The sequence below is a fragment of the Flavobacterium sp. genome (genome assembly GCF_050696275.1).
Lineage (GTDB): Bacteria > Bacteroidota > Bacteroidia > Flavobacteriales > Flavobacteriaceae > Flavobacterium.
Map to the genome: position 1 here is coordinate 1 of NZ_JBOGUT010000005.1, position 56,036 is coordinate 56,036.

The window sequence follows — 56,036 nt, forward strand, 5'->3', positions numbered from 1 at the left end:
GCAATCTTTTAAGTGCTGAATTGGAATTGGCTTCCATAAAAAAAGACAGATTGTCATCGAATGTTGAATTATACCGCGCACTTGGGGGTGGATGGGAATAATTGATTGGAGATTGAGGTTTGTTGTTGAAATCCCGGGGTGATGGCCGGGATTTTTTCGTTTTATATTCCGAATAGTAATCAAGTTCTTTATTTTTATGTAAGTATTTTCTGTTTAATTTTTAACATTTTTTACGTGAAAACCATGCTTTGTTGCAAACATATATGGTGACCTTTATGCCGTTTTAAGTAAAAACAAGTTTGTATTTAACTGATTTTTATTGGGTTAAACAAGGTCTGATGCACTTAAATAAATAATAAAAACGTAAACGGCGAAACCTGAAAAGCCACAATAGAGTAGGGAAAAATCTAAACAAAAAACAACATGAAAAACTTAAAAATTTTGGCCTCAGCAGTTCTTGTTACGATGGCTGTTAATGGCTTAAATGCGCAGGTTATTACCGGGTCTTCTCTTTTTTCGCCATCTGCAGGAGGCGCAAGAATACTCTCAGCTCAAGGGAATACAGCTGCCAATCCCGCCATAGGTTTCCAAAGTGCTGTTTCAACCCCAGCTACAGCTCAGAATGATGGTGGAGGTGGAAACGGAATATTCCGCCCTTTAGCTAATACGATGGCATTTTCTACAGCCAGTTTGGAAAGAATGCGCATCAATTCAGGTGGATTTGTTGGAATAGGGACAGCTAATCCGCTTCAGAATTTTCACTTAAATGGTAATGGATATGTAGAGAATGGTTCCTTGACAATAGGCCTATCGACAGCATCCAATACTTTTTCAAAATTCCAGGTGCATAATGGTGCTATAATGGTTTCCGGTGCCAATGGAGCTGGTGGAGCTATGGTTGTTTTCAGCGACAATGTAGCGCCAACTGCTTATCCTAATGGACGCTGGGGTATAGAATATGTGCCCAATACAGGTTTGAATTTCTGGAAACCATGGAATCCAAGTACTGGCGGAGGCGGAAATTTCTTCATGCTTCTGAAAGATGACGGAAAGATAGGTATGGGAATCGACCCGGCAAGCTGTACGAATGCTTTTGCGGGAGGTTACAGGTTGTATGTTAAAGATGGTATCTTGACTGAAAAGATAAAAGTAGCTAATTATTGCGCCTCCAATTGGGCAGATTATGTTTTTGATGCCAATTATGAGCTGCGTCCGCTTTCCGAAGTAGAAGCTTTTGTAAAAGAGAACAAACATTTGCCTAATGTTCCTTCTGCCATCGAAATTGAAAAAGAAGGTCTGGATCTTGCCGATATGCAGGCAAAGCAGATGGAAAAAATCGAGGAACTTACCCTGTATATGATTGAAATGAAAAAAGAAATAGAAATATTAAAAAAGGAAAACCAGGCATTAAAATCTTCTATTGTTTCACTTTCTAAATAATAGGGATCATGAAAAAAAATACCTTACATTTAATTATTTCGCTGCTGTGTTGCTTCGCTTTATGGAGCGCACCTGTCACTCCGGAGTCAGCAATTCTGGCGGCGAAGAACTTCGATGCTTCTATGAACGGAAGTACGGAGCGGCCTGATATTCAATTGGTTTATACCGCAATAACGCCGAGAGGGATAAATGCTTTTTACATATTCAATATCGACGATCGGAGATTTGTTATCGTAGCTGCCGAAGACCGTCAGGAACCAATATTGGCCTATGATTTTAATGCTTCTTTTGATGTTCGTAATATATCGCCGGAAATACTTTATTTTTTCGAAAATTATGGAGAAGAAATACAGTTTATTATCGATAATAATATAGAACCCGAATCTACGACAACAGAGCAATGGCAAATGCTTCTTTCTGATTCAGGTGTCCCGCTAACCATTACGCACCGTTCTACGACTGTAGGCCCTTTGCTTTCTACCTGCTGGGGACAAGGATGGCCTGACAATTCGCTGTGCCCAACCAGTGGAAGCTGTCAAGCTGTTTCAGGATGTGTGGCTACAGCCATGTCTCAAATCATGAATTATTGGCAATATCCTCTTACAGGAGACGGCTCCAATTCTTATTTTATTTCACCTTATGGGACTTTAGCGGCTAATTTCGGGGCGACTACTTATACCTGGACCGGAAGTGCAGCAGACCGTGGAAGAATTATGTCAGATACTGGTATTTCGGTTAATATGCAGTACAGTTGCTCGAGCAGTGGTGCCTGGGTTTTGTTGAATGACCAATCGGGATTTCATCCGCGGGCGGCCCAAAATTCGTATACCAGCCATTTCAGGTACGATACCGGAATACAGGGAGTGCGCCGAACTAATTATTCGTACAACAACTGGAAAGATCTTTTACGTAATGAACTTAACAACAGCCGACCGATACAATATGCTGGCTGGGGTAATAGTGGCGGTCACACTTGGGTTTGTGACGGATACCACCAAAATTTCTGGGGTACGAAATTCCATATGAATTGGGGGTGGAATTGCAGCAATAACGGAATGTACCGTTTAGGAGGAATTGGAGGAAATCAAAGTGATTTTCCAAGCAACGAGCAGGCTCTTATCAATATAAAACCGGCGCCATGTCCTTCTAATGTGAGTATCACAGGAACTTATTCCAATACAATTACGCAATCGGGAACATGGATTGTCAGCAACAGTACTACCATTATTCCATCCGGATCGACGGTAAGATTGGATGCTGACCCGGCTAATGGTTTTGTGTTACTTACTAACGGTTTTGAAACACAGTCTAACTCATTGTTTATTGCTCAGGCTTTGGATGGATGTGGAGCAGCAATTCCAAGCAGACCAATTATAGAAATTTATGATACGGCAGATGAGAATGTATCAAAGGAAATGAGGATTTCAGATATCAAAGTGTATCCAAATCCAACCAATGGAATGCTGAACGTCGAATATCCAATCTCAGTTAAAGAATTGAAATTGTATGACATCGTAGGGAAGCTGCTTCTTACCAAAACAGTTAGTAAAGAAAGACATGCTTTATTGGATTTGACAGCTATTCCTTCGGGGATTTATTTCCTTAGTTTTGACGGACAATCCACTAAAAAGATTGTAAAGGAATAATGTCACACAGCTGATTTTAAAATCATTTAAATCTAAAATAATAAAAGGCAATTGCAAAAGGTGAAAAACCCGTTTTGCAGTTGCTTTTTTGTTGGAGTTTCACTTCATTTAACCGAAAGAATGCTCGGCCTCATTTATTTTTAATTACTTTGCCAGCGATTGGAAATCAGAACAAAATACAGCAAGTTTCGGATTTTAAACAGTGCTGAAATAGTTGACCTTTGATTTATAAAAGCAATGTCATGAACGAACAGGAAAATATCAATTATAATCGTATTGCGGAAGCAATAGACTATATCATACAAAATTTTAAAGAGCAGCCTAATTTAGATGCTGTTGCAGAAAAAGTGCATCTAAGCCCTTTTCATTTCCAAAAAATATTTACAGAATGGGCTGGTACAAGTCCTAAAAAGTTTCTGCAATTTGTCAGCATTGAGCATGCCAAGAAAATACTGAAAGAAACGCAGTCCAGTTTGTTTGATACAGCTTATGAAACAGGGCTTTCAGGTACAAGTCGTTTGCATGATTTGTTTGTCAGGATAGAAGGTATGACGCCTGCCGAATATAAAAACGGCGGAAAAAATCTCGTGATCAATTACAGTTTTGCTGAAAGTCTTTTTGGACATATTGCTGTAGCTTCTACTTTGAAAGGTCTTTGCCACATGGCATTTTATACTGATGAAAAGCAAGCTTTGGAAACGTTAAAAGCAAAATTTCCGAATGCAATATTTGTCAGAAAGCTCGATTTGATTCAGCAAAATGCGCTCTTTATTTTTCAAAATGACTGGAGTAGGCTGAATGAAATAAAACTACATTTAAAAGGAACTGATTTTCAATTGAAAGTTTGGGAAACTCTACTGAAAATTCCGATGGGACAATTGGCTAGCTATGGTGATATAGCCCGGCTAATTAAGAAACCCAATGCTTCAAGAGCAGTAGGAACAGCAATTGGGAGTAATCCGGTTGCTTTTTTAATCCCTTGTCATCGTGTGATACAGTCCACAGGAGCAATTGGCGGCTATATGTGGGGAACTACCAGAAAAACAGCTATTATAGGCTGGGAGGGTGTTACTTCAAATCCGGAATTTTAAATCCAGTTCAGATGTCAGATATCCAATCAAAAATTGCTGCAGCTAATTGGGCCGGCATAACAGAAGAAATGCATGCTAAAGGATTTGCAATTATTCCGGGTTTATTAAATGAAGAGCAATGTGAAGAATTGAAAGAAAACTATTCGAACCCGATTGCTTATAGGAAGACCGTGATAATGGAACGTTATCGGTTTGGTTTAGGGGAATACAAGTATTTCAATTACCCGCTGCCGGAGCTTATTCAAACCATAAGAGAAAATGTTTATCCTCATCTTGCAGTTATTGCGAACAGCTGGATGAAAGTGTTGCATATTGATACGTTCTTTCCATTACAGCATGCCGAACTTTTACAGCAGTGCCATGATAAGCATCAAATCAAACCCACCGTTCTGATATTGAAATATGGTGAAAGCGGATTCAATACATTGCATCAGGATTTGTATGGAGAGGTATATTTTCCCATTCAGACTGTTTTGTTTTTAAATGAACAGGATAAAGATTTTACCGGAGGTGAATTTGTATTGACTCAGCAAACACCCAGAGCACAATCAAAAGCGATTGTTTTGAAACCTAAAAAGGGAGATATGCTGATTTTTACCACTAATTTTCGTCCGGTAAAAGGGGTAAAAGGGTATTATCGAGCGACCATGAAACATGGAGTAAGTGAAATACAAAGTGGAGAAAGGCATACGCTTGGAATCATTTTTCATGATGCTTTAAGTTAGAATATGCAGTTCCATATAAACAGCAAAGACAGTCAGGTGCGAAAAGATATCCGACAAAAGATGATAGGTTTCGGAGGCAATCGGAAGCTTAAAATTTACGGGATATTGCATTGTTCTTCAGGAAAAAGGATGAAGAGAGAAAACAGGGTCTTCTTTGTTTCGGAAGAAGAGGCGAAGAAAGAAGGCTTCCGGCCTTGCGGGCATTGTATGAAAGCGGCCTACCAACGGTGGAAAGAACAGCCATGATTGAAGTTAAAAAACGTTGCGGATTAACTCATAGTTGTCTGATTCCGGCGAATTAATGGCTTCCAGAATAATGTTTTTTTGATCTATTGTGATTCGTAATTCATTGCTTTCGAGTGTTTCATTGTCAGCCGGATGGATGACTTTATAAACCGTTTTCCCTTTTTTATAAACTTCTTTTCTTCCAGAGTTTATTTTTGCTTTGGCGTTCCATTTGCCAAAAGCTTTGATTTCTGTTTTATTCTGTTTAAAATCGAATTGGATTTCCAATCTGTCCATTAGAAATGTACTGGTGGTTTCATTTTTTGTGTCAGGAATAATTATACTGGCGGGAAAGTCAATACTTGCAGGGGTTTCGAATTTCACGGCAAGTCTTTGTAAAAGCATTTGGTCTATTTTCGAGACTACATTTTGACTGAAAAAGCCTGTAATGCTGAAAAAATTGTCTATCTCCCGATTTGTCAATTCTTCCTTTTTCTTCAGTAAATAGGTTTCAAAAATAAGGTCTGAAATTTTCTTGTTTGATCCTCTAACCAGTAACTCTCTAAGTTCTCCTACTCCTTTTTCTTTAGTTACAATATAGGGAAGCTTTAATTTTTGGGCTTTATTGATATCATCAATAAACTGGTCGAATTTGCTTTTGCTTTCCAGTTTTGGTTCTGTCATTTGGTTGAGAGTATTGGCAATTAGCTGGTCATTGCTCAATCGGAGAATTTCTATGGCAAAATCGAAATAATCTTTTGGGGTGTATTTGAATTTGTCATAATCAAAACTGCGAACATAAGCAGATTTCTCATCGAATAGTTCAGCAATTATTGGCTGGCTTTCCATAAAGCGTTTACTTTTCTTGCTGAAATTGAGATGCATTGTAATGCCTAGCTTGTATAAATTGATGATTTTTGGGTTCATCGAAGCAACATTAAAGCTATAAAAACTATTGTCGTGCTTATAGCTCTCGCTGAATTGAAAATTCGATATATATATTCCTGCCGTTGTAGAGTCAATCCATATTTTACTATTCTTCATTTCTTCTGGAAATAACTCATTTAAATCGGATAAGCAATAATCAGTCAATCGGGACTGGGAAAATAAAAGAGAGCTACTGAAGAGTAAAAGGCAACTGAAAGCCAATTTTAAATTTTTTACTTTATGCAATTGAAGGAAAATCATAGCGCTGTTTTTTTACAAAGTTAATCGGATATTTCAGGTGACGATCTTTGTTGTTTTGTTTTCTTCAGAACTTCCCTGGCTGCGGCTTTATATGCTGCCGACTGAACGGCAAAATCTTTATCGATAATATTGTAGAGTTCTTCTTTGATCCAATTGTGCTTTTTGGAAAGAAAATGAAGGGTCTTCATGGCGTACACTTTACAAGCTACACGTTCGTCTCTGATGAGCCAGTCCAGGCATATTTCGATGATTTTTTCTTCCTGGTCTTCGGTGAGTGTTATTTTTTTTGAGGTTCCGAGAAAAAAAGCTACCCGTGACATGTCTCGTATAGCAGAATCATTTTTAATGGAAGAAAAACCGCCACAGATGCTGTCTGCGAATTCTGAAAGCAATTCGGTTTGCTTTTCGGCAATCATTTCCAAAATCCAAACTCCTTTATAGTGATTTTTATAATTTGTGTCGAGGGCGATGGTGCAAAGCTCGTTCAGGTACTCAGGATGCTGCAAAACAAAATCCCGCAATCCGTTCCTGCAGTTTGTGCTGGCGTTGCTATTGTCAATTCTTTTGAAAAAAAGGTTTTCCATGGTTTCAAAAATAAATAAAATCTGGCAACGTAAGATTAATAACTGAACACTAATTTATTATCTTTGCGAATTATTCTATAAGATACATATGGAAATCAAACTACACGACAAATATTTTGTTCCTTTTATTTCGGCACAGGAATTGGATTTCGCCATTCAGAATATGGCAAAGCAAATTGAAGATGATTTTGCTGATGAAATTCCTGTTTTTATAGGAGTCCTTAACGGTGCTTTTATGGTAGTTTCTGATTTTATGAAACACTATAACGCTCCTTGCGAAGTGAGTTTTATAAAAATGGCTTCGTATGAAGGGACATCTTCAACAAGCGAAGTGAAGCAACTAATCGGGATCAATCAGGACCTGACCGGAAGAACCGTTGTCATTATCGAAGATATTGTAGATACTGGAAATACCATTGAAGAATTGAAAGAACTTTTCAAAAAGCAAGGAGTAAAACATTTTAAGATTGCTACGCTTTTCTTCAAGCCTGAAGCTTATAAAAAAGATATTAAATTAGATTATGTAGGAATTAGAATTCCAAATAAATTCATTGTAGGATTCGGTTTAGACTATGATGGTTTAGGAAGAAACCTGCCGGAAGTATACCAACTTAAAGATTAACACAAACACAACTCAAATTATAATTCACAGTAATGATTAACATTGTCTTATTTGGAAAGCCAGGAGCTGGAAAAGGAACTCAAGCAGAATTTTTAAAAGAAAAATACAATCTGACACATCTTTCGACAGGAGATATTTTCAGATTCAATATGAAAAACAATACAGCTTTAGGAACTGAAGCCAAAAGCTATATCGACAGAGGAGACTTAGTGCCGGATGAACTGACAACCAATATGCTTATTGCTGAAGTTGAAAAACACCAGGATACCAGCGGATTTTTATTTGACGGATACCCAAGAACACTTTCACAATCAAAAGCGCTGGATGATTTTCTGGCAACTAAAAATCAGGAAATTACAGCTACAATTGCGCTTGAGGCTGATGATGAAATTTTAGTACAACGTCTTTTGGAAAGAGGAAAAACTTCTGGAAGAATTGATGATCAGGATGAAGATAAAATCAGAAACCGTTATCAGGAATACAATGATAAAACAGCTCCTTTGATGGATTATTACAAGGAGCAAAATAAATTCCATGCTGTAAACGGTATTGGAACCATTACTGAAATTACAGAACGATTAAGTAATGTAATCGAAAATTTGTAATTTAGTACAAACTATACAATAACAAAAACAAAATACGTTGGAAATACTCATAATTTTCTTCTTAATACTTCTTAATGGTGTTTTCTCTATGTCGGAAATCGCGTTGATTTCTGCTCGGAAAAACCGATTAGAATCGGCAGCTAAAAAAGGAAATACCAGTGCCAAAACAGCACTTGACTTAGCCAATTCACCGAATAAATTTCTTTCAACAGTACAAATAGGAATCACACTGATCGGAATTCTTACCGGGATTTACTCCGGAGATAAAGTGACAGATGATGTTAAACTGTTTTTAGATGGCTTTACCTTATTTCAACCCTATTCGGCAAGCCTGTCTGTCGGGATAGTTGTGGTGATTTTGACATTTTTCTCCTTAGTTTTAGGAGAATTGTTGCCCAAGCGTATCGGTTTGAATTATCCTGAAGCGATTGCAAAAGGAGTAGCTGTACCCATGAAAGTAGTTTCAATTGTAACGGCACCTTTTATTTGGTTACTGACTACTTCGACTGATTTTATTTTAGATATCCTTAAAATAAAACCCACAGCTGACGGTAAAGTTACTGAGGAAGAAATCAAAGCCATTATCAAAGAAGGAACAGAAGGTGGGGAAGTACAGGAGATAGAACAGGATATTGTGGAGCGAGTATTCCATATTGGAGACAGAAAAGTAAATTCGCTGATGACACACAGGAAATCATTAGTTTATCTTTCGATAGAAGACGATGATCTGAAATCTCTAAAAGCCAAAGTTTTAGATGAATTGCACTCTGTTTATCCGGTTTGTGAAGACAATCTTGATGAAGTTGTAGGGATCGTTTTGCTAAAAGATTTATTTGCCAATTTTGAAAAAGGGAAATTCGATTTACGATCCATAACGAAAGAACCTGTCTATTTTATTGAGCATACTTCTGCATACAAAGCCTTGGAAATATTCAAGAAATCAAAAGTACACTACGCTTTGGTTACTGATGAGCACGGGATGATTCAGGGGATTATAACGCTAAACGACATCCTTGAGGCTCTTGTTGGTGATGCTTCCGATTTTTATGAAGAAGAATTTCAGCTAATAGCCCGTGAAGACGGAACTTGGTTGGTTGACGGTCATTATTCGTTACATGATTTCCTGACGTATTTCGATATGGATGATTTGATTAATGATTATGATGTGACAACAGTTAGCGGATTGATAATGACGGAGCTATCTTATATTCCAAAAGTAGGCGAGAAACTTATTTGGAATAAAATGGAGCTGGAAGTAATTGACATGGACGGAATCAAAATTGATAAGGTTTTAGTACGTTCGCTGAGCAAAGATTTGAATTAAGAAAGAGTAAAATACATAAGGATTTAAAAAAAAGACTTCTGCATACTAATTAAGAAAGAGAAGGAATAAAATGACAGAAGATTTGAAATTAAAAGGAGGACAGCCAGTGGCTGTCAGGTATTTTTCAGCTTTTGTATACTAATTAAGAAAGAGAAGGAATAAAATGACAGAAGATTTGAAATTAAAAGGAGGACAGCCAGTGGCTGTCAGGTATTTTTCAGCTTTTGTATACTAATTAAGAAAGAGAAGGAGTAAAATGACAGAAGGGAATTTTGTAGACTACGTAAAAATATATGTTTCTTCCGGTAAAGGAGGAAAAGGTTCTACGCACTTGCACAGAGAAAAATTTATTGAAAAAGGAGGCCCTGACGGAGGAGATGGTGGCCGAGGCGGACACGTATATTTAGTTGGAAACAAAGGATTATGGACGCTATTTCACTTGAAATTTGCGCGACACGTCAAAGCCGGACATGGTGGTGACGGAGGAAGCTCCCGTAGTACAGGACATGATGGAGAAGATAAATTTATTGAAGTGCCTCTGGGAACAGTAGTTCGTGATAAAGACACCAACGAAATTCTATTTGAAATTACAGAAGAAGGAGAAAAAAAGATTCTTGTTGAAGGAGGAAAAGGAGGTCTTGGAAACTGGCATTTCAGAAGTTCAACAAACCAAACACCACGCTATTCTCAACCGGGAATGCCTGCTCAGGAAGCAGATGTAGTGTTAGAATTAAAAGTCTTGGCAGACGTAGGTTTAGTAGGATTTCCAAATGCCGGAAAATCAACTTTGTTGTCTGTATTGACTTCTGCAAAACCTAAAATTGCTGATTATCCGTTTACGACATTAAAGCCCAATTTAGGAATTGTAGCTTACAGGGATTTCCAATCGTTTGTAATTGCTGATATTCCGGGGATTATTGAAGGAGCAGCTGAAGGAAAAGGATTAGGACATTATTTCTTAAGACATATTGAACGAAATTCAACATTACTGTTTTTAGTTCCGGCTGATGCTGATGATATCAAAAAAGAATTCGATATTCTGCTAGACGAATTACGTCGCTACAATCCTGAAATGCTTGATAAAGACAGATTGATTGTTGTTTCAAAATGTGATATGCTGGATGATGAACTCAAAGTAGAAATGAAGAAACAATTGGATAAAGATTTTAAAGGAATACCTTATTTGTTTATATCGTCTGTTGCGCAACAGGGACTAACGGAACTGAAAGATAAATTATGGCAGATGTTGAATACAGAAGCATAAATATAATTACCTGAATAAAAAAAGGCATTTACAATTGTAAGTGCCTTTTTTTATTCAGTTCAGATTTGGAATCCTTAAAACCTGACCAGGATAGATTTCATCCGGATCTTTCAACATGGGCTTATTTGCTTCGAAGATGACATTGTATTTTTGTGCATCGCCATAATATTTTGCGGCAATTTTTGATAGCCAATCACCTTCGACCACTGTGTGATACTGAGCTTCAGGTGCAGGAACTATGACCGTCATTTGATTGTCAACAGTGTCAACGCCTTCAACATTTCCTAAAGCCAATACGATTTTTTCCGAATCAGCCTGATTTTCAACTTCGCCGCTTACCACAACATCATCGCCTCTTAAAGAGACTTTTAAAGTCCTGAATGGTAGTCCTAGTGCCTGGACATGAGCCAATAAAGCGCTTGCTTTCAATTGTGCTTTTTCTTCTGCAGGTGCTTCCTCTTCTTTTTTTCCGAAGAGTTTTGTCCCAACTCCTTTAATAAATGAAAATAGTCCCATAGTATTGATAATTAATTGGTTAAAGAAATAAATTTAAAAAAAATTGCCAAGTAATCCTATTAAATTTAAGTTATGTTTTTTAGAGATTAACTTAAAAAGTTAAAATTTCCTTAACAAAAGGGTTTTACAGACCTTTATCTTTCAGCTAATTGCCAAAAAAAAGTATATTCGCGTCACTAAAAATAATATCAATTATGAAAAAATTACTTTTATCCTTAATCGTAGCAATTATGCTTGTTCCGACAAGTGTTAAAGCAGATGAAGGAATGTGGTTTTTAATGTTCATCGAGCGTTTAAATCACAGAGATATGCAAAAAATGGGATTGCAGTTAACTGCTGAAGAAATTTACAGTATCAATCACCATAGTTTAAAAGATGCCATCGTTCAGTTTAATGGAGGATGTACCGCAGAAATGATTTCAAAAGACGGTTTAGTATTAACAAATCACCACTGTGGTTATGATGCTATTGCTGAATTATCTTCTGCTGAGAAAAACTATTTAAAAGACGGTTATTGGGCGGGCAGTAAAAAAGAAGAAATGAAGCCATCCAGCTTATTTGTTCGTTTCTTCGTTCGTATGGATGACGTTTCAAAACGTATTTTGTCAAAAGTAAACGATCAGATGACTGAACTTGAAAGAGAAAAAGCCATCAATCAGGAAATTGCCGCTATCGAAAAAGAAAATAACGAAGGAGGGAAATATACTGTTTCTGTTCGTCCGTTTTTTCAAGGGAATGAATATTATTATTTTGTTTACCAAGATTATAAAGACGTTCGCTTGGTAGGAACACCTCCGGAAAGTTTAGGGAAATTTGGTGGAGATACTGATAACTGGGAATGGCCACGTCACACTGCCGACTTCTCTATGTTCCGAGTATATGCTGATGCTAACGGAAATCCGGCAGAATATTCTACAAACAATGTTCCGTTGCAGCCAAAACACTATCTGCCAGTAAATATTGGTGGAGTTAAAGAAAACGATTACGCCATGATTTTAGGTTATCCGGGACGTACCAACCGTTGGATGCCGGCAGGCGGAATTGAGCAAAATGTAAAATTTGCATATCCTGCCTGGGTTGAAGCTTCAAAAACAGGAATGGATAACATGAAGAAATACATGGATCAGAGTGAATCTCTGAACTTGGTATATGCGTCTAAATATGCTGGTGTTGCCAACTATTGGAAGAATCGTCAAGGGATGATTGATGCACTTACTAAATTTGGTACTGCAAAAACAAAAGCAGGTCAAGAGGATAAATTCAATACTTGGGCAAATAAACCTGAAAATAAAGCCAAATACGGAAACGTCGTTGGAACAATCAATAATTTCTACAAGCTTACAAACGAAAAAGCACGTCATGATAATTATTTGAATATATTATTCAGAACATCAGCAATGGCTCCGGTAGGAAGAACTATTGGTAAAGCATTGGAAGCTTATGCAAAAGCAGATGTTGCAAAAAGGACTCAAATGACTCCGGCAATTACAGAAATGGCTGATGAATTCTTCAAAGAAGTACATATTCCTGCTGAAAAAGATATTTTGTCTGCTGAATTACGTTTGTATGCTACAAAATCTGTAGGTTATGCGGTTGCTCCAATGGTTCAAAAAATTGGTGCTGCCAATGGTAATGATTTTACTAAATATGTAAATGATACTTTTGATGCCAGTATTCTTACTTCTAAAGAAAAAATCAAGGCGTTCTTAGAAAATCCAAATGCAGATGTATTGGCTAATGATCCTTTGTATGTACTTTCTAATGATATGTTGAAACACTTAACTTCAAAATCGGATGAAATTGCAAAAGCACAAAACGATTTTGGAGCTGCTTTCCGTAAATTGGTAGAAGGTTTAAGAGAGTCTAAAATTGGGGAAATTAAATACCCTGACGCTAATTCAACGTTACGTTTAACTTATGGTAAAGTTCGTTCATTGCCAGCGGACAAACGTAATGATGCAAAAATCAATAATTATACAACATTACAAGGTCAAGTAAAGAAATACAAAAAAGGAGATCAGGAATTTGATTTGCCGGAACGTGTTCTTGAAATGAACAAAAACAAAGAATTTGGTCGTTTTGCCGATAAAGATGGTTCATTACACGTAAATTTCTTGACAGACAATGATATTACAGGTGGAAATTCCGGTTCTCCGGTATTAAACGGAAAAGGAGAGTTAATTGGTCTTGCTTTCGACGGAAACATTGAAGCGATGGCTGGTGACGTAATCTTTGACAAGAACCTGCAAAGAACCATTAATGTAGATATCCGTTATGTGTTATGGGTAATTGAGAATTTCTCAAATGCAAAACATATTGTTGATGAAATGACATTGATAAAATAAAACGCATTCCAAATGAATAAAAACCGTCCCGATATTGTTGGGACGGTTTTTTTATTGCTTGTATTTTCTTACTTTTGCGAGGAAATTTACTTCCGAAATAATGAGAAGAATATTCTTTATGTGTTGTTTGGTTCTGGTGCTTTCCTGTGAAAAAAAGCAATCGCCTGATGTCTCGTTTTATTATTGGAAAACGGTTTTCCAACTTTCAGAACCTGAAAAAGAAACGCTTTCCAAAAATGAAGTAAAAAAACTTTATGTCCGGTATTTTGATGTGGCTTTGGTAAATAATGAACCCTTTCCTATAGCGCCGGTTCGTTTCGGTATTCGTCCAAAAAACTATCAGATTATTCCTGTCGTATTTATCAAAAATGAAGTATTTCTCTCCAAAACAATTCATTTGGAAAATCTGGTTACACATGTTTTAAAACTGATAACCCAAATTGATAAAACCAATGCAATTCAAAATACTGAAATTCAGATTGACTGTGACTGGTCTTTAAAAAGCCGGGATAACTTTATGGAGTTTCTGCGTATTTTAAAAAGCAAATACCATAAAACAATTTCGGCAACGATACGTTTGCATCAGGTAAAGTATTTTAAAGAAACTAAAATTCCGCCTGTTGATTATGGCGTTTTGATGTTTTACAATATGGGTAAGCTGGGTGATAAAGAGTCAAATTCGATATATGACGCAGCAATTGCAAAGCGATACTTACCGTCATTAAAAAATTATCCACTGAAATTGAATGTGGCATTGCCTGTTTTTTCATGGATTGTACACACTAGAAATACTAAAATTGTGAACCTGATTTCGAAAGTTGAGGCTGAAAAATTCAAAGAAAATCCTAATTTTGAGTTTATTAAGGAAGATCTTGTTCAGGTCAAAAAAAATACATTGAGCGAAGGATTCTTTTTTCAAGAAGGAGATGAATTAAAAATGGAAACGGTCACGCCGGAGGATCTGAAGGAAATGGTTGGTTTGCTGCATACGTATCTTCCTCAAAAGCCTGATGAGATAATTTACTATGATTTAGATAATAATAATATCAAAAGATTTCAAAATGAGTGTTTTTTCAAAGCCAATAATGCAAATTTCTAGTGCTGTTTTAGTAGCCGTCGTTTCAATTCTTTCTTTGTGTGCCGATGGTGACTGGGATTGGGTAGGAGGATATTCCAGTTTTGCTCCGGAATCGTATGTGCAGGATAAAAGCTATAACAAGTTATTTTATACCACCAATATGTTTTATGGAGATTCAGGATATGATGATGAATATTCCAATCGATTCTCTAATTCGGTTGTCGCACAATGGAAAGATTATCTGGGTGGTAAAATCAGCGATAAAAACCTGGAATATCTGATTTTAAATGATTCGGCTAAAACAGAAATCATAGAGGTTGCCAAAGCGATATCCAAAAAGAGCAGCAACGCTTGGGCAAAAAAATACGATTTGAAAAATGATAAGATCAGAAACTTCTTTGTGTTTTTTAATCTGGCTAAATCTATTGAAGTATTTGCTAACACCAGATTAAGCTGGAATTATGATGAAGGTGGTTATAACAAGCAAGATGTTTTGAAGATAGCCCAAGCAAAAAAAATAGAGTCAGTCTACATAACGGTGAAAGATCCGTTTCTCAAAAGCAGGTACTGGTTTCAGGCTATGAAAGCACATTTTTACAGTGAAAATAAAAACAATGCTGTCACATTCTTTAATAAAACACAGGCGGAAGTAAGTAGGAATGAGCTCTATTACCGCGGGCTGTCTTATGTTGCCGGGGTTTTGTATAAAAATAAAGACTACAGCAGATCCAACTTTTTGTATAGCATTGTTTTTGATAATTGTCCGGGACTAAGAACAGTAGCAACTTATTGCTTCCATCCGCAACAGGATTCAGACTTTAAAGAGTCCTTGAACTTGGCTAAAACAAACCAGCAAAAGGCTGCTTTATGGGCTTTGTATGGTTATTATGCCGATGAAGTTTCGGCGATTGAAAATATTTATGCTTTGGATGCTAAAAACCCGCATTTGGACTATTTGCTTACCCGAGCCATAAATATTGCCGAATCTAAAATGAATTCATCAGACTGGAATTATGAATACGGGAAAAAAGTGACTGTCGATAAGACACATTTGAATGACAAGCTGTATCAGATAATTACGAAAGTAACTGTTGATAAGAAGGTTCCTAATTTGTATATGTGGCAAATTGCCGCGGGATATTTTGAAGTAATAAAAAACAATAATAATGCAGCATCCGATTATTTTAGTCAAGCTGAGAAAAATATTCCTGATACTGAATTGGCTAAAAATCAGCTCAGATTATTCCAAGTGTTTAATGAAGTGGCTTCGGTAAAAAAGATTGACGCTGCTGCAGAAAATAAATTGCTTCCTCATTTGGAATGGCTTTTTTCTCTAGAAAAAACAAACGGGTATAGTTCGTCTTTACGATATAATTTTTTAACAAATTGGACGAAAAGCTATCTTTCAGTGCTTTATAAAAACAGGAAAAACGACGTTCTTGCCGAGTTGTTTTCCAGAGAAAAAGATTTTTATTTAAATCCGGAGAGGGTTAAGAATATGGAAGCTTTTTTTAATAAAAGTCAGAAATCAAATTGGGAAAAACTGGCGCAATCGCTGTATAATGTCACTCTGGATGATGTTTACGAATTTAAAGCAATTCAGCTTACATATAACAATCAAATTGAGAAGGCAATAGAACAATTAGAAAAAACAAAAGAAGCTAAAGAGGTTATTTTATCTGGAAATCCTTTCAATGGGAATGTAAAAGACTGCAACGATTGCGACCATTCAGCCTATCAAAAAACCAAATTTACCAAATTGTCTTTCCTTAAAAAAATGCTGGAAATGCAAAATGGTTTGGCTTCGGGGGCAGATAATTACAATAACAATCTTTTGCTGGGTAATGCTTTTTATAATTTGTCATATTATGGTAACGCCAGAGTATTTTACGGTAACAGGATTGTCAATCAATATGGTAATTACATCGATGATCATTATCAGAACATGCTGATGGGGAATCAATTGTCAGGGATATATTATCAAAAAGCTTTTGAAGAAGCAAAAAATGATGAGCAGAAAGCCAAATCCATTTATATGCTCTCAAAAATTGAAAGAAACGAGTTTTATAAAACACCGCAATTTAAACCTTACGAAATAGATTTTGTTGTCTGGAACGGATTTAAAAAACTCAAAAAAGACTATTCCAAAACAAAATACTATCAGGAAGTAATTAATGAATGCGGTTATTTTAGAAAATATTCGGAGAATTAAATAAAGAAAGACTGGTTTTTTGCCCGTCTTTCTTTATTACTCTTTAGTCGTTACCCTGATGCCTTTTGTATGATTTGTGTATTCCGGGGCATACATGCTCTGTATTGTTGTTATTCCATTTGAAAAATTACCCATATTGTTTACTCTTACATCATACTCTATGACGTAGGTGCCTTTATTTATGTTGTCAAAAAACAGATGAGTGGCTGTATCTTTCGTACTCATATAATAACCCAATCCGTCTTTGTATTTGTGTTCTGATAATATGTCAATTGGTTCAAAACAAGAGGCTCTCATGTCTTTTAAGTGAACAAATTCCATGTCTTCTTTGCAGGTAATGACTAGTCTAACAGTTGCCAAATCGCCAATGTTCAGTGGGTTTTTTGAAGTGATTTTTTGCAATACTTCTACTTTATCTTTATTTTTTCGGATATATAATTCTTTTGAAACCGACAATGCACCATTCTGACTGGTTTTTATTTTGTCTAAGGCTTCAAAATATTGCCAATAAATTCCGCCAAAACCAGGAACTTTTGATTTGTTTTCAATAGTAATTGAAGCCATTTCTTTTTTAATTTCGTCCGCTTTCCAAGTGAGTTTTAAATAACCTGTTTCGGCTTCTTTTTGGTTTTCAGACATTTTTTTGGTCATCAGCTCCTCATCACCAATTTTTATTACAGTGTTGTCCTTTACACTCAGCCAATCTGTTCCTTGAAGCAATAATGCATAAACAGCTTCGGTTGTAGATTTTGTTGTTGGCCAATTTTTGGTCTGTCTGTTTTTTAATAACCAGATTTTCATGGCATCGACAGATTTAGTATCATTAGTAACTTCGGCGAAAGCCTCAATAAGTAATGCCTGAGTTTCGATAGGCGCCTGATACCAATACCAGCCTGTTTTATTGTCAATCCAATACATTCCCCAATCTTCATTGTTTGAAGCCGTTTCTTTGAGTCCTTCAATGATGTCTTTTGCGACGGTAATTTCTCCAAAACGGTTGAGGGTTAAAGAAGCCATGCCTTTTTCATATAAAGTATATGAAGTCCAGTTTGTTTTGATGTTTTGAAGATAAACAGCAATTACTTTTTTTAAATCTTCGGGTAGTGGATTTTCTTTAAGATAAAAACTTCTGGTATATAAATAATGCAGATCGGAATAAGGATTCAGCCAGATTAATTTATTTTTATCGTTTGTGTCTTTAGTTCTTATTTTATGAGCTTCTAAAAATTTCGTATCAATAAAAGGAATCCCTTTTTTTGCTATTTCATCGATTCTGTCTCCAAAAATATCATTCTTAATCAGCTTTTCCAGATGACCAAAACCGGCTAAAATATGACGTGTAATGTATTCGTTTTCTTCTCCGCCATCAAACCACGCAAATCCACCCGATGCTTTTTGTTTTTGTGTTAGCTTACCGAAAATAGCTTCCTGTGAACTTTTCATTTTGTCCAAATCAAAAAGGAAGGCCAGGTTCTTTTTCTTTTCTTCTTCGTTCTGCATGTCAAGTAACCAAGGAGTTTCGGCAAGAAGTATTGATTTTAATTCTTCGTTTTGCTCTAATTTAGAAGTCAGGTTCCCGTTTTTCTTCCATGTTTCGAAAACAGTTGCGATTTTAGGATTACTGTTGATAATTTCGGAAGCTAAAGAATTGGCATAAAACCTTGCAAAAGTCTGTTCTGCGCATTCGTGTTCGAATTCTATCAAATAAGGAAGTGATTGAATCGCCACCCAGGTTGGGTTTGAAGTATATTCAAATGTAAGCTGATGGTTTCGTAATGTCGATGATTTGTTGTTTTTTAAATTTTCGAAAGTATATTCTTTTTTAGCATTTTCCCGAACCCAAATAGGGATGCTTTCTGTTACCAGAATGTTGTTTGTCAAAACAGGCAGGATATTTTCCTCTCCGTCAGAATAATTACCAGCTTTTGCCAAGACTTTATACTGAACACCTTGTAGCCCATCCGGAATGGCAATTTTCCAGGTTACGACTGTATTTTCTCTGGGAGCAATCGTAAAATTTCTGATGTTGTTCGAGTTCATCATTTTTGCATCTACAGCTTCCATAGTAGTAGCATCAAAAAGCTGTAAAACGGACATTCCTGTTTTAGTTTCCGATGTTAGATTTGCTATTTTTGCCGAAACGAAAAGCGTATCCTTTTCACGAAGGAATCTTGGAAAATTGGGGATGACCATCAAATCCTTTTGAGTGATGACAGAACTTTCATAATACCCCGAGACAGCTTTTTTATTGTGTGCCAATAGCCTTAGTTTCCATTGGGTTAAAGCTTCTGGAGAACTGAATGAAAAACTGATCTTCCCGTTTTTATCGGTTTTTAGCTGTGGAAAGAAGAAAGCCGTTTCGTTAAGGTTTTTTCGGGCCTGAACCTGTGTAAGCTCCTGAAGCACTTTTTTAGTTGTGATAATAAGCGCTCCGTTTGCTCCTTTACTGCCATAAAGGGCTGAAGCTTGTGTTTCTTTTAAAATGGTTGTTGCAACAATATCCGAAGCATTAATTTTTGACAATGCATCAGCATTACTAATCACACCGTCAATTATAACTAAAGCTTCGTTATTGCCTTTTACAGAGCTCATACCGCGTATAATCACCTTTGCTGATGAGCCGGGTGTGCCGTCAGATGGTATTACATTAATGCCGGAAATTTTTCCTGCAAGAGATTGTAAGGCGTTTGTATTCTGGAGATAAACTTCTTGATTACTACTTACGGAACTTGATGCATAGCCTAATGATTGTGATTTTCTTTGTATTCCAAAAGCACTGGTTACAACTACTTCGGATAATTGCACTTCATCATCTTTTAATGACACATTATGGATTTTGGAATTGACTTTTATGTTTTTATTTTTCATTCCCATAAAAGAAAAAACTAATTCTTGTCCTTGTGCGACATCTATTAGATAAGAACCGTCAAAATCGGTTTGTGTCCCTCTTTCAGTTCCTTTAATTATAACATTAACACCCGGAAGAGGCAAGCCTTGCTTGTCGGTTACTATTCCCGAGATTAATTTTGAATTGGGCAGCATTTTGCTTTTACCGCTTTTCAATAGCAATTCGTATTGCTTCTTACTGTAATAGTCATTTGGGTTAGAAAAGTTAAACCCAAACCAAAGTAAGTTGTTTTTCTTTTCATATACAGCAGCATGGTTGTTATCGTCATTCAAATATTTTAGAGAATTGTTAGAAGTATCAAATCCCAAAGCCGATTTTCTGCTTGCGTAATTATTAAAATATTTTTTGAAATCTAAAAACTGCCAGTTTTTTGTTGTGAACTGATCCAGTGAACTGTCGTACATGGAAGCTAAAACTTCAGCGTCGTTTTTAGCGGTTCCTTTGATTTTAAAAACCCAGTTTTCTTTGCTGTTAGGTTCTATTTTACTGCGTAAATTTTCTACTTCAAACTGAAGTTTTGGCACTTCGTCAAATAATGTGATAGGGAATCCTTTGTCGATGTGCTGGTTTTCAAAAATGGTTTGAAATTGTATGGCAATACCACTTTTAAAATTGTTTTTAATTGGGATCCTGATTCTGGCTTTCTTATCCTGAAGTTGAATATCGGTTGAATAGTATTCAATATTGTTGTAAAAAACACTTGAGTTTAGATGTAAATCGCCAAAATTAGAATTGATTTCAATTAAGGCAAAACCGTCTTTTTTAGAGTTCTCGTTTATTTGTTTAATTGAAAATAATTCTTCAGAGGGTTTTTGCTTGTCACTGCTTTGCAATAATTTAAATTGCGAAGTGTTTTCCACAGGGCTTCCAAAAAGATCCTTAGCTGAAAAAACCACTTTGTAATTTCCTGTTTTCCACAAAGAAAGAAACTCTAATAGCATTTTTTTATCGGTTTCCGTATTCACAAATTTCGTTAATACGAGCGTTTCTTTATAACTATTGGTCTCAGTGTTTTTTTCGTAAGGAAATAATTGCTCAAATTCGATGCTGGGAATTGTTTTAATTTCAGGGTCTCCAAAACTTCTGGTTTTCCATTTATTACTAATTGGTCCTACGAAGTAAAATTGAAGTTGGCCTTTCACAGGAACAAATTCATGGTTTAGATTTTCACTGCTCAGGGTTAAGGTCTCTTTTTTACCGGTTTCGATTATTGGAGATAATTCGGTTTTTAAATTCAAAGAATGATAACCAGCATTAACTGAAGTTTCATTGCTTCGTGTTTCTCCATTAATATCTGTTACAGATGTTGAAATAGTGTAGCTGAAAACAGGAAGTGATTCTTGTGTAAAATTGTCATAAGGTTCTGCAATAAAGGTTACCGTAAAATTGCCTGAAGCGTCTGTTTTGGTTTCTCCTTCCGCTATGGTTTCTTCTTCTTCTGGATAATAACTTCTGTTATTTCGGTATGATTTCCGATCAATTTTGTAGGTTACTTTTGAGTTGGATATGGAACTTCCTGAAAAAGATTTGGCATTTCCTGTTACAGAAATCTTCTGATTAACAACGTAAGTTTCTTTAATAGGGTTGAATGTTATTTCGAATTTCGGACGTTTGTATTCTTCGACTTTAAAGGTAATTTCCGAATTACGGTTTTCGTTGTTATCCCAGAAAGGATGTTCGTCATTTTTTATATCATACAAAGCGTCTTTTTTCATGCCGTCAGGTTCATCCGCGATAATTTTAAAATCTCCGGTAATCCCTGTTTTGGGTAAAATAAACTCGCCTGAAAAAGAACCAAATTCATTAGTAATAACTTCAATCTCTTTTATGTCGTTGTCATCTGCATCCTGAAGCGTTACTTTTACAAGTAGATTAGGTGCCACATTTGTCTGGTCTTTTTTTTGCAGCAAAGCAATGCCTTTGTAATATACTGTTTGTCCAGGCCTGTAAATAGCTCTGTCAAGATAGAACTCTATTTTTGACTTTGTTTTTTCATCATTGTCTTTATCACTGAAACTACTTATGTAGTCTTTTTTTATATATAATGAATCGTTGTCCTTAGTGGCAAAAAGATCGTTTTTATAATAGTGGGCATTTTTTGGTAGTTTTGCTTCGGCTTTACCGTTTTCATCAGTAAATACTACAAAATCATCCGATTGTATTTTGACTTCTTTTATAGGAATTCCTGTTTTTCTGTCAAGCGCCTGATAGTAAATATTATTGTTTTTGATATGGCTCAGCAACGATAAACTAGTTACTGTAAGGGTTTCATAATCAAAAGCTTTTGTTCTTATGGAATCGTTTTTTTGTTCACTTTCCATATATACTAAATAATGTCCTGTTTCCAGCTGAGGAAGAAGAACTTCTGTGGTATAAGGAAAATAGTCTTTTTTGTTTTCGAGTGAATAAGATGCTTTTTTTACCGGAATTTTATTCTTTATGATTAAAGCTACAATACTGTCGTTTTGTATTGAATTAAATTTTTCATTGTTGAATCTGTTTTGACCTATTCTGTAAAAAGAAAAAGTAATGTTGTCTGTATTTTTATAATTGATGAAGGCTCGTGAATTTTCCTTGGTGTAAATTTGTTTTAGCAATTTTAATCCAAGATTCTTCGATGTAATCCGATTCTTTGCGAGAATAGCTTTTTTGTAAGTGACAGAACGACTCAGATTTAATATGCTGTCATAAAGTTGAACGGCAATAATATTATTGTTTGGAAATTCTTTTTTGGAGGCTGTATTTTGGTATATTTCTGCTTTTTCAAAGAGTACTTTTTGAAGGATTTCATTGTACAAATGACTTTTTTGAAATGTAGAAAGGATGTGTAAATAATAACCATTGTCATGAAATAAATTCTGTTTGCAGAATACTAATCTTTCAAACTGATGCGTTTGCTTTGTTTTTTTGTTTTTTTCCAGTTTTTGATATAAAGTAAGTATGCGATTTAGGCTGCTGTCTTTTATGAAATCAAACGAAACTGTCGAGAAATTAGCGGATGTATCAAAGAACAAATCTTTATTGTTTTCGTACTCTTTTGTGTTTAAGTCTTTATTTTTAATTTTATCGGTATAATAAGACACGACTTCGGAACCAAGAAAATCAAAAACTGTCATGTCCTTAAAATCTTCGTATTTCAGAAAATCAAATATTGATTCATAAGGAAGCAAAGGCGTTTTTTGTATTATTTCTTCATTAGCAATACTTTTTTCATAAGCATTTTTAATTTCAGTTTCTAAAGTACTTACTGACCAAGTCAAGAAATCATCACTATAGATGCTATCCGTTGCTGTTCGGTTTCTTATTTGATATCTGTTTTGATACAGATGCTTTTCAAGGCATTTTGCGTATACATAATATAAAATCGATTGGGAAGGAATGCTTAATTCCGAAGTTTCTTTTTTTAAATTAGCAATGATTTTGGATTGAGCATTTTCATCCAGTTTCTGTAAATATTTTGAAGTATAAAAAAAAGTCTTGATTATTTCAGATTCAGCACCTTTTTGCTTCGCTTTACCGTAAATTTTCTGGACTTCTTCATTCGCCGATTTTATTTTTTCAGCACTTTCATATTCAATAACCTTATTCCAGTTTTTTTCATAATCCTGTGCCCATAATGAAGTTGAAATAAATAGTAAGGCAAAAAATATATTTTTCATAGGCTTGTTTTTAGTTATAGAGGTCCGATTTTCAAAAAAGGTTGGGAGGGAATGCTGTTTTTGGGCGGAAATTTTACAAATTACTAAATTTCGCATAAAAATAAAACATACTTCCTGTATTTCCTTACTTTTGAAAAATGAAACAAATGTTGTGTTTTTTTTTATTGTGGCCAATGATGATTTGGTCGCAAACCTCTTTCGAGAAAGCCAAGAAGCTTTTTGAGGAAGAAAAATACACTTCAGCCAAACCAATTTTTGAAAGTTACCTGAAACAAAACCCCAATGATCCCAAAACAATGGAATATTTGGGAGATCTTGCCGGGCATCAGAAGCAGTGGGACGATGCTATTTCGTATTATAAAAAACTGAAGGCGCAATTTCCGATGAATGCTAATTATTACTATAAATTCGGAGGGGCTTTGGGTATGAAAGCCAAAGAAAGCAGCAAGTTTAAAGCATTAGGTATGATTGATGATGTTGAAACTGCTTTCCTGACTGCGGCCCAACTCGATGTGAAGCACGTAGAGGCCAGATGGGCTTTGGTAATATTGTATCTGGAACTGCCTGGAATTGTGGGCGGAAGTGAAGCTAAGGCCAAAAAATATTCGAATGAATTACTGAAAATTTCTCCGGTTGACGGCTATTTGTCTAAAGGTTATATTTTTGAATATTTCCAAAAGTACAAAGAAGCCGAAAAACAGTATATAAAAGCAATAGAAATCGGTCAGTCAAAAACGACCTATCAAAAATTAGCTGATTTGTATAAAAACAAAATGAATTCGCCTGAAAAAGCGAAACAAATATTAGATTTGTATCAAAAGAAAAAAACATAGAGAATGAGGACTCATTTTATAGCAATTGGCGGAGCTGCCATGCACAATTTAGCATTAGCATTACATGGAAAAGGGTATAAGGTTACGGGAAGTGATGATGCTATTTTTGAACCATCAAAATCACGATTGGAAAAGAAAGGATTATTGCCTGAAGAATTGGGTTGGTTTCCTGAAAAAATAACATCCGATATCGAAGCTGTCATTCTAGGAATGCATGCCAAAGCAGACAATCCTGAATTGCTGAAAGCACAGGAATTAGGATTGAAAATTTATTCGTATCCTGAATTTTTATACGAGCAATCTAAAAATAAGACCCGTGTGGTTATTGGCGGTTCCCACGGAAAAACAACCATCACTTCCATGATTCTGCACGTGATGCACTACCATAATATTGAAGTCGATTATATGGTTGGAGCGCAATTAGAAGGTTTTGACACCATGGTGCACCTGACTGAAAAAAATGATTTCATTGTTTTGGAAGGTGATGAATATTTGTCTTCTCCAATGGACAGACGCCCTAAATTTCATTTATACCAACCCAATATTGCTTTGATTTCAGGAATTGCCTGGGATCACATCAATGTGTTTCCAACCTATGAAAATTATGTAGAACAGTTTGAGATTTTCATCCAAAAAATTACCAATGGCGGTATTTTGGTATATAATGAAGATGATTCAGAAGTAAAACGCGTTGCCGAAGCTTCATCCAATCCAATCCGAAGAATTCCGTACCACACACCGGAATATACCGTTGATAATGGTGTAACGTTATTAGCAACTCCGGAAGGACCAATGCCTATTGAAGTTTTTGGAGCACATAACTTAAATAATTTAGCAGGCGCCAAATGGATTTGCCAAAATATGGGAGTTGATGAAGCTGATTTTTACGAAGCGATAGCCAGCTTTAAAGGAGCATCAAAACGTTTGGAAAAAATAGCTGAAAGTAAAACAAAAGTTGCGTACAAAGATTTTGCCCATTCGCCAAGTAAAGTGGCTGCTACCACAAAAGCGGTCAAAGAGCAATACCCAAACCGAAAAGTCGTTGCCTGTTTAGAGTTGCATACCTATAGCAGTCTGAATGCCGAGTTCCTAAAAGAATATGAAGGTGCTTTACAATATGCTGATGTTGCGGTAGTTTTTTATTCGCCTGATGCTGTAAAAATCAAACAATTGGAAGAAGTGACTTACGAGCAGATTGCTAAAGCCTTCAATCGCGAGGATTTGATTATTTATACTAATCCTGCCGATTTTAAAAATTACTTATTCAGCCTTAATTTAGAGAACTCCGCTTTATTATTGATGAGTTCCGGAAATTACGGCGGATTGAATTTTGATGAAGTAAAAGGATTGATTGCCTAATTAATTTAAAATTCAATTTTATCTTTTTGTTTAAACTAGTAAGTCATGTACAGAATAATTTATCCGAAATCAGAAATCACAAAGAAGCATATTGTGAATTACGATATGCTTGAAAAATTTCAACTGACTGAATCATTAAAGTATTATGTTTTTCCTCAAAAAGGAATTACAATCAGCTTTATGAAAAATGTAAATATTGAGATACAAGATGATGGAATGGTTATTTCGAAAAGTAAAACTGATAATATAAGAATAGTTTTTGGGTAAATACTTGCAGCCATTAACGATTACTTATCAAGATTTTGTTGAGGAAATGTGTGTAAATTTCAATGAAACTGGAGTGAATTATTTTTTTCAGAATTATTTTTCTATTGTCGAATCAAATTTAATTCAGGTTTTAGATGGAAAAGATTTATTGCTTGATTCGGAAAAATTATTTTCCAAAAATGATGAAGAAAGTATTTCCTATATTGAAAATTTTTTAATTGAAAAATTCTCGTTTCAATCTATTTCAAATATTGAGAAAGCAATTGAAATAATCAATAACGATTCAATAATTAAAATTAAAGAAGTTGCCGATGAAGTTTTTATGACTGAAAAAACATTGAATCGACAATTCCAAAAATATGTAGGTTGTACTTTGTCAAAATATAAGAAAATAGTAAAATTCCGAAATACAGTTGCTGCTCATTTTAATGATTCTTCGCTTAATTTAACGGAGCTTTGCTTAGAGAATGATTATTTTGATTCTCCTCATTTCAATAAAGAAATTAAAAAAATTGCCAATTTTAATCCAAAGAATTTTTTTAAAAAAGTAAAAGCAAACGGATTGCAGGCCTATCCTTATGTTTTTCAATAATTGTCCTTTTTATACAATTTCTTCCTGTGTTTTTAGTTGAATTTTGTCCTAATTATTAATCACTAAAAAAAGACATTATGAATACTTTCAGAAAAATTAAACCGTTTATTATTTTGATAGGATTTGGTTTATCTATACTTGCCAATAGATCTGTATTGAATGGAAACAAAATGACTGCATTAGTAGGAGCAATTTGCTTTTCTAGTGTTATTGTTTTTTACGCAATTGAAGCTTATAACAATATCAAAAATTATCAAAAAGGAAAAACTAAATAGCATTAAATCGGAAGTTAAAATTTAAAATAATAACCCTTCAAGAGTAATGTGCTGTTGAAGGGTTATTATTGATACAGTAAAATGGTCTAATTGCCATAACTAAAGTGCCCAACAATTTCATAATCGAACAAGCAATCTTCTAAAACTTGTCCGCCACCCACATTATGAACAATCATCGGCCGTTTTCCGTCCGGTGATTTTTTATTTGTAATAATCCCGATATGCGGCAACTTGTCATTAATCATCCATGTTACGAGATCTCCCGTTTTATAGGCATCGGCAATTTTAGAAACTGCAAGTTTTTCACCTTTACGAGTAAAAAACACCTCCAGATTAGGAACTCTTCTATGGTCAATATTGGGATCCGGTTTTTTTAATCCCCATTTTTCCAAATTAGGGTACAATGAAAAATGGGCTTTTATATCTTCGTGAACTTCCTTTTGTAAATCAATCCCTAACTTTCTATAAGCCCGAATTACAACATCGGTACAAACACCTTTATTTTTTGGAACATCGCCATTCGGATAGGGGATTGCAGTATAACTAGGATCATAAGTTACATCAACTTTAGTTAATGATATCGCTGCTTCCGATAATTTGTCCTGAAAAGTCTGCGGAACGGATTCGGTATAAGCGGTCTCATTGTTTTTTTGGCTACAAGTGAAAAAAGTAACAGCAAGCAGGATAAAGTAAAATGATTTCATTATTTTAGTTTTTAGTATAACGCCAGAATAAACTTTATAATTGTATACGCCATGGAACAAACACCATTCCCAATAAAATATTGGGCGGAAGACGACAAGCCTCGTGAAAAATTAATGATAAAAGGGAAGCAGGTCTTAAGTGATGCCGAACTGCTCGCTATCCTCATCGGTTCTGGAAGCCGGAACGAAAGCGCTGTTGAGTTGTCAAAAAGAATTCTCTCCAGTGTTAATAATAACCTCAATGCTTTAGGTAAATTATCGGTCAAACAGCTAATGACTTTTAAAGGAATTGGTGAAGCCAAAGCTGTAACCATTGCGGCCGCGGCCGAGTTAGGTCTTCGCCGAAGAGCAGAAGATCGTACGGAACTCAGTAAAATCATTTCCAGTAAAGCCGTTTTCGAGATTATGCAACCCGTTATAGGCGAATTGCCGCACGAAGAATTCTGGGTGCTGTATCTTAATAATTCCAACAAAGTGATTTACAGGTCGCAAATCAGCAAGGGCGGAATCACCGGTACTTTGGTTGATGTTCGTATCGTTTTTAAAATAGCCCTTGAGCATAATGCCACATCTGTAATTTTGACGCACAATCATCCTTCCGGGAAATTGGAAGCCAGTAGTGCTGATAAACAGATTACTCAAAAACTGAAACATGCGGGTCAACAATTGGATATTCCGATTCTCGACCATGTCATTATTACGGAAAATAATTATCTGAGTTTTGCTGATGACGGAATCTTGTAAAAAATTAGGTTTTTTGAGACAATTGTCGTAATATTACTGACAAATGTCAAAGTCATGTCAAAGTTAGTTGCGAATTCAGATGTTCAAATAGATAGAGCCGTAAAGCTTTATGTTTCTAAAGTAGAAAAAGATGCCAATTATCAGCTGGTAGATAAGGATATTACATATAAAAAATTCTTATCTAACCGAATGCTGATTGTTCATTCCATAAGAAGAGGATTACCTTATGAATTGTATGATCTGATTAAGAAAAGAACACCTTTCAAAGAAGACGAATGGGCTAATTTCTTAGGAGTTTCCACAAGAACGCTGCATAGGAATAAATCCAGAAAAGACTTTTATTTTGATCCGATTCCTTCAGAGAAAATATTGGAACTTGCTGAGGTCACCGCCTTGGGAATTGATGTTTTCGATTCGGAGGAACAGTTTTATAATTGGTTAAACATGCCTTCATTCGCTTTAGGAAGCCTGAAACCTATCGAATTACTCAGAGATTCCTATGGAAAGGAAATGGTTTTGAATGAATTGTATAAAATCGATCAGGGGATTTTTATTTAATGAATGCTTTCAGATTAGCGCGTAAAAAATATGCGATAGAATTATCGGGTAAAGGGGCTTCAATTGCTGGTGCCCGCTGGAACTCCAAAGGAACAGAAATTGTCTATTGTGCGGAAAGCAGGGCTTTGGCTATGGCGGAAGTGGTTGTTCATGTTTCATTAGCAACATTGCCGTCGGATTTTGTCATGCTTAAAATCGATATTCCCGATACAGTTTCAATGGAAATGGTCGATATGGAAAACCTCGAAATTAACTGGAATGTTTTTCCATTTACCTTCTCCACCCAATTAATAGGTGATGATTTTGTGAGAAGAAATGAAGCCTGTGTGTTAAAAGTGCCTTCAGCAGTGGTTAAAGGAGATTTTAACTACCTGATAAATCAATACCATGCTGATTTTAAAATGATTAAAATTGTCGAACAGATTGATTTTCCGTTTGACAAGAGAATATTTAAATAAATAAGAATTGAAATTTAACAACATAAAACATATTTTTTTCGATCTGGATCACACGCTATGGGATTTTGACCGGAATTCAGAATTGGCATTTGACCGTATTTTGAGTGCCTATTTTCCGCAGATTAATATTCGGGAATTTATAAAAGTGTACGTGCCAATCAATCAGGCTTGTTGGAAATTGTACCAAAAGGATCGCATCACACATCAGGAATTGAGATATAAAAGACTCAAAGACACCTTCGACATATTGAATGAAGAAATTTCAGATGAATTAATTGATAAAATTTCAGATGAATACATAGCCTATTTGCCGGATTTTAATCATTTGTTTGATGATGCAATAGTTGTTTTGGATTATTTAAGTCAAAATTACGATCTGCATATCATTACTAACGGATTTGCAGAAGTTCAGTACAAAAAACTGAATAACTCCAATATTAGTCATTTTTTTAAAACTATTACCAATTCGGAAATGGCAGGTGCTAAAAAGCCTAATCACGGGATTTTCAACCATGCTCTAAAAGAAGCTAAAGCACATAAAAACGAAAGCATCATGATTGGTGATTGTCTCGATGCCGATGTAAATGGTGCTTTGGATTTTGGTATTGAAGCTATTTTTTTTAATTCAGAACAAATCGAAGTAGCCGAAAACATTAACCAAATAACTACATTAGCAGAATTAAAAAATATCTTTTAAAATGAAAAAAACAGCAGTTTTACTATTTCTACTTGTTTCAGGTTTTGTGTTGGCTCAAACGCCAATCAACGAATATAAATACATTCAATTACCTGTAAAATTTGATTTTCTTAAAGAGAAAAATCAGTACGGATTGAATACCATTACAAAAGTATATTTTGAACAGAAAGGCTTTGGAGTTGTTTATAATAACGAAATTATCAATGACCCGTTTTTGTTAGACAACTGCAATAAATTATATGCAGATGTCCTGGAAGATAAAACCTTTTTTGCCACCAAACTTACTGTGATACTCAAGGACTGTACAAATAGGGTAGTGTATACCTCTGAAGAAGGAGTCAGTAGAAAAAAAGAGCTTGCTTTGGCTTATAATGAAGCGATTAGAATTGCATTGAAGTCTTTTGATAAACAAAATTATACCTATACAGGAAAATCAAAATTCGTTGAAAAAGCACCCGTGACAAACATTCAGCCAACCAAAACGGATACTCCTGAAAACAAACCGGACGGCAATACTAATGTCGTGGCGGAAAAAATAGTTGCTATTCCAATGTCACTTCATAAAACATCCAACCCAGACGTATTCATTGCCACTTCAGGAAATAAAAGCGGTGTTGTGCTTAAAAAAGGGGAGGAATGGTTTTTTGAATATTATGAAAAGGACACACTGGTTTCCGAAAAAGTTAATCTGAAATTTTAATCATTCTCTTTCAAGGGCTAAACTAATAACCGTATTTGTCTTCCCAGCGGTTCTTTAAAAACTGACGCAGTTCTTTTTCTCTGGCATTGTTTCCCGGATCGTAAAAAACGGTGTTGGAAATAGCGTCAGGAAGAAATTCCTGTGCAGCAAAATTATTCGCAAAATCATGTGAATATTTGTACTCATCGCCATAACCCAACTCTTTCATAAGTTTCGTTGGAGCATTTCGCAAATGTATCGGAACCGGTAAGTCGCCGGTTTGCTTTACCATTTGTTGCGCATTGTTTATCGCCATATAACTAGCATTGCTTTTAGCCGATGTGGCCAAATAAACCGCGCACTGGCTCAAAATAATGCGGCTTTCAGGATAACCTATCGTAGTAACAGCCTGAAAGGTATTGTTTGCCATAATTAAGGCTGTCGGATTAGCATTGCCAATATCTTCCGAAGCAAGTATCAGCATTCTTCGGGCAATAAATTTCACATCTTCTCCGCCTTCAATCATTCTGGCAAGCCAATATACCGCACCATTCGGATCACTGCCACGAATCGATTTGATAAATGCAGAAACAATATCATAATGCTGTTCTCCGGTTTTATCATATAATACAGTGTTTTTCTGAACCAGCTGCATCACTTTTTCATTTGTAATCTCAATTGAATTACTATCTGAAGCATTAACTACCAGTTCAAAAATGTTTAGCAATTTCCTGCCATCACCACCCGAAAGGCGAAGCAATGCTTCAGTTTCCTTAAGTACTATGGTTTTGGTTTTCAGTTCTTCGTCGGTTGCAATGGCGCGATGCAATAAAGCTTCCAGATCTTCTTTGGTAAACGGATTCAAAATATACACCTGACATCTTGACAACAAAGCGGGAATTACTTCAAAACTTGGATTTTCGGTGGTAGCGCCAATCAAGGTTACCCAGCCTTTTTCTACGGCAGCTAACAAAGAGTCCTGTTGTGATTTGCTGAAACGATGAATCTCATCAATAAATAAAATGGGGTTTTTAGCGGTAAAAAGGCCACCGCTTTGCTTCGCTTTATCAATTACATCCCGAATGTCCTTAACGCCTGAATTAATAGCACTAAGCACATAAAACGGCCGCTTGCTTTCCTGTGCCATAATTTGCGCTAAAGTCGTTTTTCCGGTACCTGGCGGACCCCATAAAATCAACGACGGAATGATACCACGCGCTATCTGATGGGTCAACGAGCCTTGTTCTCCAACCAAATGCGACTGACTGATGTATTCCTGTAAATTCTGCGGGCGTATGCGTTCAGCTAAAGGTGCTTCCATGCTGTAAAAATAATATTTTTTATTTGAAGCTTTTCCAGCACTGCACTATATCTTTTTATTTTTAAAGAAAAAATAAAAAGGATGCCGTTTCGTTCTGGGCTAGGGAATTTTGTTTTTTACGACAAAGTATGACAAAAGTTCATTAAATTTAATTTGGTTAGGTTTTTGACAATTTTTCCATATGAGAGATACAGATTTCAAGTTTTCACCTTCAGTTCTTGCATGGCCGTTGTATTTCGTCCTGTCTTTGTGGATTGTATTTTGGTTTGAAGCACAGTTTAAAATCAGTCTGACGGAGTTCGGAATCTACCCACGGACTTTTTCCGGATTGCGAGGTGTAATTTTCAGTCCATTTTTGCATGGTGATATTTCGCACTTGTACAACAATTCTATTCCGCTTTTTATGCTGGTCGCAGCACTCAGGTATTTTTATCGCGAACAGTCTCTCGAAGTGCTTATTTACGGTGTCTTGTTTTCTGGTCTGGGGACTTGGCTGATTGGGAGGGATAACTACCATATTGGCGTCAGCGGACTGATTTATGTTTTGGTTAGTTTTATTTTCTTTAAAGGTATTCAGACCAACTATTACAGATTGGTTTCACTTTCTCTGACTATAGTGGTTTTATATGGCGGTATGATTTGGTACGTTTTTCCTAGTGCTGAAACTGAAATTTCCTGGGAAGCACATTTGTCCGGGTTTATTACCGGCTTCCTGCTTTCTTTTTTTATGAAAACTTCTACATATCAAAAGCCTATAAAATACGATTGGGAGCGTCCTGATTTCGATCCTTCTCAAGACGAGTTTATGAAACATTTTGATGAAAATGGCAATTTCGCACCCAAACCAAAAGAGGTTCCCGAAGAAGTGGGTCATCACTATTTTACTTCAAATTACCCTATTTTCTATGAGTTTACACCAGCTGTAGAAGATAAGAATAGCTCGAATAAATCCCATGATTTGAATGCCGAAAAAAAGGAGTAGAGCAACCGCTTTATAGTCCTCACTGATTATTTTTAAATTTTTAATTGTTTGAAAACGATTGTATTTCTGTTGTAGAAACTTTCTTTTCAGTTTTTGAGCCTATATTTCCTGTTTTAAAACATTCGTTACCGGTTTTCGAATACTATTTTATAGTTTTTGAGAAATTTTTCGCTTTTTATGAATAAGGATTTCAAAGGAGGCAGGATAGGAATAAAAAAAAGAAAGCCCAAAACGAAAGTTTTGAGCCTTTGACTTTATTATAGTAATGCCTGACTAACTTCTTTGTCTTACTGTTTCATATAAGAAAGCTCCGCAAGCAACGGAAACATTCAATGATTCAATAGTGCCAAACATTGGAAGTTTTGCTTTTTCATCTACAATTTTTAGAACTGAAGGATTCACACCACGGTCTTCGCTTCCCATAATAATGGCAATCGGTTCGTTTAGCGAAATATCATAAATATTATTTTCTGTTTTTTCAGTAGCGGCTACGGTTTTGATACCGGAACCCTGCAAATAAAAAATAGCATCTTTAATATGGTCTACTTTGCAAATAGGAACATTAAAGACTGCTCCGGCAGAAGTTTTTACCGTATCTCCATTCACTGGTGCAGAACCTTGCTTCTGGATAATGATACCATCTACACCTGTGCATTCAGCAGTACGGATTATAGCTCCGAAATTTCGTGCATCAGACAACTGGTCCAAAATCAGAAATAGTGGTTTTTTACCACTTTCAACAATACTGTCAACAAGTGTTTCAAGTTTATGAAACGTAATAGGAGCAATGGTGGCTACTGCTCCCTGATGATTGTTCGGAGTTAAACGGTTTAGCTTTTCTACTGGAACGTAGGAGAAATTGATGCTGTTTTTTTTCATCGCTTTCATCAACTCCTGCATCAAGTCACCTTGAGCATCACTCTGAATAAATACTTTATCGATTTCTTTTTTTGCATTAATAGCCTCGATAATAGCTCTTATTCCAAATATTTGGTTTTCTTTTTCCATGCGGCAAAGATATAAAAAAAAACCACCGAACAATGTTCGATGGTTTTTTGATATTTGATCAAATATATTGATTAATATTCATCTTCTAAGAAACCAGTTCTTTTGTGTCCATCAAAATGGATGATGTTACCTGGATCATAGCTGAATTCTGCATCAAAAGTAATTTTGTCAACTGTATGACCTCCTTTTGAAACTGCTCCTCCTGAAATGATTTTCCCATTAGTAACATTTACTGTTCCTGAATCACCAATGTTATCAGAGTTAGTAACAGAGAATGTACCATCCTGGTTCATGTTGATTTTGCATTTAATTGCCCAACCATTTCCATGGTCATCAATCCACATCGTGTTATCATTAGCTGAAGTGTTGTAAGTAGAATGCAATGCATGCTCTACTTGGTCAACTCCACCTTCACTAACTGTGATAAACCAATCTCCTGCAAATTGTCCAGTGTTTGTTTTTCCTGGGTCTGGATCTCCACCCTCATCGCATGATGAAAAACTTGTGATTAGAATTAATCCAAAAACAATTTTTAGAAAGTTATTTTTTAATATATTCATTTTTGTTTTAATTAAAGTGGTACTTGAGTTAATGTAGCAACGAAAGTGTAAGCCGTAGGAGCTAACCATGAAGTAGTCATAACTACTTTCTTAGTTGCTGGAGTAACAGTTAATCCTGTTATATTAGCTGTACCTCCAAATCCAGTGTTTGTTAATGGATTTCCTGGGAATGTAAATGTATTAGCAGGAATATTAACAGCATTGATAGTTCCGCCAGGTGTAATATAGCCTAATCCAAGTGCTCTTCCGTATTGGTACCATCCGCCGAATGCATCAGAAATTTCATAAGTTCCGTTAGCGTTTTTCCAGATATAAAGGTATTTGATGTTCATGTAAGCAGCACTTGGAGTAGCTCCGTTCCTGCTAATTGTACAAGTATAAACACCTTCAATGCTGTTTATTAAATCGCCTGTTTTGTAAACAATTACTTTACGTGAAGCACTAGCTTTAAAGCCATCTTTGTTTGTAGCTGTATAAGTGATAGTGTATTCATCAGTAACACTTGTATCAAGAGTTGATCCATGTCTGAAATTACCTGTAATTGTTGTTACTGTTGGGATAACTACAGTACCTTCTTTTGCAATAACTCCAGGATCAGTAAATGTACCACCTTGAGGAACAAAAATTGGATCAGCACCAAGAACTTCAATGATAGGGTAATTAGTTACAGTTGATACGTTATCTGTTTCTGTATCACAAGAGGTTAAGAATAAACCACTTGCAATGACTAATGTTAAAAATATTTTTTTCATAATGTTCAAGTTTAATCCCACCAAACTGGTGAAGTGATAGGTTGTAAAGTCGGTGCATTTGGATTTGCGTTTCTTTCAGAAAGCGGGTATACAATTCTTCTTGGGAATTGGCCAGCTGTTGTTCCGTTTACAGCATATGTGAAAGATGTTGGATAACCCGTTCTGTTATGCTCAAAGAACCCTTCAAAACCATTACCAGGGAAACTTGCAATCCATTTTTGAGTGATAATTGCCTCTAATTTTTGATCAAAAGTTCCTGCTGCAGGATAGGCGTAAGCGCCAGCTAATAATGTAGCAGCACTTAATGAATATCTTGCAAAGTTTGCAGTAACAGCAGCGTTATATGCTGCTTGAGCTCCAACACCTGCGTTGTATCTTTCCATAGCTTCAGCTTGTAAGAACAAACTTTCTTCTTTGCTCATGAAAAGTACTGGAGTTGTAGCGTGTAAATCAACAACTGCAATTGTTCCAGCTCCTACTGGATTTGCATAATCACCTTGAGCAAGTGCATTTCCAGCTAAATAATATTTACTTCTTCTTGCATCAGCATTGTCATCTAATTGAGTGAACATAGTTCTACTCATTCTTAGGTTAGTAGCCACATTTAATCTTCTGTTGTTGTACTCGAAAAGAGGGTTACTTTGGTTGATTGCATCTGCAAATTGAGTCATAGCTGCATCAACATCCAGGAATTGAACACCATCAGCTAGCATTTGAGTAATGCCAGCGTTAGCTATAGCAGCTCTTGAACTGTTAGTTTGTCTCATGTAGATTTTCAACTTCATGGTATTTGCAAATTTTGTCCAATTTGTCATATTACCACCAAAAATGAAATCATCAGCACCAGGAATTTCTCCAACAGATTGAGAAAGGTCTTTAGATAAAGCATCGTTCAAATCTTCAATCATGTAAGTGTAAACTTCCTCGCCAGTGTTGAATGCAGGAGCTAAAATTTCTTTATTATTAGCTTCTTTATAAGGGATACTGCCATAGTAATCTGTCAAAATTTGAGAAGCCTGAGCCTCCATAGTTGTAGCGATTAAGTAATATTTCCAGTTTCCTTCGTTAGCAGCTCTTCTTCTTACATTTCGGATGTCTCCTAATGCATCATACATTGCATCCCAAGCGAAATTATAATCTGAAGTACCAATGCTGTAGTTGTCAATATCTTTATATTGATTGGCAGCATTACTTTGTGTCCAATACTGAGACCACATACCCCCGATAATTGCTAGAGAAGCACCTTCACCACCGGCTAAACCAGATATACCTGCAGGTAATTGAGCAGAAAGTGGCGCTTTATTTGGATCTAATAAATCCGGGTCTCTATTGATGTCTAAATCAGTACAAGCTGTAAATGTAGCTGAAATAGTCAATAAACTTATTATTAATTTTTTCATATTTAATCTATTTAAAATGTTAATTTGATGCTAGCGCCATAAGATCTTTGTGAAGGATTCGCGCCAAATTCTCCTTGCTCACTTGCTAAATCATCTCCAAATGTTGACAATTCAGGATCGATGTAAGGATTTTCATCAGGTGTCCATAGTGCTAAGTTTTTTCCATAAACACTAAAAGAAATATTAGACATACCCATTTTTTCAACTAATTTAGATGGGAAGTTGTATGTTAATGAAGCATCTCTTAATCTAACAAAAGTTTTGTCAATAACATGACCTTGCTCAATTCCAGGGTTGTTACTTGGATTCCAGTAATCAACAACTTTATCAAGAGTTATTGCAGTAGTGTTTTCATCATAACCGATAACGTTACCACTACCATCTAATACTTCTACAACAGAGTTAGGAATGATGAAAGTATTTCTGTCATTGTATGTAGTTTCAATACCATTTCCTGTAAAGTGAGATAAACGTTTAGTATAAGAATACATTTCGCCACCTTGTTTCCAGTCAATTCCGAAAGAAAGAACTAAATTTTTATATGTTAATTTGTTTTTGAAACCCATTACGAAGTCTCTTTGTGCATTACCCACATTTTGCTCGTCATCAGTAACTTTGTAGTAACCTGTTGCAGCATCAACAATGTATTGTCCTTGATCATTAGTTTTAGGTACGAAAGTGCTAAATACACCAAGTGGCTGGTCAACAATTGCATTAAAACTTACTCCATAGTTTGAAGCTAATTGAATTTTGTTAACTCCTCCGATGATATGATCTACGTTTGATTCATTTTTAGTAAATGAAGTTGTAAAATCCCATTGGAAATTTGTAGTTTTTACTGGGATAACGTTTAATACTAACTCAACTCCTTGGTTGCTTACATCAAGAATATTTGCCGTTTGAGATAAAAATCCTGTTGATGTTGGTAAAGGTCTTTGGAACAATAAATCTTTAGTTTTTTTATTGTAAAAAGAAGCATCAAGGTTAACTCTTTTTGAGAATAAATTAGATTCGAAACCGAATTCAACCTCAGTTGTTCTTTCAGGTTTTAAATTTAAATTACCTAAATTTCCAGCAAACTCATAACCATTAACACCTCCAACAGGTAAGATTATGTTACCAAATCCAAGACCAGCATTACCTTGAACAAGTCCTGATTCTGTACGGTAAGCTTGTGTGTCATTACCAATTTGAGCGAAAGCACCTCTTATTTTTAAGAAGTAAGAATTATTATCAATTACAATACCACTCACACTCGCTGAAGGATAGAAGTAAGAATTTGCTCCTTCAGGTAAAGTTGATGTCCAGTCATTTCTTCCAGTAAGTGTTAAGAAAAGTCTGTTTTTGTAAGAAGTTTCAAGTGAAGAATACACTGCATATGACTTTCTGATTCTGTTATCTTGAGCAACTACAGGTTTAATTGACGAGTTAGAAAGCTCATAAAAATTAGGAATATCTAAATTCGTAATAGAAGCAAATAAAGTAGAGTTTAACCTTTGGTTATTATTGAAACCTACTAAAGCGTTAAATGTGATGTTTTCATTAAACGTAGTGTTGTAATTGAAATTTAAATTTGTATCAAATTCAATGTTTTCAATTGTTTGCTCAGTAACACCTCCAACTACTGCGTTTGCACCAGCTAGGTCCTGTATTGATCCTGCGTCAAATTTAATAACAGCACCATATGATTTAACTTTTTCAACACGGTAGTCACCACCAGTTTGTAAGTTTGCTGAGAATTTTTTATTGAAATTGTAACCTAGGTTAATGTTACCAAATAAACGGTTTCCTTCAATGTTTGTTTTGTTCTCTTTTACAGACCAGTATGGATTACTTGTATAAGGAGAGAAATAGTTGCTATTTGTGTTGAAAGGATTGTTCATATCCTCTAAATCAACTACGCTAATATCTCTAGGGATTTGAAGTAATTCCTGAGTTGCAGTATTACCTTCTCCCGCATCAGCTCCTTGACCTGTGTTTACAGCGTATTGGTCTTTTTTAACATAATTTGCATTAGCTCTGAAGCTTAATTTTTCTCCAGTCACACCTCCATTAATACTTACAGTTCTTCTTTTGTATGAATCTGCATCAGTTGGAATAATACCATCTGAATTTACGTCAGTAAAGCTTAAAGAGAAATTAGAATTTTCTCCACCACCACTTAATCTTACAGAGTTTGTGTAAGTGTGTCCAAGTTCAAAGAAATCTTTAACATTGTCTTTAAGAGCAACATAAGGTTTGATTTGTTGTGCATTGTTTACGATAGTACCCCATGGACGAATTTCGCCATTGAATGCAGGTCCCCAAGAACCATTTTCGTTACTTGCCGTATTTCCATTGTTACCACCAGCCCAGCTTGACCATGATAAACCTGACCATCCTTGACCAAATTGGTTTTGTAAATGTGGCACTCTAGCAACTTGAGAAAAGTCAGTTGAGTGCGTTAATTCTACAGCAACCTTAGATTTGTTTTTTCCTGATTTTGTAGTGATGATAATTACACCCGCTCCAGCTCTGGAACCATATAATGCAGACGCAGCAGCACCTTTCAAAATAGTCATGCTTTCAATATTGTTCGGGTCAATATCTCCGATACCATTACCTGCATCATAACTTCTTGTGTTTCCAACACCACTTGAACTTGCATTCGTAATTGGTGTACCGTCAACAACATATAAAGGGCTGCTTCCTGATAAAGAGTTGAATCCACGGATGATTACTTTTGATGAAGCACCCGGTTGTCCTGGAGCAGTGATATCAACCCCTGCAACTTTACCTGATAAAGATTCGAAAATGTTTGTGTTTGCTACTTCTGTAAGGTCTTTGCCGCTTACATTTGAAGTTGCATAACCTAATGATTTTTTCTGTTTTTTGATACCTAAAGCAGTTGTAACTACAACCTCGCCTAAAGCAACAGCGTCATCAGACAATTTTACATTCATGTTTGTAGCAGCTGCCATTTCTCTGGTTTTCATTCCCATAAAGCTGAATACAAGAGTTTCGCCTTGAGTAGCTTGGATTTTAAATTTACCATCAAAGTCAGTTTGAGTGCCTTTAGCGGTTCCTTTAACTAAAATGTTAACACCAGGTAAGGGTAAACCGCTTACATCTGTAACTACACCAGACGCATATTTCTCTTGCGCCAATGCCAATTGTGATATTAATGCAAATAATAGCACTAAAAATCGATTAAACTTTAATTTCATAGAATTTATTTTAATTTAGTTATGGCAAATATGAGAGTTATTTGTGTTTTTTCCTAATTAAATATTAAAAAAATGTTCAATTTTAGTTAAATTTTGCTCTAAAGCTGATGTGTAAAATCGAATTTGAGAGTTTTATGGGTTGGTTTTTTGTGCTTCCATTTGCGTAAACTAAATTTAAAAGGCCATTTTTGGTTACTATTCCGAATCCGAACCCAAGTCCAATCAGGCTATTGGTGACTTTAGAAGTTCTGTCCTGATAGTAGCCGTAGTCGATGATGGAGTGTAAATACATGTTTTGTGCTGCGGCATATCTGTACTCAGTTAATAGTGATGTAAACACATTGCCTTGCAGGCTGTTTTCGCTAAAGCCTCTTATGGAGTTGATTCCGCCAAAGCGATATAATTCGTTTATGATGTAGGAGTCGCTTTTAAGATAATAATTCTTACTTGTTAAGTTGATGCTGTTTTTTTTATTCAGATAAAAGTTGTGACTTAGGTTTAAAGCTGTGAAAAATTGATTGTTGCTGTTTAATTTGGATTTTCGATTTCCAACTCCAATCTTGAAATAAATTAGGGTTTTGTCAGGAAATAAAAAATCATCCGGATTGAAAACCGAAAAGTCTAAATGTGTGGTGATGAATGAATTTTCAAAATCACTTATGCTGGTGTTGTTGGTGTTTTGAATGTCACTGGATTCGGTACTTTGGTATCCCAAATAAACTTTTGTGTTGTAGTTGAAATAATAACCCAAATCTATTCCTGTTAGTGTGTTTTGAAAGATGCTGTCTTGTTTGAAAATATTCAGTTGGGCTTTTAGTCCGAGTGGGCTTTTGAATAAATAAGGAATTTCTATTGCGCCATTAAATGTTTTTTGGTTTTTTCCGTCGCTTTTCCAAAATAAATTGAATTTCTCTCCTCCGTTCAAAATGTTTTGGAGTTGTAAGTCAAGGTAGCCGCTCACAATAATTTTTTTCTCATCATCATTTGTAAATCCAATAAACCCATCAAAAGAGTTGGGTTTTGCTTTTTCAAGATAAACATACACTTTGGTGGAATCTTTGCTGAATAAAATTTCGGGATATTTTGGCTGGCTTACAAATCTGAATTTTTCAAAATCAGCATGGAGCTTTTTTAAGTTTTCCTGATTGAATATTCTTTTTCGGTATAGTCGCTGGATGTTTTTGATGTGGCTTTTTGGAAATTTCTGATATCCATTTACAATAATGCCATCAAGTGTTCTGATTTTTTCAACTTGTAAATTTAAATCTGCAAAAAGATTCCCGTTTGTATTTTTGAAATTGATTAATTGCAATTTGGCTAATGAATAACCTTTTTTTTCCAATTGCATTAAAGTAGAATTCATGAAGTTTTCTGTCTTTGAAATAGGTAATTTGAGGGTGTCTTTTTTTAAGTTCAGCAATTCGGAATTTGTACCTATATATATAGTGATGAACTTGTTTCTTGCTCCAAGATGGTATTTAAATAAAAAAGTTGAATCATTTATTTTTTCTGCTTTTTCGTGTTTTGATTCCAAAAATCCGTTTGTCAGTAACTTTTGTGAAAAAAGATCAATTTCATCGAGAAGTGATTTGGCGGTGGTGTGTTTTTTAGAATAGTTTAAAGAATCTATGATTTTGTTTTCCGTTTCGTTATTTGATTTTATTTGCAAATACGAATTTTGTGCCAAAATATTTTGACAAACAATGGAAATGAAGATTAAATAAAGAAATTTCAACTTGATTTTTTTAAATATTGAAAACGAAAAAAAGGTTTGTTTCTTGTGAAAAATCAAATGTATAATAATATCCTTGAAAATTAATGAATTAAGGTTTGTTTCGTTAAAAATATTTCATACATTTGCAACCCCGTAAAAAGCGGGAATTTTATAAACAAGTAATTTTTAGTATTTAATTATGCCAACAATTCAACAATTAGTAAGAACAGGAAGAACCCAAATGACTAAGAAGTCTAAATCGGTTGCTCTGGATTCTTGTCCTCAAAGAAGAGGGGTTTGTACGCGTGTTTATACAACGACGCCAAAAAAACCAAACTCTGCAATGCGTAAAGTTGCGCGTGTACGTTTGACAAATGGTAACGAAGTAAATGCCTACATCCCTGGAGAAGGGCACAATCTACAAGAGCACTCGATAGTATTAGTTAGAGGTGGAAGGGTAAAAGATTTGCCAGGAGTAAGATACCACATTGTGCGTGGTGCGCTTGATACATCAGGTGTAGCAGGAAGAACACAAAGAAGATCTAAGTACGGAGCAAAACGCCCTAAAGAGGCTAAAAAGTAATTTTTAAAAACTTTTAAGAAAAAGACATGAGAAAAAGAGCGGCAAAGAAAAGACCACTTTTACCGGATCCAAGGTTTAACGATCAATTGGTAACGCGTTTTGTAAACAACTTAATGTGGGATGGTAAAAAATCAACAGCGTTCAAAGTATTTTATGATGCTATTGACATCGTAGAGTCTAAGAAACAAGATGCAGAAAAATCATCATTAGAAATTTGGAAAGATGCTTTAACAAACGTTATGCCTCACGTAGAAGTGCGTAGTCGTAGAGTTGGTGGAGCTACATTTCAGATTCCAATGCAAATTCGTCCAGACAGAAAAATTTCTATGGCGATGAAATGGATGATTCTTTATGCAAGAAGAAGAAATGAAAAATCAATGGCAGCTAAGTTGGCTTCTGAAATTTTAGCAGCAGCTAAAGAAGAAGGTGCAGCAGTTAAGAAAAGAATGGATACTCACAAAATGGCAGAAGCTAATAAAGCTTTCTCTCACTTTAGATTTTAATTCATAAGAAATGGCTAGAGATTTAAAATACACAAGAAATATAGGTATTGCTGCGCACATTGATGCTGGTAAAACAACAACAACTGAGCGTATCTTATTTTATACTGGAAAATCACATAAAATTGGTGAAGTGCATGATGGTGCTGCAACAATGGACTGGATGGCGCAAGAGCAAGAAAGAGGGATTACAATTACTTCTGCTGCTACAACTTGTGAGTGGAATTTTCCAACTGAACAAGGTAAACTTTTACCTGAATCATTACCTTACCACTTTAATATTATTGATACTCCTGGACACGTTGACTTTACCGTAGAGGTAAACCGTTCGTTACGTGTACTTGATGGTTTGGTTTTCTTATTTAGTGCTGTTGATGGTGTTGAGCCTCAGTCAGAAACTAACTGGAGATTAGCTGATCAATATAGAGTTCCTCGTATGGGATTCGTAAACAAAATGGATAGACAAGGATCGAACTTTTTGGCAGTTTGTCAGCAAGTAAGAGATATGTTGAAATCTAATGCGGTAGCAATCACTTTGCCAATTGGTGAAGAGAATGATTTTAAAGGAGTTGTGGATTTAGTAAAAAACCAAGCAATCGTTTGGCATGATGCTACACAAGGAGCTACTTTTGATATCGTGCCTATCCCTGCGGATATGATTGCTGAAGTGAAAGAGTACAGAGATATTCTTATTGAGGCAGTTGCTGATTACGATGAAAACTTGCTTGATAAGTATATGGAAAATCCAGATTCTATCACTGAAGAAGAAATCAACAACGCGCTTAGAGCTGCTACTATGGATATGGCAATTATTCCAATGATTGCTGGTTCGTCTTTCAAAAACAAAGGAGTTCAATTTATGTTAGATGCTGTTTGTAAGTATTTACCATCTCCAATGGATAAAGAAGGTATCGAAGGAATTCATCCTGATGATGCTGAATTATTAGAAGAAGATCAGACTAAAATTTTACGTAAGCCAGATGTAAAAGAGCCGTTCGCTGCTCTTGCATTTAAGATTGCTACTGACCCATTCGTAGGTCGTTTGGCTTTCTTCCGTGCTTATTCAGGTCGTTTGGACGCAGGTTCTTACGTTTTGAATACACGTTCTGGAAACAAAGAAAGAATTTCTCGTATCTATCAAATGCACGCAAACAAACAAAATCCAATCGAGTATATCGAAGCTGGAGATATTGGAGCGGCAGTTGGATTTAAAGATATCAAAACTGGAGATACATTGTGTGATGAAAAACACCCAATTATTCTTGAGTCAATGAAATTCCCGGCACCGGTAATTGGTATTGCTATTGAGCCTAAAACTAAGGCTGACGTAGATAAAATGGGTATGGCTTTGGCTAAGTTAGCGGAAGAAGATCCAACGTTTACAGTTAGAACAGATGAGGCTTCAGGTCAAACTATTATCTCAGGTATGGGTGAGCTTCACTTGGATATCTTGGTAGATAGAATGAAGCGTGAATTCAAAGTTGAAGTGAACCAAGGTGAGCCTCAAGTTGAGTACAAAGAAGCATTTACAAAATCTGCTACACATAGAGAAACTTATAAAAAACAATCTGGAGGTCGTGGTAAATTCGGTGATATCGTATTTACATTAGAGCCTGCAGATGAAGTTGACGGAAAAGTTCCAAAAGGATTGCAATTCATTAACGCTGTAAAAGGTGGAAACGTTCCTAAAGAATATATTCCTTCAGTAGAAAAAGGTTTCAGAGAAGCTATGAAAACTGGTCCATTAGCTGGATATCAAGTGGATAGTTTGAAAGTAACTTTAACAGATGGATCTTTCCACCCTGTGGATTCTGATGCTCTTTCTTTTGAATTAGCAGCTAGAATGGGTTACAAAGAAGTAGCAAAAGCTGCTGGAGCTATTGTTCTTGAGCCAATCATGAAAATGGAGGTTATTACGCCGGAAGAAAACATGGGAGATATCGTTGGTGATATCAACCGTCGTAGAGGTCAGGTAAATGACATGGGTGATAGAAATGGAGCTAAAACGATCAAGGCAGATGTGCCTTTATCTGAAATGTTCGGTTATGTAACTACATTAAGAACATTGTCATCAGGTAGAGCAACTTCTACAATGGAGTTTTCTCACTATGCAGAAACGCCTGCAAATATTTCAGAAGCAGTTATCAAAAAAGCAAAAGGAAACGCTTAATTCTTAAGAAAATGAGTCAAAAAATCAGAATAAAATTGAAATCTTACGATCACATGTTGGTAGACAAGTCTGCTGAAAAGATTGTAAAAACTGTAAAAAGTACAGGTGCTGTTGTAACTGGTCCAATTCCGTTGCCAACGCATAAAAAACTTTTCACTGTATTACGTTCTCCACACGTTAACAAAAAAGCGAGAGAGCAGTTTGAGGTAATGTCATACAAAAGATTGTTAGATATTTATAGTTCATCTTCAAAAACAATTGATGCTTTAATGAAGCTGGAATTGCCAAGTGGAGTTGAAGTAGAAATCAAAGTCTAATTAATTAGATAAAAAGTATTTAGGGATTAAGTTTTGATATTCAAAACTTAATCCCTACTTTTGCACACTCAAAAAATAAAAGTTTTAGTAAATAATTAATAATTAGTAATATGTCTGGGTTAATCGGAAGAAAAATTGGCATGACTAGCATCTTTGACGAGAACGGGAAAAATATTCCTTGTACTGTTATTGAGGCAGGTCCATGCGTAGTTACCCAAGTCAGAACCATTGGTGTTGACGGGTATGAAGCCTTGCAACTTGGTTTCGATGACAAAAACGAGAAACATTCCACAAAAGCTGACTTAGGTCACTTTAAAAAAGCGGGAACTGTAGCTAAGAAAAAAGTCGTTGAATTTCAAGATTTTGTAAGCGAGCACAAATTAGGTGATGTAATCACTGTTGATGTATTCTCTGAAGGAGAATTTGTAGATGTACAAGGTGTGTCTAAAGGTAAAGGTTTTCAAGGGGTTGTGAAACGTCACGGTTTTGGTGGTGTTGGACAAGCAACTCACGGTCAACATAACCGTTTAAGAGCGCCAGGTTCTGTAGGAGCTTCATCTTATCCATCTAGAGTGTTCAAAGGAATGCGTATGGCTGGAAGAATGGGTGGAGATAATGTAAAAGTACAAAATCTAAGAGTTTTAAAAGTAGTGGCTGAAAAGAACCTGCTTGTTATCAAAGGGTGTATTCCTGGATGTAAAGACTCTTACGTAATCATTCAGAAGTAATGGAAGTAAAAGTTTTAAATATCAACGGAAAAGAAACGGGTAGAAAAGTTCAACTTTCTGACTCAGTTTTCGCAATCGAGCCTAATAAGCATGCGGTATATCTTGATGTTAAGCAATACTTAGCAAATCAAAGACAGGGAACTCACAAAGCTAAAGAAAGAGCTGAAGTTGCTGGAAGTACTCGTAAGATTAAAAAGCAAAAAGGTACTGGTACAGCTCGTGCTGGTAGTGCAAAAAATCCTTTATTCAAAGGTGGAGGTACAGTTTTTGGGCCAAGACCAAGAAGTTATTCATTCAAATTGAATAAAACGGTTAAGCGTTTAGCTAGAAAATCAGCTTTCTCTATCAAAGCACAAGAATCAAATATTATAGTAGTAGAAGATTTCACTTTTGAAGCTCCAAATACTAAAAATTTCATTAATGTTTTGAAAGCGTTAGGGTTAGAAAACAAAAAATCTTTATTCGTGTTGGGCGATACAAATAAAAATGTATATTTGTCATCACGAAATTTAAAGGCATCTAATGTGCTAACTAGCTCTGAATTAAGTACTTACGCGATATTAAACGCTAATAATTTAGTTCTTTTAGAAGGATCTTTAGAAGGAATTGAAGAAAATTTAAGCAAATAATAGGCCATGAGTATCATAATTAAACCTATCGTAACAGAAAAAATAACCAAAGACGGTGAAGTATTCAATCGTTTTGGTTTCGTTGTAGACAAAAAAGCAAACAAAGTACAAATTAAGAAAGCTATCGAGGCTGCTTATGCTGTTAAAGTTGTTAATGTAAATACAATGAATGTACGTCCAGACAGATCTACGAAATACACTAAAAGTGGATTGATCACTGGAAAATCAAATGCTTATAAAAAAGCAATTGTTCAAGTACAAGAGGGAGAAACAATAGATTTTTACAACAATATCTAATAAAATAAGATGTCAGTAAGAAAATTAAAACCTATTACCCCGGGTCAGCGTTTTAGAGTTGTTAATGGTTTTGACGCCATTACAACTGATAAGCCGGAGCGTTCATTGATCGCACCGATAAAAAACTCTGGAGGTAGAAATAGTCAAGGAAAAATGACCATGCGTTATACAGGCGGTGGTCACAAACAAAGATATCGTATCATTGATTTCAAAAGAACTAAAGCTGGAATTCCTGCTACAGTGAAATCAATCGAGTATGATCCAAACAGAACTGCTTTTATCGCATTATTAGCTTATGCTGATGGTGAGAAAACGTATATTATTGCTCAAAACGGATTGCAAGTTGGTCAAAAAGTTGTGTCAGGTGAAGGTTCAGCGCCAGAAATCGGAAATACTTTACCATTAAGCAAAATTCCATTAGGAACTGTAATATCTTGTATTGAGTTGCGTCCAGGTCAAGGAGCTGTTATTGCTCGTTCGGCTGGTACATTTGCTCAATTAATGGCGAGAGATGGTAAATACGCTACAATTAAAATGCCTTCAGGAGAGACAAGATTAATCTTGTTAACTTGTTCTGCAACAATTGGAGCTGTATCTAACTCTGATCATCAATTGATCGTATCTGGTAAAGCAGGTAGAACAAGATGGTTAGGTAGAAGACCTAGAACTAGACCAGTAGCGATGAACCCTGTTGATCACCCTATGGGAGGTGGTGAAGGACGTTCTTCTGGAGGTCATCCACGTTCAAGAAAAGGTTTACCGGCTAAAGGTTATAGAACTCGTTCTAAGCAAAACCCAAGTAACAAGTATATTGTAGAACGTAGAAAGAAATAATAAGATATGGCACGTTCATTAAAAAAAGGACCTTTCGTACACTATAAATTAGAAAAGAAAGTACAAGAAAACATAGAAGGCGGAAACAAAGGAGTTGTTAAAACTTGGTCTCGCGCATCTATGATTACTCCAGATTTCGTAGGACAAACAATCGCTGTGCACAACGGTCGTCAGTTTGTTCCGGTTTATGTAACTGAGAATATGGTAGGACATAAATTAGGAGAATTTTCACCAACAAGATCATTTAGAGGTCACGCTGGAGCAAAAAACAAAGGTAAAAAATAAGAAGCAATGGGAGTTCGTAAAAGAGAAACAGCAGACGCAAGAAAAGAGGCTAATAAGACTCTAGCTTTTGCAAAGTTAAATAACTGCCCTACTTCACCTAGAAAAATGCGCTTAGTAGCAGATCTAGTAAGAGGTCAGAAAGTGGAAAGAGCACTTAATATATTAAGATTTAGCTCTAAAGAAGCTTCAAGAAAATTAGAGAAACTATTATTATCTGCAATCAATAACTGGGAGCAGAAAAATAGTGAAGGTAATGTAGCTGAAGCAGGCTTGTTTATAAAAGAGATCAAAGTAGATGGTGGAATGATGTTGAAAAGACTTCGTCCAGCTCCACAAGGTCGTGCACACAGAATTAGAAAACGTTCTAACCACGTAACAATCGTGTTAGGAGCTATTAATAACACACAAAGCAATTAATAAAGATGGGACAAAAGACAAATCCAATCGGAAATCGCCTTGGTATCATCAGAGGATGGGATTCTAACTGGTATGGTGGTAATGACTACGGTGATAAAATCGCTGAAGACTACAAAATCAGAAAGTACATTCATGCTCGTTTATCAAAAGCTAGTGTATCTAAAGTAATTATCGAAAGAACTTTAAAACTTGTAACCGTTACTATCACTACTGCTAGACCTGGTATCATTATCGGAAAAGGTGGTCAAGAGGTAGACAAGTTGAAAGAGGAGCTTAAGAAAGTTACTGACAAAGAGGTTCAAATTAACATCTTTGAAATCAAAAGACCTGAGTTAGATGCTTATCTAGTTGCGACTAGTATCGCTCGTCAAATCGAAAGCCGTATCTCTTACAGAAGAGCTATTAAAATGGCAATCGCTGCGTCTATGAGAATGAATGCAGAAGGAATTAAAGTTTTAATTTCTGGTCGTTTGAATGGTGCTGAAATGGCACGTTCAGAAGGTTTTAAAGAAGGAAGAATTCCTCTATCAACTTTCAGAGCCGATATTGATTACGCTTTGGCTGAAGCGCATACTACTTACGGTAGAATGGGTATCAAAGTGTGGATCATGAAAGGTGAGGTTTATGGAAAGCGTGATTTATCTCCACTAGTTGGAATGGATAAAAAACAAGCTTCAGGTGGTAAAGGTGGTGATGCTCCTCGTGGAGGAAAACCAAACGGAAAACCAAATCCTCGTAAAAGAAAGTAATTTTTAAATTAAAGAAAAATGTTACAGCCTAAAAGAACAAAATACCGTAAGGTACAGAAAGGTAAAATGAAAGGAAACTCTCAAAGAGGGCACGAACTTTCTAATGGAATGTTTGGAATTAAATCTGTTCATGAAGATGGAGCTTTCTTGACGTCTCGTCAAATTGAAGCTGCTCGTATCGCCGCAACTCGTTACATGAAACGTGAAGGGCAATTATGGATCAAGATTTTCCCAGACAAACCTATAACAAAGAAACCTCTTGAAGTACGTATGGGTAAAGGTAAAGGTGCAGTTGAATACTGGGCTGCTGTTGTTAAACCAGGAAGAATTATGTTTGAAGTTGGAGGAGTTCCTTTGTCAGTTGCAAAAGAGGCGTTACGTCTTGCAGCTCAAAAACTACCAGTTAAAACTAAATTCGTCGTTGCTAGAGATTTCGAAGCATAATCAATATTATTATGAAACAATCAGAAATTAAAGATCTATCTGCAGCTGAGTTACAAGCTAAATTAGTTCAGTTAAAGAAAACTTACACCGACCTAAAAATCGCTCATGCTATTTCTCCTATCGAGAATCCACTTCAAATTAGAAGTTTAAGACGTTCAGTGGCAAGAATTGCAACTGAAATTAGCAAAAGAGAGCTACAATAATTGTATTCTGCTGAAAAGATGGAAAAAAGAAATTTAAGAAAAGAAAGAATTGGTGTCGTAACTAGTGACAAAATGGATAAATCTATTGTTGTAGCTGAAGTACGTAGAGTAAAACACCCATTATACGGTAAGTTCGTGTTAAAAACTAAGAAATACGTTGCGCACGACGAAACAAACGACTGTAACATTGGAGATACGGTAAAGATCATGGAAACAAGACCTTTGTCTAAGTCTAAATGTTGGAGACTAGTTGAAATCATTGAAAGAGCTAAATAATTATGGTACAACAAGAATCAAGACTAAGAGTAGCAGATAACACGGGAGCTAAAGAAGTTTTAACTATCCGTGTGCTTGGAGGAACGAAACGTCGTTATGCCTCTGTTGGAGATAAAATTGTAGTTTCTATCAAAGATGCAACACCTAACGGAAACGTTAAAAAAGGTGCTGTTTCAACTGCAGTTGTTGTACGTACCAAAAAAGAAGTGAGAAGAGCCGATGGTTCATACATCAGATTTGACGATAACGCTTGCGTATTGTTAAATGCTGCTGGTGAAATGAGAGGAACTCGTGTTTTTGGTCCGGTTGCAAGAGAACTTCGTGAAAAACAATTCATGAAAATTGTATCATTGGCACCTGAAGTGCTTTAATTATTTTATTAAGATGATAAAGCTAAAAATAAAATCAGGAGACATTGTTAGAGTAATTGCTGGTGACCATAAAGGTTCAGAAGGTAAAGTTCTAAAAGTGGATCGTGAAAAGAACAAAGCGATCGTTGAAGGTGTTAACATGGTTTCGAAACATACTAAACCAAGTGCAAAAAACCCTCAGGGAGGAATCGTTAAGAAAGAAGCTCCAATACAAATTTCAAACATATCTCTTATAGATCCTAAAACTAAGGAAACTACAAGAGTTGGAATTAAAGTTGAAGGAGATAAGAAAGTAAGATTTTCAAAAAAATCTAATCAAGTATTATAGTAATGGCTTATATACCTAGACTTAAAGAAGAATATAAGAGTAGAGTAATCTCTGCTCTTAAAGAAGAATTCGGTTACAAAAACGTAATGCAAGTTCCTAAATTGGAAAAAATCGTTTTGAGTAAAGGAGTTGGTGCAGCAGTATCTGATAAAAAACTTATCGATTATGCTGTAGAAGAGTTAACAAAAATTACTGGACAAAAAGCGGTAGCCACTATCTCTAAAAAAGACGTTGCGTCTTTTAAATTGAGAAAAGGAATGCCAATTGGAGCTAAAGTAACTCTTCGTGGAGAAAGAATGTATGAGTTCTTAGACAGATTAGTAACTTCGTCTCTTCCACGTGTAAGAGATTTTAGTGGAATTAAATCTACAGGTTTCGACGGTAGAGGAAATTACAACCTAGGAGTTCTTGAGCAAATTATCTTTCCAGAAATTGATATCGACAAAGTGAATAAGATCTCAGGTATGGATATTACTTTTGTAACTACTGCCGCTACAGATAAAGAAGCACGATCGTTATTGTCTGAATTAGGTTTACCTTTTAAAAAGAATTAAGATATGGCTAAAGAATCAATGAAAGCCCGTGAGGTTAAAAGAGAAAAAACGGTAGCTAAATATGCTGAGAAAAGAAAAGCTTTGTTAGAAGCTGGAGATTATGTATCTTTGCAAAAATTACCGAAAAATGCTTCACCTGTTCGTTTGCACAATCGTTGCAAATTAACTGGTAGACCAAGAGGGTATATGCGTCAATTCGGTATTTCTCGTGTTACATTCCGTGAAATGGCTAATAGTGGATTGATCCCAGGAGTTAAAAAAGCTAGCTGGTAATAAAAACGTTTTATCAATTGGTTAAAGGTTCAGTTAATGAGTATTAGCTGAAAACCATAGCCGCAATTTAATACATATGTATACAGATCCAATTGCCGATTATCTTACGAGAGTTAGAAACGCAGTGAAAGCTAACCACAAAGTGGTAGAGATTCCAGCTTCTAACATGAAAAAAGAAATCACAAAGATTTTATTCGATCAAGGGTATATTTTAAGTTACAAATTTGAGGACAACGCTGTTCAGGGTTCAATCAAAATCGCTCTTAAGTATGATAAAGATACTAAAGAGTCAGTAATTAAAGATATCCAAAGAATTAGTAAACCAGGTTTACGTAAATATGCAGGTGCATCTAACCTACCAAGAATCTTAAATGGTTTAGGTATTGCAATTGTTTCTACTTCTAAAGGTCTTATGACTGGGAAACAAGCAAAACAACTTAATGTTGGTGGTGAAGTAATTTGTTACGTATACTAATAATAGACTGCTGAAATGTCAAGAATAGGTAAAAATCCAATTGCAATTCCTGCTGGAGTAACTGTAGAAATCAATGATTCTATTGTTACAGTAAAAGGAAAATTAGGGCAACTTACACAAGACTATACCAACAATGTAACCGTTAAGGTTGAAGAAGGTCAAGTTATTGTTGAAAGAGCTGCTGATAGCAAACAAGAAAGAGCTCAACACGGTTTGTATAGAGCTTTAATCAATAACATGATTGCTGGTGTATCTACTGGTTTTACAAAAGAGTTGGAACTTGTTGGAGTAGGTTATAGAGCGTCAAATCAAGGTCAAAAACTTGATTTAGCTTTAGGTTATTCTCACAACATCGTTTTAGAAATTGCTCCTGAAGTTACTTTAGAAACAATATCTGAAAAAGGTAAAAACCCGATTGTAAAATTAACTTCATTCGATAAACAACTTTTAGGTCAGGTAGCTGCGAAAATCAGAGGTTTCCGTAAGCCTGAGCCGTACAAAGGAAAAGGTGTTAAATTTGTAGGTGAAGTATTAAGAAGAAAAGCAGGTAAATCAGCTTAAAAATTAAGATTATGTCATTAACAAAATCTGATAGAAGACAGAGAATACAGTACAGAATTAGAAAAATTGTTAGCGGAACTGCTGCAAGACCTCGTTTATCTGTATTCAGAAGTAACAAAGAAATCTATGCTCAACTTATAGATGATGTAAACGGTGTAACATTATTGGCAGCTTCTTCTCGTGAAAAAGGAGTAGATGCAAATGGTACTAAAATTGAAGTAGCTACTACTGTTGGGAAACTAATAGGAGAGAAAGCTTTGAAAGCAGGTATTGAGAATGTTACTTTCGATAGAGGTGGTTATTTATACCATGGTCGTGTGAAATCATTAGCAGAAGGCGCTAGAGCGGCTGGATTAAAATTCTAAGAAATTATGTATCATAAATACAAAAACGTAGAGTTAGTAAAACCGAGTGGTCTTGAATTAAAAGATCGTTTGGTAAGTGTGAATCGTGTTACTAAAGTTACAAAAGGTGGTAGAGCTTTCGGGTTTTCTGCAATTGTAGTAGTAGGAGACGAGAACGGAGTGGTTGGTCACGGATTAGGAAAATCTAAAGATGTTTCTGAAGCAATTGCGAAAGCAGTAGAAGATGCAAAGAAAAATTTAGTGAAAATTCCTCTAAGCGGTCAATCTGTTCCTCACGAACAAAAAGGTAAGTTTGGTGGAGCAAGAGTATTCTTGATGCCAGCTTCTCATGGTACTGGAGTAATTGCCGGTGGTGCTGTTCGTTCGGTTCTTGAATCTGTAGGTATTCACGATGTATTGTCAAAATCTCAAGGATCTTCTAATCCACACAACGTGGTAAAAGCAACTTTCGATGCATTATTGCAAATGAGAAGTGCTTACACGGTGTCAAGACAAAGAGGAATTTCATTAGAGAAAGTATTTAAAGGTTAATTCAAGGAAATTATGGCTAAAATATTAGTAAAACAAGTAACAAGCAAAATCAACTGTCCTCTTACACAAAAGAGAACATTGGAAGCTTTAGGTCTTCGTAAAATGGGACAAGTTGTTGAGCATGATGCAAGTCCTGCAATCCTTGGAATGGTAAATAAAGTTAAACACTTAGTTTCTGTGGAAGAAGCTAAATAACAAACACTGTTATGAATTTAAGTAATTTACAGCCAGCTGAAGGGTCAACACACAATCAAAATAAAAGATTAGGTAGAGGAGAAGGTTCTGGTAAAGGTGGTACTGCTGCACGCGGACACAAAGGAGCTAAATCTCGTTCTGGTTATTCTAAAAAGATTGGATTTGAAGGAGGTCAAATGCCACTTCAAAGACGTGTACCTAAATTTGGTTTCAAAAATATCAATAGAATTGAGTATCAAGGTGTAAATCTTGACAATCTTCAATTGCTTGTTGATAATGGTTTAGTTACTGATACTGTAGATATGACAGTATTTGTTACAAATCGTTTGGCTACTAAAACTGAAGTTGTTAAAATTTTAGGTAGAGGTGAGCTTAAAGCAAAATTAAAAGTTAGTGCACATAAATTTACTGCTACTGCAAAAGCTGCTATCGAAGCTGCTGGAGGAGAAGCTATAGAATTGTAATTTTCTAAACACGATGAAAAAATTTATTGAATCGTTACAGAACGTTTGGAAAATTGAGGAACTTAAAAACAGAATCCTAATTACATTAGGATTTCTGTTAGTTTATCGTTTTGGTACTCAAGTGCCGTTGCCAGGGATTGATATTTCCAAACTGCAAAATTTAACTAACCAGACTGATAGCGGTATTGGTTGGTTAATTGATGTTTTTACAGGAGGGGCATTTTCTCAAGCTTCAGTATTTGCATTGGGTATTATGCCTTATATTTCAGCATCTATTGTTGTTCAGCTAATGGGAATTGCGATTCCTTATTTGCAAAAACTTCAAAAAGAAGGTGAAAGCGGAAGAAAGAAGATGAATCAAATTACAAGATGGTTAACAATCGGTATTACACTGGTTCAAGGGCCGGGTTATATTTATAACTTGTACAGAACGTTACCGGCTGATGCTTTCTTGTTAGGTTTTAATTCATTTTCATTCTTATTTTCTTCAGTAATCATCTTATCTACAGGTACAATATTTGCTATGTGGTTAGGTGAAAAAATTACTGATAAAGGTATTGGTAATGGTATTTCGTTATTGATTTTACTGGGAATTGTTGCAAGAATGCCACAGGCGTTTATTCAAGAGTTTTCATCAGTAGTGACTAATAATAATGGTGGTCCAATGTTAATTGTACTTGAGGTTATTATTTGGTTATTAATAATCATAGCTTGTATTTTAATGGTTATGGCTGTTCGCAGAATTCCTGTGCAATATGCTCGTCGTTCAGTTTCTGGAGACTTAGAGCAAGATTTGATGGGTGGTAACAGACAATTTATTCCATTAAAACTAAATGCATCTGGAGTTATGCCAATCATTTTTGCGCAAGCAATTATGTTTATACCAGCAGCTGTTGCCGGATTATCACAATCTGAGGCTGCGCAATCAATTAGTGCAAGATTCAAAAATGTATTCGGGTGGGAGTACAATATATTATTTGCGTTGTTAATCGTTATTTTTACGTACTTTTACACCGCAATTAGTGTTCCTACTAATAAAATGGCAGATGATTTAAAAAGAAGTGGTGGTTTTATCCCTGGAGTTAAACCTGGTGTTGAAACAGCTGACTTTTTAGATAGAATCATGTCTTTGATTACTTTTCCAGGATCGTTATTCCTTGCTTTGTTAGCTGTGTTCCCAGCAATTATTGTAAGTGTAATGAGTGTTCAGTCACAATGGGCACATTTCTTCGGAGGTACATCATTATTAATTTTGGTTGGAGTTGCAATCGATACGATTCAACAAATCAATTCTTATTTGCTTAATAAGCATTATGATGGTTTGATGAAAAGTGGTAAAAACAGAAAAGCAGTAGCTTAATATGGCAAAACAATCAGCAATAGAGCAAGACGGATCTATCATCGAAGCATTGTCAAATGCGATGTTCCGTGTTGAATTAGAAAATGGGCATATCGTAATTGCTCACATTTCAGGAAAAATGCGTATGCATTACATCAAATTATTACCTGGTGATAAAGTGAAACTTGAAATGAGTCCATACGATTTGTCAAAAGCAAGAATTACTTATAGATACTAAACTAATATGAAAGTAAGAGCATCAGTTAAAAAGAGAAGTGCCGAATGCGTTATCGTTCGTAGAAAAGGCAGATTGTACGTTATTAACAAAAAGAATCCTAGATTTAAACAAAGACAAGGATAATTATGGCAAGAATAGCAGGGGTAGATATTCCCAAAAATAAAAGAGGTGTCATTGCATTGACCTATATCTTCGGAATTGGAAGAAGCAGAGCTATTGAGATTTTAGAAAAAGCTCAAGTTAGTCAAGACAAAAAAGTACAAGATTGGAATGATGATGAGATCGGTGGTATCCGTGAAGCTGTTTCATACTTCAAAATTGAAGGTGAATTGCGTTCAGAAGTTTCATTAAACATCAAACGTTTAATGG

63 protein-coding genes (1 of these 63 running past the window's edge) are annotated in these 56,036 nt (G+C 35.6%); 51 read left to right on the forward strand and 12 right to left on the reverse strand.

Annotated features, from left to right (window positions below):
- Positions 1-423: 423 nt before the first annotated feature.
- From ACRDEC_RS04085 to ACRDEC_RS04105, 5 genes are all read left to right on the forward strand, one after another.
- Positions 424-1,440, forward strand: coding sequence for a hypothetical protein (locus ACRDEC_RS04085; protein ID WP_431497065.1), 1,017 nt, complete (start codon positions 424-426; stop codon positions 1,438-1,440).
- 8 nt (positions 1,441-1,448) lie between these two features.
- Complete coding sequence (locus ACRDEC_RS04090; RefSeq protein WP_431497066.1) at positions 1,449-3,086, forward strand: thiol protease/hemagglutinin PrtT; 1,638 nt, start codon at positions 1,449-1,451, stop codon at positions 3,084-3,086.
- Positions 3,087-3,328: 242 nt separating this feature from the next.
- Positions 3,329-4,177 carry a bifunctional helix-turn-helix domain-containing protein/methylated-DNA--[protein]-cysteine S-methyltransferase gene (locus ACRDEC_RS04095; protein WP_431497067.1) on the forward strand — a complete coding sequence of 283 codons (849 nt, stop codon included), beginning with the start codon at positions 3,329-3,331 and terminating at the stop codon, positions 4,175-4,177.
- Between the two features lie 11 nt (positions 4,178-4,188).
- A complete protein-coding gene (locus tag ACRDEC_RS04100; RefSeq protein ID WP_431497068.1) occupies positions 4,189-4,902 on the forward strand; it encodes a 2OG-Fe(II) oxygenase in 714 nt (237 codons plus the stop codon).
- A gap of 3 nt (positions 4,903-4,905) precedes the next feature.
- Entirely contained in the window at positions 4,906-5,148 is a 243-nt protein-coding gene (locus tag ACRDEC_RS04105; protein WP_431497069.1) for an Ada metal-binding domain-containing protein, read from the forward strand.
- A gap of 6 nt (positions 5,149-5,154) precedes the next feature.
- Here the strand turns inward: ACRDEC_RS04105 and ACRDEC_RS04110 are convergent, their stop codons facing one another.
- Both ACRDEC_RS04110 and ACRDEC_RS04115 read right to left on the reverse strand, forming a co-directional pair.
- On the reverse strand, positions 5,155-6,315 hold the full coding sequence (locus tag ACRDEC_RS04110) for a hypothetical protein (RefSeq protein WP_431497070.1): 1,161 nt from the start codon (positions 6,313-6,315) through the stop codon (positions 5,155-5,157).
- Positions 6,316-6,335: 20 nt separating this feature from the next.
- On the reverse strand, positions 6,336-6,899 hold the full coding sequence (locus ACRDEC_RS04115) for a hypothetical protein (protein ID WP_431497071.1): 564 nt from the start codon (positions 6,897-6,899) through the stop codon (positions 6,336-6,338).
- 88 nt (positions 6,900-6,987) lie between these two features.
- On the opposite strand from ACRDEC_RS04115, the gene hpt reads away from it, so the two are divergent.
- The 4 genes from hpt (at position 6,988) to obgE (ending at position 10,714) form a co-directional block, all read left to right on the forward strand.
- Positions 6,988-7,521 carry a hypoxanthine phosphoribosyltransferase gene (hpt, locus tag ACRDEC_RS04120; protein ID WP_431497072.1) on the forward strand — a complete coding sequence of 178 codons (534 nt, stop codon included), beginning with the start codon at positions 6,988-6,990 and terminating at the stop codon, positions 7,519-7,521.
- A gap of 32 nt (positions 7,522-7,553) precedes the next feature.
- The gene (locus tag ACRDEC_RS04125) at positions 7,554-8,126 is read left to right on the forward strand and encodes an adenylate kinase (RefSeq protein ID WP_431497073.1); all 573 of its coding nucleotides are present in this window, start codon (positions 7,554-7,556) and stop codon (positions 8,124-8,126) included.
- Between the two features lie 88 nt (positions 8,127-8,214).
- Complete coding sequence (locus ACRDEC_RS04130; protein ID WP_431497195.1) at positions 8,215-9,450, forward strand: hemolysin family protein; 1,236 nt, start codon at positions 8,215-8,217, stop codon at positions 9,448-9,450.
- A 256-nt stretch (positions 9,451-9,706) separates the two neighbouring features.
- A complete protein-coding gene (gene obgE, locus ACRDEC_RS04135) occupies positions 9,707-10,714 on the forward strand; it encodes a GTPase ObgE (RefSeq protein ID WP_431497074.1) in 1,008 nt (335 codons plus the stop codon).
- Between the two features lie 54 nt (positions 10,715-10,768).
- Here the strand turns inward: obgE and lysM are convergent, their stop codons facing one another.
- Entirely contained in the window at positions 10,769-11,230 is a 462-nt protein-coding gene (lysM, locus tag ACRDEC_RS04140) for a peptidoglycan-binding protein LysM (RefSeq protein ID WP_431497075.1), read from the reverse strand.
- Positions 11,231-11,424: 194 nt separating this feature from the next.
- Between lysM and ACRDEC_RS04145 the strand changes: the two genes are divergently transcribed.
- The 3 genes from ACRDEC_RS04145 to ACRDEC_RS04155 all read left to right on the forward strand — a co-directional run bounded on the left by ACRDEC_RS04145 (position 11,425) and on the right by ACRDEC_RS04155 (position 16,865).
- Positions 11,425-13,575 (forward strand): S46 family peptidase, encoded by a 2,151-nt coding sequence (locus ACRDEC_RS04145; RefSeq protein ID WP_431497076.1) that lies wholly within the window; start codon positions 11,425-11,427, stop codon positions 13,573-13,575.
- Positions 13,576-13,675: 100 nt separating this feature from the next.
- Positions 13,676-14,674 carry a hypothetical protein gene (locus ACRDEC_RS04150; RefSeq protein WP_431497077.1) on the forward strand — a complete coding sequence of 333 codons (999 nt, stop codon included), beginning with the start codon at positions 13,676-13,678 and terminating at the stop codon, positions 14,672-14,674.
- Positions 14,637-16,865 (forward strand): hypothetical protein, encoded by a 2,229-nt coding sequence (locus ACRDEC_RS04155; RefSeq protein WP_431497078.1) that lies wholly within the window; start codon positions 14,637-14,639, stop codon positions 16,863-16,865. The genes ACRDEC_RS04150 and ACRDEC_RS04155 overlap by 38 nt, the downstream gene beginning before the upstream one ends.
- Positions 16,866-16,901: 36 nt before the next feature.
- Here the strand turns inward: ACRDEC_RS04155 and ACRDEC_RS04160 are convergent, their stop codons facing one another.
- The gene (locus ACRDEC_RS04160; protein ID WP_431497079.1) at positions 16,902-23,432 is read right to left on the reverse strand and encodes a carboxypeptidase-like regulatory domain-containing protein; all 6,531 of its coding nucleotides are present in this window, start codon (positions 23,430-23,432) and stop codon (positions 16,902-16,904) included.
- A gap of 146 nt (positions 23,433-23,578) precedes the next feature.
- Between ACRDEC_RS04160 and ACRDEC_RS04165 the strand changes: the two genes are divergently transcribed.
- From ACRDEC_RS04165 to ACRDEC_RS04185, 5 genes are all read left to right on the forward strand, one after another.
- Positions 23,579-24,265: a tetratricopeptide repeat protein gene (locus ACRDEC_RS04165; protein ID WP_431497080.1), complete on the forward strand. Its 687-nt coding sequence runs from the start codon at positions 23,579-23,581 to the stop codon at positions 24,263-24,265.
- Positions 24,266-24,268: 3 nt separating this feature from the next.
- Positions 24,269-25,624: a UDP-N-acetylmuramate--L-alanine ligase gene (locus ACRDEC_RS04170; RefSeq protein WP_431497081.1), complete on the forward strand. Its 1,356-nt coding sequence runs from the start codon at positions 24,269-24,271 to the stop codon at positions 25,622-25,624.
- A gap of 45 nt (positions 25,625-25,669) precedes the next feature.
- Positions 25,670-25,891, forward strand: a complete 222-nt coding sequence (locus ACRDEC_RS04175; RefSeq protein WP_431497082.1) for a hypothetical protein — start codon at positions 25,670-25,672, stop codon at positions 25,889-25,891.
- Positions 25,884-26,483 (forward strand): helix-turn-helix domain-containing protein, encoded by a 600-nt coding sequence (locus tag ACRDEC_RS04180; protein ID WP_431497083.1) that lies wholly within the window; start codon positions 25,884-25,886, stop codon positions 26,481-26,483. Before ACRDEC_RS04175 ends, ACRDEC_RS04180 begins: the two co-directional genes overlap by 8 nt.
- 77 nt (positions 26,484-26,560) lie before the next feature.
- Positions 26,561-26,758, forward strand: coding sequence for a hypothetical protein (locus ACRDEC_RS04185; protein WP_431497084.1), 198 nt, complete (start codon positions 26,561-26,563; stop codon positions 26,756-26,758).
- A gap of 86 nt (positions 26,759-26,844) precedes the next feature.
- On the opposite strand, the gene ACRDEC_RS04190 is transcribed toward ACRDEC_RS04185, so the two are convergent.
- Positions 26,845-27,462, reverse strand: a complete 618-nt coding sequence (locus ACRDEC_RS04190; protein WP_431497085.1) for a DUF1287 domain-containing protein — start codon at positions 27,460-27,462, stop codon at positions 26,845-26,847.
- Positions 27,463-27,513: 51 nt separating this feature from the next.
- Between ACRDEC_RS04190 and radC the strand changes: the two genes are divergently transcribed.
- The 5 genes from radC to ACRDEC_RS04215 are packed head-to-tail and all read left to right on the forward strand — an operon-like array spanning position 27,514 to position 30,619.
- Positions 27,514-28,206, forward strand: coding sequence for a RadC family protein (gene radC, locus ACRDEC_RS04195; RefSeq protein WP_431497086.1), 693 nt, complete (start codon positions 27,514-27,516; stop codon positions 28,204-28,206).
- Positions 28,207-28,260: 54 nt separating this feature from the next.
- Entirely contained in the window at positions 28,261-28,764 is a 504-nt protein-coding gene (parS, locus tag ACRDEC_RS04200; RefSeq protein ID WP_431497087.1) for a type II RES/Xre toxin-antitoxin system antitoxin, read from the forward strand.
- Positions 28,764-29,222: an RES family NAD+ phosphorylase gene (locus tag ACRDEC_RS04205; protein WP_431497088.1), complete on the forward strand. Its 459-nt coding sequence runs from the start codon at positions 28,764-28,766 to the stop codon at positions 29,220-29,222. Before parS ends, ACRDEC_RS04205 begins: the two co-directional genes overlap by 1 nt.
- A gap of 7 nt (positions 29,223-29,229) precedes the next feature.
- Positions 29,230-29,919, forward strand: a complete 690-nt coding sequence (locus tag ACRDEC_RS04210; RefSeq protein ID WP_431497089.1) for a YjjG family noncanonical pyrimidine nucleotidase — start codon at positions 29,230-29,232, stop codon at positions 29,917-29,919.
- Position 29,920: 1 nt separating this feature from the next.
- On the forward strand, positions 29,921-30,619 hold the full coding sequence (locus ACRDEC_RS04215; protein WP_431497090.1) for a hypothetical protein: 699 nt from the start codon (positions 29,921-29,923) through the stop codon (positions 30,617-30,619).
- 22 nt (positions 30,620-30,641) lie between these two features.
- On the opposite strand, the gene ACRDEC_RS04220 is transcribed toward ACRDEC_RS04215, so the two are convergent.
- Positions 30,642-31,919, reverse strand: a complete 1,278-nt coding sequence (locus tag ACRDEC_RS04220) for a replication-associated recombination protein A (RefSeq protein ID WP_431497091.1) — start codon at positions 31,917-31,919, stop codon at positions 30,642-30,644.
- Positions 31,920-32,100: 181 nt separating this feature from the next.
- Here ACRDEC_RS04220 and ACRDEC_RS04225 point away from each other — a divergent pair, with 181 nt between their 5' ends.
- Complete coding sequence (locus ACRDEC_RS04225) at positions 32,101-32,901, forward strand: rhomboid family intramembrane serine protease (RefSeq protein ID WP_431497092.1); 801 nt, start codon at positions 32,101-32,103, stop codon at positions 32,899-32,901.
- A gap of 273 nt (positions 32,902-33,174) precedes the next feature.
- Here the strand turns inward: ACRDEC_RS04225 and rlmB are convergent, their stop codons facing one another.
- The 6 genes from rlmB to ACRDEC_RS04255 all read right to left on the reverse strand — a co-directional run bounded on the left by rlmB (position 33,175) and on the right by ACRDEC_RS04255 (position 41,496).
- Positions 33,175-33,909, reverse strand: a complete 735-nt coding sequence (gene rlmB / locus ACRDEC_RS04230; RefSeq protein WP_431497093.1) for a 23S rRNA (guanosine(2251)-2'-O)-methyltransferase RlmB — start codon at positions 33,907-33,909, stop codon at positions 33,175-33,177.
- 71 nt (positions 33,910-33,980) lie between these two features.
- Entirely contained in the window at positions 33,981-34,469 is a 489-nt protein-coding gene (locus ACRDEC_RS04235) for a lipid-binding protein (protein ID WP_431497094.1), read from the reverse strand.
- Positions 34,470-34,480: 11 nt separating this feature from the next.
- A complete protein-coding gene (locus ACRDEC_RS04240) occupies positions 34,481-35,221 on the reverse strand; it encodes an immunoglobulin-like domain-containing protein (RefSeq protein WP_431497095.1) in 741 nt (246 codons plus the stop codon).
- Positions 35,222-35,232: 11 nt separating this feature from the next.
- Positions 35,233-36,621, reverse strand: a complete 1,389-nt coding sequence (locus ACRDEC_RS04245) for a SusD/RagB family nutrient-binding outer membrane lipoprotein (protein WP_431497096.1) — start codon at positions 36,619-36,621, stop codon at positions 35,233-35,235.
- An 11-nt stretch (positions 36,622-36,632) separates the two neighbouring features.
- Complete coding sequence (locus ACRDEC_RS04250; RefSeq protein WP_431497097.1) at positions 36,633-39,827, reverse strand: SusC/RagA family TonB-linked outer membrane protein; 3,195 nt, start codon at positions 39,825-39,827, stop codon at positions 36,633-36,635.
- An 82-nt stretch (positions 39,828-39,909) separates the two neighbouring features.
- Entirely contained in the window at positions 39,910-41,496 is a 1,587-nt protein-coding gene (locus tag ACRDEC_RS04255) for a hypothetical protein (RefSeq protein ID WP_431497098.1), read from the reverse strand.
- 244 nt (positions 41,497-41,740) lie between these two features.
- Between ACRDEC_RS04255 and rpsL the strand changes: the two genes are divergently transcribed.
- From rpsL to rpsM, 28 genes are all read left to right on the forward strand, one after another.
- On the forward strand, positions 41,741-42,124 hold the full coding sequence (gene rpsL, locus ACRDEC_RS04260) for a 30S ribosomal protein S12 (protein ID WP_022828353.1): 384 nt from the start codon (positions 41,741-41,743) through the stop codon (positions 42,122-42,124).
- A gap of 26 nt (positions 42,125-42,150) precedes the next feature.
- Complete coding sequence (gene rpsG, locus ACRDEC_RS04265; protein ID WP_431497099.1) at positions 42,151-42,627, forward strand: 30S ribosomal protein S7; 477 nt, start codon at positions 42,151-42,153, stop codon at positions 42,625-42,627.
- Between the two features lie 10 nt (positions 42,628-42,637).
- Complete coding sequence (fusA, locus tag ACRDEC_RS04270; RefSeq protein WP_431497100.1) at positions 42,638-44,794, forward strand: elongation factor G; 2,157 nt, start codon at positions 42,638-42,640, stop codon at positions 44,792-44,794.
- Positions 44,795-44,805: 11 nt separating this feature from the next.
- Entirely contained in the window at positions 44,806-45,111 is a 306-nt protein-coding gene (gene rpsJ, locus ACRDEC_RS04275; RefSeq protein WP_135527138.1) for a 30S ribosomal protein S10, read from the forward strand.
- 110 nt (positions 45,112-45,221) lie between these two features.
- On the forward strand, positions 45,222-45,839 hold the full coding sequence (rplC, locus tag ACRDEC_RS04280; RefSeq protein ID WP_431497101.1) for a 50S ribosomal protein L3: 618 nt from the start codon (positions 45,222-45,224) through the stop codon (positions 45,837-45,839).
- The gene (rplD, locus tag ACRDEC_RS04285) at positions 45,839-46,468 is read left to right on the forward strand and encodes a 50S ribosomal protein L4 (RefSeq protein ID WP_431497102.1); all 630 of its coding nucleotides are present in this window, start codon (positions 45,839-45,841) and stop codon (positions 46,466-46,468) included. Before rplC ends, rplD begins: the two co-directional genes overlap by 1 nt.
- A gap of 6 nt (positions 46,469-46,474) precedes the next feature.
- On the forward strand, positions 46,475-46,765 hold the full coding sequence (rplW, locus tag ACRDEC_RS04290; protein ID WP_135527141.1) for a 50S ribosomal protein L23: 291 nt from the start codon (positions 46,475-46,477) through the stop codon (positions 46,763-46,765).
- Between the two features lie 9 nt (positions 46,766-46,774).
- Positions 46,775-47,599 (forward strand): 50S ribosomal protein L2, encoded by an 825-nt coding sequence (gene rplB, locus ACRDEC_RS04295; RefSeq protein WP_135527142.1) that lies wholly within the window; start codon positions 46,775-46,777, stop codon positions 47,597-47,599.
- A gap of 6 nt (positions 47,600-47,605) precedes the next feature.
- Positions 47,606-47,884 (forward strand): 30S ribosomal protein S19, encoded by a 279-nt coding sequence (gene rpsS, locus ACRDEC_RS04300; protein ID WP_073311710.1) that lies wholly within the window; start codon positions 47,606-47,608, stop codon positions 47,882-47,884.
- A 6-nt stretch (positions 47,885-47,890) separates the two neighbouring features.
- On the forward strand, positions 47,891-48,301 hold the full coding sequence (gene rplV / locus ACRDEC_RS04305) for a 50S ribosomal protein L22 (protein ID WP_431497103.1): 411 nt from the start codon (positions 47,891-47,893) through the stop codon (positions 48,299-48,301).
- 5 nt (positions 48,302-48,306) lie between these two features.
- A complete protein-coding gene (rpsC, locus tag ACRDEC_RS04310; RefSeq protein ID WP_135527144.1) occupies positions 48,307-49,050 on the forward strand; it encodes a 30S ribosomal protein S3 in 744 nt (247 codons plus the stop codon).
- An 18-nt stretch (positions 49,051-49,068) separates the two neighbouring features.
- Positions 49,069-49,494 (forward strand): 50S ribosomal protein L16, encoded by a 426-nt coding sequence (gene rplP, locus ACRDEC_RS04315; protein WP_200107070.1) that lies wholly within the window; start codon positions 49,069-49,071, stop codon positions 49,492-49,494.
- A gap of 11 nt (positions 49,495-49,505) precedes the next feature.
- Positions 49,506-49,697, forward strand: coding sequence for a 50S ribosomal protein L29 (gene rpmC, locus ACRDEC_RS04320; RefSeq protein WP_431497104.1), 192 nt, complete (start codon positions 49,506-49,508; stop codon positions 49,695-49,697).
- A gap of 18 nt (positions 49,698-49,715) precedes the next feature.
- The gene (gene rpsQ, locus ACRDEC_RS04325) at positions 49,716-49,973 is read left to right on the forward strand and encodes a 30S ribosomal protein S17 (protein ID WP_431497105.1); all 258 of its coding nucleotides are present in this window, start codon (positions 49,716-49,718) and stop codon (positions 49,971-49,973) included.
- A 2-nt stretch (positions 49,974-49,975) separates the two neighbouring features.
- Positions 49,976-50,344, forward strand: a complete 369-nt coding sequence (gene rplN, locus ACRDEC_RS04330) for a 50S ribosomal protein L14 (RefSeq protein WP_129436249.1) — start codon at positions 49,976-49,978, stop codon at positions 50,342-50,344.
- A gap of 13 nt (positions 50,345-50,357) precedes the next feature.
- Positions 50,358-50,672 (forward strand): 50S ribosomal protein L24, encoded by a 315-nt coding sequence (gene rplX / locus ACRDEC_RS04335; RefSeq protein ID WP_431497106.1) that lies wholly within the window; start codon positions 50,358-50,360, stop codon positions 50,670-50,672.
- A 2-nt stretch (positions 50,673-50,674) separates the two neighbouring features.
- Positions 50,675-51,226: a 50S ribosomal protein L5 gene (gene rplE, locus ACRDEC_RS04340; RefSeq protein ID WP_431497107.1), complete on the forward strand. Its 552-nt coding sequence runs from the start codon at positions 50,675-50,677 to the stop codon at positions 51,224-51,226.
- A 3-nt stretch (positions 51,227-51,229) separates the two neighbouring features.
- On the forward strand, positions 51,230-51,499 hold the full coding sequence (gene rpsN / locus ACRDEC_RS04345; protein ID WP_135527150.1) for a 30S ribosomal protein S14: 270 nt from the start codon (positions 51,230-51,232) through the stop codon (positions 51,497-51,499).
- A gap of 76 nt (positions 51,500-51,575) precedes the next feature.
- Positions 51,576-51,974 (forward strand): 30S ribosomal protein S8, encoded by a 399-nt coding sequence (gene rpsH / locus ACRDEC_RS04350; RefSeq protein WP_431497108.1) that lies wholly within the window; start codon positions 51,576-51,578, stop codon positions 51,972-51,974.
- 15 nt (positions 51,975-51,989) lie between these two features.
- Positions 51,990-52,535 carry a 50S ribosomal protein L6 gene (gene rplF, locus ACRDEC_RS04355; protein WP_431497109.1) on the forward strand — a complete coding sequence of 182 codons (546 nt, stop codon included), beginning with the start codon at positions 51,990-51,992 and terminating at the stop codon, positions 52,533-52,535.
- Positions 52,536-52,546: 11 nt separating this feature from the next.
- Positions 52,547-52,900 carry a 50S ribosomal protein L18 gene (gene rplR, locus ACRDEC_RS04360; protein WP_431497110.1) on the forward strand — a complete coding sequence of 118 codons (354 nt, stop codon included), beginning with the start codon at positions 52,547-52,549 and terminating at the stop codon, positions 52,898-52,900.
- A gap of 6 nt (positions 52,901-52,906) precedes the next feature.
- Positions 52,907-53,431, forward strand: coding sequence for a 30S ribosomal protein S5 (gene rpsE, locus ACRDEC_RS04365; protein WP_091476826.1), 525 nt, complete (start codon positions 52,907-52,909; stop codon positions 53,429-53,431).
- Positions 53,432-53,443: 12 nt separating this feature from the next.
- Entirely contained in the window at positions 53,444-53,626 is a 183-nt protein-coding gene (gene rpmD / locus ACRDEC_RS04370) for a 50S ribosomal protein L30 (RefSeq protein ID WP_431497111.1), read from the forward strand.
- A gap of 11 nt (positions 53,627-53,637) precedes the next feature.
- Positions 53,638-54,090 carry a 50S ribosomal protein L15 gene (gene rplO / locus ACRDEC_RS04375; protein ID WP_135527155.1) on the forward strand — a complete coding sequence of 151 codons (453 nt, stop codon included), beginning with the start codon at positions 53,638-53,640 and terminating at the stop codon, positions 54,088-54,090.
- A 13-nt stretch (positions 54,091-54,103) separates the two neighbouring features.
- The gene (gene secY, locus ACRDEC_RS04380; RefSeq protein WP_431497112.1) at positions 54,104-55,450 is read left to right on the forward strand and encodes a preprotein translocase subunit SecY; all 1,347 of its coding nucleotides are present in this window, start codon (positions 54,104-54,106) and stop codon (positions 55,448-55,450) included.
- Position 55,451: 1 nt separating this feature from the next.
- Positions 55,452-55,667: a translation initiation factor IF-1 gene (infA, locus tag ACRDEC_RS04385; protein ID WP_007136545.1), complete on the forward strand. Its 216-nt coding sequence runs from the start codon at positions 55,452-55,454 to the stop codon at positions 55,665-55,667.
- Positions 55,668-55,673: 6 nt separating this feature from the next.
- Positions 55,674-55,790 (forward strand): type B 50S ribosomal protein L36, encoded by a 117-nt coding sequence (gene ykgO / locus ACRDEC_RS04390; protein WP_084139925.1) that lies wholly within the window; start codon positions 55,674-55,676, stop codon positions 55,788-55,790.
- Positions 55,791-55,792: 2 nt separating this feature from the next.
- Positions 55,793-56,036, forward strand: partial view of a 30S ribosomal protein S13 gene (gene rpsM / locus ACRDEC_RS04395; RefSeq protein ID WP_431497113.1) — the 5' portion only. 131 nt of this gene lie beyond the right edge of the window; 244 of the gene's 375 nt are visible here — the first part of the coding sequence; its start codon is at positions 55,793-55,795; its stop codon lies beyond the right edge, outside the window.

Bases quoted from the DNA above. Each gene is read 5' to 3' on its own strand.
- ACRDEC_RS04085 (WP_431497065.1), top strand. From the start codon at position 424: ATGAAAAACTTAAAAATTTTGGCCTCAGCAGTTCTTGTTACGATGGCT.
- ACRDEC_RS04090 (WP_431497066.1), top strand. From the start codon at position 1,449: ATGAAAAAAAATACCTTACATTTAATTATTTCGCTGCTGTGTTGCTTC.
- ACRDEC_RS04095 (WP_431497067.1), top strand. From the start codon at position 3,329: ATGAACGAACAGGAAAATATCAATTATAATCGTATTGCGGAAGCAATA.
- ACRDEC_RS04100 (WP_431497068.1), top strand. From the start codon at position 4,189: ATGTCAGATATCCAATCAAAAATTGCTGCAGCTAATTGGGCCGGCATA.
- ACRDEC_RS04105 (WP_431497069.1), top strand. From the start codon at position 4,906: ATGCAGTTCCATATAAACAGCAAAGACAGTCAGGTGCGAAAAGATATC.
- ACRDEC_RS04110 (WP_431497070.1), bottom strand. From the start codon at position 6,315: ATGATTTTCCTTCAATTGCATAAAGTAAAAAATTTAAAATTGGCTTTC.
- ACRDEC_RS04115 (WP_431497071.1), bottom strand. From the start codon at position 6,899: ATGGAAAACCTTTTTTTCAAAAGAATTGACAATAGCAACGCCAGCACA.
- hpt (WP_431497072.1), top strand. From the start codon at position 6,988: ATGGAAATCAAACTACACGACAAATATTTTGTTCCTTTTATTTCGGCA.
- ACRDEC_RS04125 (WP_431497073.1), top strand. From the start codon at position 7,554: ATGATTAACATTGTCTTATTTGGAAAGCCAGGAGCTGGAAAAGGAACT.
- ACRDEC_RS04130 (WP_431497195.1), top strand. From the start codon at position 8,215: ATGTCGGAAATCGCGTTGATTTCTGCTCGGAAAAACCGATTAGAATCG.
- obgE (WP_431497074.1), top strand. From the start codon at position 9,707: ATGACAGAAGGGAATTTTGTAGACTACGTAAAAATATATGTTTCTTCC.
- lysM (WP_431497075.1), bottom strand. From the start codon at position 11,230: ATGGGACTATTTTCATTTATTAAAGGAGTTGGGACAAAACTCTTCGGA.
- ACRDEC_RS04145 (WP_431497076.1), top strand. From the start codon at position 11,425: ATGAAAAAATTACTTTTATCCTTAATCGTAGCAATTATGCTTGTTCCG.
- ACRDEC_RS04150 (WP_431497077.1), top strand. From the start codon at position 13,676: ATGAGAAGAATATTCTTTATGTGTTGTTTGGTTCTGGTGCTTTCCTGT.
- ACRDEC_RS04155 (WP_431497078.1), top strand. From the start codon at position 14,637: ATGAGTGTTTTTTCAAAGCCAATAATGCAAATTTCTAGTGCTGTTTTA.
- ACRDEC_RS04160 (WP_431497079.1), bottom strand. From the start codon at position 23,432: ATGAAAAATATATTTTTTGCCTTACTATTTATTTCAACTTCATTATGG.
- ACRDEC_RS04165 (WP_431497080.1), top strand. From the start codon at position 23,579: ATGTTGTGTTTTTTTTTATTGTGGCCAATGATGATTTGGTCGCAAACC.
- ACRDEC_RS04170 (WP_431497081.1), top strand. From the start codon at position 24,269: ATGAGGACTCATTTTATAGCAATTGGCGGAGCTGCCATGCACAATTTA.
- ACRDEC_RS04175 (WP_431497082.1), top strand. From the start codon at position 25,670: ATGTACAGAATAATTTATCCGAAATCAGAAATCACAAAGAAGCATATT.
- ACRDEC_RS04185 (WP_431497084.1), top strand. From the start codon at position 26,561: ATGAATACTTTCAGAAAAATTAAACCGTTTATTATTTTGATAGGATTT.
- ACRDEC_RS04190 (WP_431497085.1), bottom strand. From the start codon at position 27,462: ATGAAATCATTTTACTTTATCCTGCTTGCTGTTACTTTTTTCACTTGT.
- radC (WP_431497086.1), top strand. From the start codon at position 27,514: ATGGAACAAACACCATTCCCAATAAAATATTGGGCGGAAGACGACAAG.
- parS (WP_431497087.1), top strand. From the start codon at position 28,261: ATGTCAAAGTTAGTTGCGAATTCAGATGTTCAAATAGATAGAGCCGTA.
- ACRDEC_RS04205 (WP_431497088.1), top strand. From the start codon at position 28,764: ATGAATGCTTTCAGATTAGCGCGTAAAAAATATGCGATAGAATTATCG.
- ACRDEC_RS04215 (WP_431497090.1), top strand. From the start codon at position 29,921: ATGAAAAAAACAGCAGTTTTACTATTTCTACTTGTTTCAGGTTTTGTG.
- ACRDEC_RS04220 (WP_431497091.1), bottom strand. From the start codon at position 31,919: ATGGAAGCACCTTTAGCTGAACGCATACGCCCGCAGAATTTACAGGAA.
- ACRDEC_RS04225 (WP_431497092.1), top strand. From the start codon at position 32,101: ATGAGAGATACAGATTTCAAGTTTTCACCTTCAGTTCTTGCATGGCCG.
- rlmB (WP_431497093.1), bottom strand. From the start codon at position 33,909: ATGGAAAAAGAAAACCAAATATTTGGAATAAGAGCTATTATCGAGGCT.
- ACRDEC_RS04235 (WP_431497094.1), bottom strand. From the start codon at position 34,469: ATGAATATATTAAAAAATAACTTTCTAAAAATTGTTTTTGGATTAATT.
- ACRDEC_RS04240 (WP_431497095.1), bottom strand. From the start codon at position 35,221: ATGAAAAAAATATTTTTAACATTAGTCATTGCAAGTGGTTTATTCTTA.
- ACRDEC_RS04245 (WP_431497096.1), bottom strand. From the start codon at position 36,621: ATGAAAAAATTAATAATAAGTTTATTGACTATTTCAGCTACATTTACA.
- ACRDEC_RS04250 (WP_431497097.1), bottom strand. From the start codon at position 39,827: ATGAAATTAAAGTTTAATCGATTTTTAGTGCTATTATTTGCATTAATA.
- rpsL (WP_022828353.1), top strand. From the start codon at position 41,741: ATGCCAACAATTCAACAATTAGTAAGAACAGGAAGAACCCAAATGACT.
- rpsG (WP_431497099.1), top strand. From the start codon at position 42,151: ATGAGAAAAAGAGCGGCAAAGAAAAGACCACTTTTACCGGATCCAAGG.
- fusA (WP_431497100.1), top strand. From the start codon at position 42,638: ATGGCTAGAGATTTAAAATACACAAGAAATATAGGTATTGCTGCGCAC.
- rpsJ (WP_135527138.1), top strand. From the start codon at position 44,806: ATGAGTCAAAAAATCAGAATAAAATTGAAATCTTACGATCACATGTTG.
- rplC (WP_431497101.1), top strand. From the start codon at position 45,222: ATGTCTGGGTTAATCGGAAGAAAAATTGGCATGACTAGCATCTTTGAC.
- rplD (WP_431497102.1), top strand. From the start codon at position 45,839: ATGGAAGTAAAAGTTTTAAATATCAACGGAAAAGAAACGGGTAGAAAA.
- rplW (WP_135527141.1), top strand. From the start codon at position 46,475: ATGAGTATCATAATTAAACCTATCGTAACAGAAAAAATAACCAAAGAC.
- rplB (WP_135527142.1), top strand. From the start codon at position 46,775: ATGTCAGTAAGAAAATTAAAACCTATTACCCCGGGTCAGCGTTTTAGA.
- rpsS (WP_073311710.1), top strand. From the start codon at position 47,606: ATGGCACGTTCATTAAAAAAAGGACCTTTCGTACACTATAAATTAGAA.
- rplV (WP_431497103.1), top strand. From the start codon at position 47,891: ATGGGAGTTCGTAAAAGAGAAACAGCAGACGCAAGAAAAGAGGCTAAT.
- rpsC (WP_135527144.1), top strand. From the start codon at position 48,307: ATGGGACAAAAGACAAATCCAATCGGAAATCGCCTTGGTATCATCAGA.
- rplP (WP_200107070.1), top strand. From the start codon at position 49,069: ATGTTACAGCCTAAAAGAACAAAATACCGTAAGGTACAGAAAGGTAAA.
- rpmC (WP_431497104.1), top strand. From the start codon at position 49,506: ATGAAACAATCAGAAATTAAAGATCTATCTGCAGCTGAGTTACAAGCT.
- rpsQ (WP_431497105.1), top strand. From the start codon at position 49,716: ATGGAAAAAAGAAATTTAAGAAAAGAAAGAATTGGTGTCGTAACTAGT.
- rplN (WP_129436249.1), top strand. From the start codon at position 49,976: ATGGTACAACAAGAATCAAGACTAAGAGTAGCAGATAACACGGGAGCT.
- rplX (WP_431497106.1), top strand. From the start codon at position 50,358: ATGATAAAGCTAAAAATAAAATCAGGAGACATTGTTAGAGTAATTGCT.
- rplE (WP_431497107.1), top strand. From the start codon at position 50,675: ATGGCTTATATACCTAGACTTAAAGAAGAATATAAGAGTAGAGTAATC.
- rpsN (WP_135527150.1), top strand. From the start codon at position 51,230: ATGGCTAAAGAATCAATGAAAGCCCGTGAGGTTAAAAGAGAAAAAACG.
- rpsH (WP_431497108.1), top strand. From the start codon at position 51,576: ATGTATACAGATCCAATTGCCGATTATCTTACGAGAGTTAGAAACGCA.
- rplF (WP_431497109.1), top strand. From the start codon at position 51,990: ATGTCAAGAATAGGTAAAAATCCAATTGCAATTCCTGCTGGAGTAACT.
- rplR (WP_431497110.1), top strand. From the start codon at position 52,547: ATGTCATTAACAAAATCTGATAGAAGACAGAGAATACAGTACAGAATT.
- rpsE (WP_091476826.1), top strand. From the start codon at position 52,907: ATGTATCATAAATACAAAAACGTAGAGTTAGTAAAACCGAGTGGTCTT.
- rpmD (WP_431497111.1), top strand. From the start codon at position 53,444: ATGGCTAAAATATTAGTAAAACAAGTAACAAGCAAAATCAACTGTCCT.
- rplO (WP_135527155.1), top strand. From the start codon at position 53,638: ATGAATTTAAGTAATTTACAGCCAGCTGAAGGGTCAACACACAATCAA.
- secY (WP_431497112.1), top strand. From the start codon at position 54,104: ATGAAAAAATTTATTGAATCGTTACAGAACGTTTGGAAAATTGAGGAA.
- infA (WP_007136545.1), top strand. From the start codon at position 55,452: ATGGCAAAACAATCAGCAATAGAGCAAGACGGATCTATCATCGAAGCA.
- ykgO (WP_084139925.1), top strand. From the start codon at position 55,674: ATGAAAGTAAGAGCATCAGTTAAAAAGAGAAGTGCCGAATGCGTTATC.